This window comes from Paenibacillus apii (assembly GCF_011043685.1).
In the GTDB taxonomy this organism is placed as follows: Bacteria; Bacillota; Bacilli; order Paenibacillales; family Paenibacillaceae; genus Paenibacillus_AQ; species Paenibacillus_AQ sabinae.
In genome coordinates, this window is the sequence record NZ_JAAKGU010000013.1 from 1 (window position 1) to 57,671 (window position 57,671).

The 57,671-nt window shown below is 55.0% G+C and carries 49 protein-coding genes, 1 tRNA gene and 1 pseudogene (1 of these 51 running past the window's edge); 36 read left to right on the forward strand and 15 right to left on the reverse strand.

Annotated elements, in window-relative coordinates; genetic code table 11:
- From G5B47_RS21460 to G5B47_RS21485, 6 genes are all read left to right on the forward strand, one after another.
- A partial coding sequence (locus G5B47_RS21460; protein WP_456238596.1) for an RNA polymerase factor sigma-54 occupies nt 1-403 on the forward strand: 403 nt, incomplete at its 5' end.
- A 31-nt stretch (nt 404-434) separates the two neighbouring features.
- Nucleotides 435-2,216 (forward strand): sigma-54 interaction domain-containing protein, encoded by a 1,782-nt coding sequence (locus G5B47_RS21465; RefSeq protein ID WP_165102611.1) that lies wholly within the window; start codon nt 435-437, stop codon nt 2,214-2,216.
- A 395-nt stretch (nt 2,217-2,611) separates the two neighbouring features.
- Nucleotides 2,612-2,696, forward strand: a tRNA-Leu gene (locus G5B47_RS21470).
- 105 nt (nt 2,697-2,801) lie between these two features.
- Nucleotides 2,802-4,187, forward strand: a complete 1,386-nt coding sequence (locus tag G5B47_RS21475; protein WP_165102614.1) for an MATE family efflux transporter — start codon at nt 2,802-2,804, stop codon at nt 4,185-4,187.
- A gap of 103 nt (nt 4,188-4,290) precedes the next feature.
- Nucleotides 4,291-4,713: an ArsC/Spx/MgsR family protein gene (locus tag G5B47_RS21480; RefSeq protein ID WP_165102617.1), complete on the forward strand. Its 423-nt coding sequence runs from the start codon at nt 4,291-4,293 to the stop codon at nt 4,711-4,713.
- Nucleotides 4,714-5,002: 289 nt separating this feature from the next.
- Nucleotides 5,003-5,329 carry a NifB/NifX family molybdenum-iron cluster-binding protein gene (locus G5B47_RS21485; RefSeq protein ID WP_165102621.1) on the forward strand — a complete coding sequence of 109 codons (327 nt, stop codon included), beginning with the start codon at nt 5,003-5,005 and terminating at the stop codon, nt 5,327-5,329.
- Between the two features lie 111 nt (nt 5,330-5,440).
- On the opposite strand, the gene G5B47_RS21490 is transcribed toward G5B47_RS21485, so the two are convergent.
- Together G5B47_RS21490 and G5B47_RS21495 are read right to left on the reverse strand one after the other, a co-directional pair.
- The gene (locus G5B47_RS21490) at nt 5,441-6,535 is read right to left on the reverse strand and encodes a glycosyltransferase family 4 protein (RefSeq protein ID WP_165102624.1); all 1,095 of its coding nucleotides are present in this window, start codon (nt 6,533-6,535) and stop codon (nt 5,441-5,443) included.
- A gap of 13 nt (nt 6,536-6,548) precedes the next feature.
- Nucleotides 6,549-7,355, reverse strand: coding sequence for a glycosyltransferase family 2 protein (locus G5B47_RS21495; RefSeq protein ID WP_206107482.1), 807 nt, complete (start codon nt 7,353-7,355; stop codon nt 6,549-6,551).
- 511 nt (nt 7,356-7,866) lie between these two features.
- Between G5B47_RS21495 and G5B47_RS21500 the strand changes: the two genes are divergently transcribed.
- From G5B47_RS21500 to G5B47_RS21515, 4 genes are read left to right on the forward strand one after another with little or no spacing between them, the layout of a single operon-like run.
- Nucleotides 7,867-8,682: an ABC transporter ATP-binding protein gene (locus G5B47_RS21500; protein WP_407945239.1), complete on the forward strand. Its 816-nt coding sequence runs from the start codon at nt 7,867-7,869 to the stop codon at nt 8,680-8,682.
- Nucleotides 8,683-8,702: 20 nt separating this feature from the next.
- Nucleotides 8,703-9,479 (forward strand): ABC transporter permease, encoded by a 777-nt coding sequence (locus G5B47_RS21505; RefSeq protein WP_025332752.1) that lies wholly within the window; start codon nt 8,703-8,705, stop codon nt 9,477-9,479.
- A 33-nt stretch (nt 9,480-9,512) separates the two neighbouring features.
- Nucleotides 9,513-10,538 (forward strand): ABC transporter substrate-binding protein, encoded by a 1,026-nt coding sequence (locus G5B47_RS21510; RefSeq protein WP_165102632.1) that lies wholly within the window; start codon nt 9,513-9,515, stop codon nt 10,536-10,538.
- 20 nt (nt 10,539-10,558) lie between these two features.
- A complete protein-coding gene (locus G5B47_RS21515) occupies nt 10,559-11,758 on the forward strand; it encodes a radical SAM protein (protein WP_165102635.1) in 1,200 nt (399 codons plus the stop codon).
- 137 nt (nt 11,759-11,895) lie between these two features.
- On the opposite strand, the gene G5B47_RS21520 is transcribed toward G5B47_RS21515, so the two are convergent.
- The 3 genes from G5B47_RS21520 to G5B47_RS21530 all read right to left on the reverse strand — a co-directional run bounded on the left by G5B47_RS21520 (nt 11,896) and on the right by G5B47_RS21530 (nt 16,737).
- The gene (locus G5B47_RS21520) at nt 11,896-13,140 is read right to left on the reverse strand and encodes a SpoVR family protein (RefSeq protein ID WP_165102638.1); all 1,245 of its coding nucleotides are present in this window, start codon (nt 13,138-13,140) and stop codon (nt 11,896-11,898) included.
- Between the two features lie 139 nt (nt 13,141-13,279).
- Nucleotides 13,280-14,635, reverse strand: coding sequence for a YeaH/YhbH family protein (locus G5B47_RS21525; protein WP_165102641.1), 1,356 nt, complete (start codon nt 14,633-14,635; stop codon nt 13,280-13,282).
- 200 nt (nt 14,636-14,835) lie between these two features.
- Nucleotides 14,836-16,737: a PrkA family serine protein kinase gene (locus G5B47_RS21530; protein ID WP_165102644.1), complete on the reverse strand. Its 1,902-nt coding sequence runs from the start codon at nt 16,735-16,737 to the stop codon at nt 14,836-14,838.
- A gap of 429 nt (nt 16,738-17,166) precedes the next feature.
- Here G5B47_RS21530 and modD point away from each other — a divergent pair, with 429 nt between their 5' ends.
- The 9 genes from modD (at nt 17,167) to G5B47_RS21575 (ending at nt 27,940) form a co-directional block, all read left to right on the forward strand.
- Nucleotides 17,167-18,012, forward strand: coding sequence for a ModD protein (modD, locus tag G5B47_RS21535; protein WP_165102647.1), 846 nt, complete (start codon nt 17,167-17,169; stop codon nt 18,010-18,012).
- Nucleotides 18,013-18,110: 98 nt separating this feature from the next.
- Nucleotides 18,111-20,207: a choice-of-anchor I family protein gene (locus G5B47_RS21540; protein ID WP_328804624.1), complete on the forward strand. Its 2,097-nt coding sequence runs from the start codon at nt 18,111-18,113 to the stop codon at nt 20,205-20,207.
- A 15-nt stretch (nt 20,208-20,222) separates the two neighbouring features.
- Nucleotides 20,223-21,935, forward strand: coding sequence for an S-layer homology domain-containing protein (locus tag G5B47_RS21545; protein WP_165102653.1), 1,713 nt, complete (start codon nt 20,223-20,225; stop codon nt 21,933-21,935).
- Between the two features lie 220 nt (nt 21,936-22,155).
- Nucleotides 22,156-23,334: a citrate/2-methylcitrate synthase gene (locus tag G5B47_RS21550; RefSeq protein WP_165102656.1), complete on the forward strand. Its 1,179-nt coding sequence runs from the start codon at nt 22,156-22,158 to the stop codon at nt 23,332-23,334.
- Nucleotides 23,331-24,065 carry an L-threonylcarbamoyladenylate synthase gene (locus G5B47_RS21555; RefSeq protein WP_165102659.1) on the forward strand — a complete coding sequence of 245 codons (735 nt, stop codon included), beginning with the start codon at nt 23,331-23,333 and terminating at the stop codon, nt 24,063-24,065. The genes G5B47_RS21550 and G5B47_RS21555 overlap by 4 nt, the downstream gene beginning before the upstream one ends.
- Nucleotides 24,058-25,263 (forward strand): MFS transporter, encoded by a 1,206-nt coding sequence (locus G5B47_RS21560; RefSeq protein ID WP_165102662.1) that lies wholly within the window; start codon nt 24,058-24,060, stop codon nt 25,261-25,263. Before G5B47_RS21555 ends, G5B47_RS21560 begins: the two co-directional genes overlap by 8 nt.
- A 19-nt stretch (nt 25,264-25,282) precedes the next feature.
- Nucleotides 25,283-26,014, forward strand: coding sequence for a metal-dependent hydrolase (locus tag G5B47_RS21565; RefSeq protein ID WP_165102665.1), 732 nt, complete (start codon nt 25,283-25,285; stop codon nt 26,012-26,014).
- A 262-nt stretch (nt 26,015-26,276) separates the two neighbouring features.
- Nucleotides 26,277-27,062, forward strand: coding sequence for a PaaX family transcriptional regulator C-terminal domain-containing protein (locus G5B47_RS21570; protein WP_165102668.1), 786 nt, complete (start codon nt 26,277-26,279; stop codon nt 27,060-27,062).
- Nucleotides 27,063-27,220: 158 nt separating this feature from the next.
- Nucleotides 27,221-27,940 (forward strand): YebC/PmpR family DNA-binding transcriptional regulator, encoded by a 720-nt coding sequence (locus G5B47_RS21575; protein ID WP_165102671.1) that lies wholly within the window; start codon nt 27,221-27,223, stop codon nt 27,938-27,940.
- A gap of 425 nt (nt 27,941-28,365) precedes the next feature.
- Here the strand turns inward: G5B47_RS21575 and udk are convergent, their stop codons facing one another.
- On the reverse strand, nt 28,366-28,998 hold the full coding sequence (udk, locus tag G5B47_RS21580; protein ID WP_165102674.1) for a uridine kinase: 633 nt from the start codon (nt 28,996-28,998) through the stop codon (nt 28,366-28,368).
- A 168-nt stretch (nt 28,999-29,166) separates the two neighbouring features.
- On the opposite strand from udk, the gene G5B47_RS21585 reads away from it, so the two are divergent.
- From G5B47_RS21585 to fabZ, 6 genes are all read left to right on the forward strand, one after another.
- Complete coding sequence (locus G5B47_RS21585) at nt 29,167-29,505, forward strand: DsrE family protein (protein ID WP_165102676.1); 339 nt, start codon at nt 29,167-29,169, stop codon at nt 29,503-29,505.
- A 29-nt stretch (nt 29,506-29,534) separates the two neighbouring features.
- Entirely contained in the window at nt 29,535-30,623 is a 1,089-nt protein-coding gene (locus G5B47_RS21590) for a threonine aldolase family protein (RefSeq protein ID WP_165102679.1), read from the forward strand.
- Between the two features lie 111 nt (nt 30,624-30,734).
- Nucleotides 30,735-31,868 (forward strand): alanine dehydrogenase, encoded by a 1,134-nt coding sequence (ald, locus tag G5B47_RS21595; RefSeq protein WP_165102682.1) that lies wholly within the window; start codon nt 30,735-30,737, stop codon nt 31,866-31,868.
- Nucleotides 31,869-32,183: 315 nt separating this feature from the next.
- A complete protein-coding gene (locus tag G5B47_RS26100; RefSeq protein ID WP_165102685.1) occupies nt 32,184-33,437 on the forward strand; it encodes a PucR family transcriptional regulator in 1,254 nt (417 codons plus the stop codon).
- Nucleotides 33,438-33,608: 171 nt separating this feature from the next.
- Nucleotides 33,609-34,844 carry a Zn-dependent hydrolase gene (locus G5B47_RS21605; RefSeq protein WP_165102688.1) on the forward strand — a complete coding sequence of 412 codons (1,236 nt, stop codon included), beginning with the start codon at nt 33,609-33,611 and terminating at the stop codon, nt 34,842-34,844.
- Nucleotides 34,845-35,075: 231 nt separating this feature from the next.
- The gene (fabZ, locus tag G5B47_RS21610; RefSeq protein WP_165102691.1) at nt 35,076-35,504 is read left to right on the forward strand and encodes a 3-hydroxyacyl-ACP dehydratase FabZ; all 429 of its coding nucleotides are present in this window, start codon (nt 35,076-35,078) and stop codon (nt 35,502-35,504) included.
- A gap of 102 nt (nt 35,505-35,606) precedes the next feature.
- On the opposite strand, the gene G5B47_RS21615 is transcribed toward fabZ, so the two are convergent.
- On the reverse strand, nt 35,607-39,716 hold the full coding sequence (locus G5B47_RS21615) for a S8 family serine peptidase (RefSeq protein ID WP_165102694.1): 4,110 nt from the start codon (nt 39,714-39,716) through the stop codon (nt 35,607-35,609).
- 493 nt (nt 39,717-40,209) lie between these two features.
- Here G5B47_RS21615 and G5B47_RS21620 point away from each other — a divergent pair, with 493 nt between their 5' ends.
- Both G5B47_RS21620 and G5B47_RS21625 read left to right on the forward strand, forming a co-directional pair.
- The gene (locus tag G5B47_RS21620) at nt 40,210-40,509 is read left to right on the forward strand and encodes a GNAT family N-acetyltransferase (protein ID WP_051529698.1); all 300 of its coding nucleotides are present in this window, start codon (nt 40,210-40,212) and stop codon (nt 40,507-40,509) included.
- Nucleotides 40,497-40,694 carry a hypothetical protein gene (locus G5B47_RS21625; RefSeq protein WP_165102697.1) on the forward strand — a complete coding sequence of 66 codons (198 nt, stop codon included), beginning with the start codon at nt 40,497-40,499 and terminating at the stop codon, nt 40,692-40,694. The genes G5B47_RS21620 and G5B47_RS21625 overlap by 13 nt, the downstream gene beginning before the upstream one ends.
- Here G5B47_RS21625 and G5B47_RS21630 read toward each other — a convergent pair.
- From G5B47_RS21630 to G5B47_RS21650, 5 genes are all read right to left on the reverse strand, one after another.
- Nucleotides 40,669-43,665 carry a DEAD/DEAH box helicase gene (locus G5B47_RS21630; RefSeq protein ID WP_407945240.1) on the reverse strand — a complete coding sequence of 999 codons (2,997 nt, stop codon included), beginning with the start codon at nt 43,663-43,665 and terminating at the stop codon, nt 40,669-40,671. The two genes, G5B47_RS21625 and G5B47_RS21630, sit on opposite strands and share 26 nt — an antisense overlap.
- Before the next feature lie 113 nt (nt 43,666-43,778).
- Complete coding sequence (locus G5B47_RS21635; RefSeq protein ID WP_165102702.1) at nt 43,779-45,509, reverse strand: SWIM zinc finger family protein; 1,731 nt, start codon at nt 45,507-45,509, stop codon at nt 43,779-43,781.
- 49 nt (nt 45,510-45,558) lie between these two features.
- Nucleotides 45,559-47,829 (reverse strand): sensor domain-containing diguanylate cyclase, encoded by a 2,271-nt coding sequence (locus tag G5B47_RS21640; RefSeq protein ID WP_165102705.1) that lies wholly within the window; start codon nt 47,827-47,829, stop codon nt 45,559-45,561.
- 9 nt (nt 47,830-47,838) lie between these two features.
- Nucleotides 47,839-48,480 (reverse strand): C40 family peptidase, encoded by a 642-nt coding sequence (locus G5B47_RS21645; protein WP_165102708.1) that lies wholly within the window; start codon nt 48,478-48,480, stop codon nt 47,839-47,841.
- A gap of 240 nt (nt 48,481-48,720) precedes the next feature.
- The gene (locus G5B47_RS21650) at nt 48,721-49,542 is read right to left on the reverse strand and encodes an MFS transporter (RefSeq protein ID WP_165102978.1); all 822 of its coding nucleotides are present in this window, start codon (nt 49,540-49,542) and stop codon (nt 48,721-48,723) included.
- 60 nt (nt 49,543-49,602) lie between these two features.
- Between G5B47_RS21650 and G5B47_RS21655 the strand changes: the two genes are divergently transcribed.
- The 5 genes from G5B47_RS21655 to G5B47_RS21675 all read left to right on the forward strand — a co-directional run bounded on the left by G5B47_RS21655 (nt 49,603) and on the right by G5B47_RS21675 (nt 52,119).
- On the forward strand, nt 49,603-50,205 hold the full coding sequence (locus G5B47_RS21655) for a bifunctional transcriptional activator/DNA repair enzyme AdaA (RefSeq protein WP_165102711.1): 603 nt from the start codon (nt 49,603-49,605) through the stop codon (nt 50,203-50,205).
- Nucleotides 50,171-50,725, forward strand: coding sequence for a methylated-DNA--[protein]-cysteine S-methyltransferase (locus tag G5B47_RS21660; protein ID WP_165102713.1), 555 nt, complete (start codon nt 50,171-50,173; stop codon nt 50,723-50,725). Before G5B47_RS21655 ends, G5B47_RS21660 begins: the two co-directional genes overlap by 35 nt.
- On the forward strand, nt 50,706-51,605 hold the full coding sequence (locus G5B47_RS21665) for a DNA-3-methyladenine glycosylase family protein (protein WP_165102716.1): 900 nt from the start codon (nt 50,706-50,708) through the stop codon (nt 51,603-51,605). Before G5B47_RS21660 ends, G5B47_RS21665 begins: the two co-directional genes overlap by 20 nt.
- 119 nt (nt 51,606-51,724) lie before the next feature.
- Complete coding sequence (locus tag G5B47_RS21670) at nt 51,725-51,952, forward strand: hypothetical protein (RefSeq protein ID WP_165102718.1); 228 nt, start codon at nt 51,725-51,727, stop codon at nt 51,950-51,952.
- Nucleotides 51,949-52,119: an N-acetyltransferase gene (locus tag G5B47_RS21675; protein ID WP_165102721.1), complete on the forward strand. Its 171-nt coding sequence runs from the start codon at nt 51,949-51,951 to the stop codon at nt 52,117-52,119. Before G5B47_RS21670 ends, G5B47_RS21675 begins: the two co-directional genes overlap by 4 nt.
- A 95-nt stretch (nt 52,120-52,214) precedes the next feature.
- Here the strand turns inward: G5B47_RS21675 and G5B47_RS21680 are convergent, their stop codons facing one another.
- The 3 genes from G5B47_RS21680 to G5B47_RS21690 all read right to left on the reverse strand — a co-directional run bounded on the left by G5B47_RS21680 (nt 52,215) and on the right by G5B47_RS21690 (nt 53,238).
- A complete protein-coding gene (locus G5B47_RS21680; protein WP_165102724.1) occupies nt 52,215-52,427 on the reverse strand; it encodes a cold-shock protein in 213 nt (70 codons plus the stop codon).
- An 83-nt stretch (nt 52,428-52,510) separates the two neighbouring features.
- Entirely contained in the window at nt 52,511-52,711 is a 201-nt protein-coding gene (locus G5B47_RS21685; RefSeq protein WP_025332779.1) for a cold-shock protein, read from the reverse strand.
- A 227-nt stretch (nt 52,712-52,938) separates the two neighbouring features.
- On the reverse strand, nt 52,939-53,238 hold the full coding sequence (locus G5B47_RS21690; protein ID WP_165102726.1) for a hypothetical protein: 300 nt from the start codon (nt 53,236-53,238) through the stop codon (nt 52,939-52,941).
- Between G5B47_RS21690 and G5B47_RS21695 the strand changes: the two are divergent.
- The 4 genes and pseudogenes from G5B47_RS21695 to clpB all read left to right on the forward strand — a co-directional run.
- Nucleotides 53,225-53,446: pseudogene (locus G5B47_RS21695) on the forward strand (GNAT family N-acetyltransferase); the annotation flags it as partial. The gene G5B47_RS21690 and the pseudogene G5B47_RS21695 sit on opposite strands and share 14 nt — an antisense overlap.
- A gap of 153 nt (nt 53,447-53,599) precedes the next feature.
- Nucleotides 53,600-54,028: an Hsp20/alpha crystallin family protein gene (locus G5B47_RS21700; protein ID WP_165102729.1), complete on the forward strand. Its 429-nt coding sequence runs from the start codon at nt 53,600-53,602 to the stop codon at nt 54,026-54,028.
- A gap of 184 nt (nt 54,029-54,212) precedes the next feature.
- Nucleotides 54,213-55,187, forward strand: a complete 975-nt coding sequence (locus G5B47_RS21705) for a DnaJ domain-containing protein (RefSeq protein ID WP_165102731.1) — start codon at nt 54,213-54,215, stop codon at nt 55,185-55,187.
- Between the two features lie 100 nt (nt 55,188-55,287).
- Nucleotides 55,288-57,671, forward strand: the 5' portion of a protein-coding gene (clpB, locus tag G5B47_RS21710; protein ID WP_165102734.1) for an ATP-dependent chaperone ClpB. It continues 253 nt past the right edge of the window; the window shows 2,384 of its 2,637 coding nt (coding positions 1-2,384); its start codon is at nt 55,288-55,290; its stop codon lies beyond the right edge, outside the window.

Sequence of the window (57,671 nt, forward strand, 5' to 3'; positions counted from 1 at the left end):
GTCCATTGTTGAGGAACAGCAGGCTTTTTTTGATGGTGGTATTGCGTACTTGAAGCCGCTGAATCTGAAGACCGTTGCCGCCCGATTGGGGCTGCATGAATCGACCGTCTCCCGCGCTGTTCAGAATAAAGTGGTCAGAACGCCCCATGGGTTGTTCGAATTAAAGTTTTTCTTTTCCTCGGGACTATCTACATACGAAGGAGAAGGAGCCTCATCCGAGCGTATCAAGTTCATAATCAGACAATGGATTGAAGACGAAGATAAAGGAGCCCCCCTTTCCGATCAGGGCATTACCGACCTGCTCGCCGCCGAGGGGATTCGGATCTCCCGCAGGACAGTCATGAAATATAGGGAAGAGATGGGCGTGCTGTCGTCCAGGCTTCGCAAACAAATAAAGATGTAATGCCGGTTTCCTATGATCAGCGGAGGTTTCTATGGCAGAATTAATGACAATTGCGGATACGGTGGAACAGGTTGCAGAGGCGATCTCGGTGGCCTTGAAAATCGATGTTGAGATTGTGGATGCCCACAATGTCCGGGTTGGCGCGACAGGCAAAATCAAAGCGCTGATCGGACAAAAGCAGGAAAACGGCCACGTCAGCCGTTTTGTTCTGCGCACGGGGGAGCCATCGGTGATTGAGCAGCCGGGCTTTCACCGGCTGTGCTACGGATGCAAGCTGCAGCATCAGTGCGATTACACCAGCGGCGTATTATGCCCTGTCTTGTACAGGGGAGAGGCGATCGGCGTCATCAGCCTGGTTACGTTCGATCAGGAGAAGAAGCGGCAGATTATAGAAAACAGGACGCAATTAATGGATTTTATCTCCAAAATGGCGGAATTGCTCAGCGACAAGCTTGCCAAGCAGCACCTTCACGATATGCTTCAACTGCGGACCCGCGAACTCGATACAGTGCTGGATTCGGTGTACGAAGGTGTTCTTGTGGCCGATGCGGAGGGAAAGATTACGTTTTTGAACGCCTTCGCGCAGGCCCATCTCAGTCTGGAGCCCCATAAGGTGATTGGACAACCCGTTTCATCCATACTCCCCGGCTCAATCCTGGCGCAGGCGGTTCGGACCCGGACCTTGGTTCCTGATCAGAAAATCGTTTATCGGGAGGGCAAGAACAAAATTGGCCTGTACAGCAGAGCTTTTCCAATAGAAATGAACGGGGAATTCAAGGGCGCGGTGGAGACGTTCCAACTGACCGAAGACCTTCATAAAATTGCCAGCCGGCTGGATAATGAGGGGGAAACGGGTCTTGATGATATTCTTGGAGCGGGAACAAAAATCGCGGAGCTGAAACGACTTGTCGGCAAGCTGTCCGAAAGTCCCTCGAACGTGTTGATAACGGGTGAGAGCGGTACGGGCAAGGAACTGATGGCGCGGGCGATTCATCAAGGCGGCTCGCGTAAGGATCAGCCGTTCATCGCCGTAAACTGCGGCGCCATTCCCGAGCCCTTGCTTGAAAGCGAATTGTTCGGTTACGAAAGTGGGGCTTTCACCGGAGCCAGACAGGGCGGCAAGCCGGGAAAATTCGAGCTGGCGGATAAAGGCACGCTGCTGCTCGACGAAATTGGAGATATGCCCATTTACTTGCAGGCCAAGCTGCTCAGGGTATTGCAGGAGCGGAAGGTAGAACGGATTGGCGGAAGCAAATCCATACCGGTCGATGTTCGAATTATCGCGGCAACCCATCGGAACCTGGAGGAGATGGTGCAGAACAGAGAATTCCGCGAGGACCTCTTTTACCGGCTCAATGTGGTTCCGATGGTTGTCACGCCGCTGCGGGAGCGCAAGGAAGATATTCCGCTCTTGATCCATTACTTTATTGAAAAAGCGAACCGCAAGCTGCAGAAACATTTTCTCGGATGCGATCCCGAACTGCTGGAGACATTCCTGTCGTATTCATGGCCGGGCAATATCAGGGAGCTTGAAAATACGATTGAATACATGTGCAACATTGAAAGCATGCCCGGACTGACTCTGGCCAGCTTGCCGGAGCGAATTCTTAAAGCGTTGAATACTCCGACCGTGGCCCGAATGGGCGGGTACTCGCTGAAAGATGCGGTGCGCGAAACGGAACAGGCCGCTCTGACCCGGGTATTGAGTCAATATTCACTGAGCAGGGACATTGATCAAATTCTGAACATCCTGGATATAAGCCGGGCAACGCTGTACCGGAAACTGAAGGAGTACCGCTTGTCTCAAGATTGAGACGGCGTTTCATTTTTGAGTCTGCCGCTTCAAATCGTCTTTAGTCCCATAAACTTCGCCCATTTCGGGCGGAGTTTTTTGGTTTGGGCCCCGATTGGGCCGCTCTTTAGTCTCATATTTGAGATTGATGCCGAGGAACGGTTAACAGGATTTCGGTAAAATGGAGCGTTTGGCAAAGGTCTGAAAAAAATTTTTCCCGGTGTGACGGGGTATTTGAGGCATTTCCCGATTATTCTCGCCGGATTGGCATCGAATTTGCTTGTTAATAGAGTAGAGGTGCAAGCAAGGTCATGTTAAGGTATTGATCGTTCGTTAAAAGCCGAAAAATTCGTTATTGTCCTTTCCACCAATTCATGCTATATTACTTTTTGTGCCGCATTATTTTTATATCATACGCGGTCGTGGCGGAATTGGCAGACGCGCACGGTTCAGGTCCGTGTGGGCTAACCCCCCGTGGAGGTTCGAGTCCTCTCGACCGCATACCTAAATAGATAACCGCAGGCACAATCCTTAAGCAGCTCTTCAATTATGAAGAGCCTTTTTCTTTTTTTCGGCGGTCTATTTTATTGGAAAAGAAGTGAGGTTATGATTCAGCCAGGCGTGAAGGTGAAGCAGGGATTTCTCGATAAATATTTTTCCGGCGAGGCGATTGATTACCGGCAGATTATCTCGCTGTTCATCCCGATTCTGATTGATCAGGCGTTTGTGGTCGGCCTTAATCTGATCAACACGGCCATGATCAGCTCGGCGGGGGTAGCGGCCGTCAGTGCGGTCAACATGATTGACTCGCTTAATATTTTTCTCATCAGCGTGCTGATCGCCGTGGCGACAGGCGGGACGGTTGTTGTGGCCCAGTATAAAGGAAGCGGCAACCTTCTGATGGTCTCCAAGGCGACTGCCGGAGCCGTGTCTTCGGTGTCTCTGCTCGCGCTGTTCGTCGGGCTGTTCGGCATACTGTTTCATGGCCCGCTGCTTAACCTGCTGTTCGGCGCGGCTGAACCGGATGTTATGGCCAATGCCCGGACATATTTGATCGGAAGCAGTATATCCTACCTGGGAATTGCCGTCGTGGAAGCGGTATGCGGAGCCCTCAGGGGCACCGGAAGAACGCGGGCGTCGCTGGTGCTGTCGCTGATCATGAACCTGATTTATGTACTCCTCAATCTCGTATTCATCAATCTTTTGCAGATGGGCGTTCTCGGCATGACAATCTCCATTAATGTCGCCCGTTATTTGGGGGCTGCTTGCGCGCTGTATTATTTATTCCGGATGGACAGCAGCCTGCATATCCGAATCCGCGATATCCTGACGTTCAATTTATCTATGCTGAGAAAAATCATGTTTATCGGCCTGCCGTTCGCGGCGGAGCAGATGTTTTTTAACGGAGGCAAAATCCTGACCCAAATCTTCATCGTCAGTCTTGGCACGTATGCGATTGCCGCCAACGCGATCAGCTCCGCTCTGGCCGGAGTGATGCAAATCCCCGCGAATGCGCTCGCTTTGACGATTATTACGGTAGTCGGTCAGTGTATGGGTGGGGAAAATATCCGGGATGCGAGAAAATTCACCAAATCCTTTATTATGGCTTCCTCGCTTTCCTTTGCGGTCATGGGGCTGCTGATTCTGCCGTTGTTCAATCCGCTCGTTTCGCTGTTTAATCCCCCGGCCGAAATTGTGGACGATATTTTCTGGATCGTGCTGATCAATACGCTTGCCCAAATCCCGCTGTGGTCGCTCAGCTTTATCATGCCTTCCGCGCTCAGAGCGGCGGGGGATTCGAAATTTACGTCCATCGTTTCCATGCTGTCCATGTGGCTGTTCCGCGTCGTGCTCGGTTACATTTTGGGGATCGTTCTCCATTTGGGCATTCTCGGCGTCTGGCTCGCAATGGATTGCGAATGGGCCGTACGGGGCGGGATCTTCCTGAAGCGATTTCTCGGCAAAAAGTGGTATCAGCACCGGCTTATTTAACAATTGTGTTAAACTCCCGCTTGGAGGCCGGGAATTCATTGCCCGGGATAGAGGGACTGCCTTATGATGGATGTAATCAATCCGTCTAAAGGGGGTACAGTAAATGGCGCAAATTATTTTCTATACGAAAAATGGCTGTATGGGGGGCGCCCGACAAAAAGCGCTGCTGGAGAGCTACGGTCACACGGTGGAGGAGCGGTCGCTGCTTGATACAGAATGGACGCCTGAAACGCTGCAGCCGTATCTGGCCAGCCTTGAGCTGAAAGACTGGTTCAACCCGAACGCCCCTTCGGTCAAAGCGGGCCGGGTCGTCCCGGGAGCTCTTTCCCGGGAGGAGACGCTGGAGCTGTTATGCAGCGACCCGATTCTGATCAAGCGCCCGCTGATCGACACCGGCAGTCAGGTTTTTGCCGGCTTTGATTCGGAATACCTGAAGGAGATCGGCCTCTGTGAAGTTCCCTCGGGATACAATACAGGGTGCCAGATGAAAGACCAGGGAAGCGCCTGTTCGTCTTCCGAGGCGTGAAGGGCGCTGGGAAACCAATAATCGAAGCGTGTGGAATGAGAGAGTGCCTTTTTAGGCGCTCTCTTTTTTTGGGGTTGGCGGGCGATTTGCGCCGGGTGGCGGTGGGATGGTCAGGGTCTTCACCTAATGTTAACTTAGCTCCCGTGTTTTCCGAAGCTTTGTTGAACAGCCTTGGTATTTGATTGTGCAGGCAGTATAGTGTTTGTTAATTACTCTGGCGCTCAAGAAGAACCACCCGGCGGTGCGCATTTGAAGTATAAATGATACGAAATAAAGGGGAGGCAGGCGAATGCCGAACAGGATTGCAATTGGCAGCAGCGACGGGCAATGGATTGACCAACATTTTGGCAGCTGTGAGCAGTTTATGGTTTATGATGTATCCGCGGCGGGTGATTGGACGCTGGTGGAAGTACGCACAACGGGAAGTGAAGGCTTCACCGGCAGGCACAGCCAGGAGCTGCTGAACCAAATTGTAGCTCTTATATCCGATTGCAGCACCGTGCTTGTCAGCCGGCTCGGCATGGGGGCCTCGGAGGAGCTTAAGGAGCGCGGGATTGCGTTCAGCACCGATTATATCTCAATAAAGCATGCTCAGGAGAAGATGGTTACGGTTTGAGTTTGAGTCCTCCGCCGTTTCGTGATGTTATCTGAAGCGGAGGTTGTGCCTTCTGTGCTTTTTGCTGAAACGATACAATCGATTCAATCATAGCGTTTTCAGCCTGCGGGTTCAGACTCCGTGGTTGGTCCCGGACACCTCTGCCACCGTGGACACTTTCGGCAGCAGTTCGCGATAAACGTCCAGCATCTCTTCCGCCATGCGTTCGGTACGGTAGAAGTCGAGTCCGATGCCGGAGCGGACTCGGTAGCGCCGCCGCATGACGTCGTCGGAGAGGAGCCGGGCAATCGCATCCGCGAGCGCTTTGGCGTTTCTGGGCGGCACCAACAGGCCGGATTCCCCGTGATCCAGCGCCTCGGGAATGCCGTCCACCTCTGTCGCGACGATCGCGCAGCCCGATTCCCTGGCTTCAATCAGGACAAGCCCGAACGGCTCCTTGTGGGAGGCCAGGACGAATACATCGGCGGCTTTCATCCACCGGCGGCTTTCGGCCTGAAAGCCGGCGAACCGGATGCGGCCGGAGAACGGGGAAGCGGAGGCCCGCTCTTCGAACTTGGCCCGGTCCGGACCGTCGCCAACGATATACAGCCTGGCGTCCGGATGGCTGCCCGCAAGGAGATTGAACGCGTCAATGAGGTCGGAGATCCCTTTGCGCTCGTACATGCCGGCAACCGTAACGATGGCCCGCCCTTCCAAAGGCTCGGGGCTTAAATCCGATTGGCGCGGGCTACCGATCGAGCCGTTCAGAATGACGCGCAGCTTGTCCCGCTTGACGCCGCGGTTTGCCATGGCATCGCAGACCGCCTGGCTGACGGCAATCACCCGGTCGCCGACTCTCATGAAATCGGCGCTCTTTTGAAATTCGTTATGCACATGGGTTACGATCTTGTACTTGCGGAAGCCTCTCAGATAACGGGCGAACAGCGCGCCGGTCATCATATGCGCATGAATGATATCAGGGGAGAAGTCCGCAACCATCCGTCTGAAATTAAAAACAGCCCGCAAGAGCTGGGCTGGCTTTCTCGTCTGGTCCAGTCGGTAGTGACGAATGTGATTTCGGGCAAGAAGCTCTTCGTACTGGCCGCCTCCCGATATGATTCCTACCTCATGATTTCTTGCAGTCTGCTCGCAGGCCAGGTCGATCATCACGTTGACGATACCGTTGCCCGACTCTTTGACATGATTGGCAATATGAAGGATACGCACCAAGGTCCCCTCCTTATACAGGCCGTTTCTTGCTTTCAATGACATAGACCGGCTTCTCGCGCTTTTTCTCCCGGCCGTACAGCTCATACAGCTTGATTTCCTTGAGGAACTCATAATACATCCAGAAAAAAGCGACGCTGAACCCGGCAATACCTTTCGTAATCATCTTGCGGACGAACAGGGTATAGACGAACTTAGCAGGCGGACGGAACAGAAGCCTCATCAGACTGAACGGCCGCTGCTTGTCATATTCTTTTCTCGCCTCGAGATCGGTGTATTTATTGAAGCGCTGTACATGGTCCTGAATGCTGCGGTACCCGTGATGCCAGAGCGTACCCGCAAGACAAGGCACGGCGGAAGGGTCGACATCCGGGCCTTCATGAACAAGGACATCCTTCATCCGCACTTCGTCTTTCTTGTACAGCCTCACGAGGTGCTCGCCCCTTGGCATCCACTTGCCGAGAAAATCGCCGATCCGGTAGACCGTATAGGCCTTTACCTCATTTTCCGGCTGCGCCTTCCAGTTCAAAAGCGATTGCTGTAGCTCTTCGCTGACTTCTTCATCCGAATCAATAAAAAAGATCCAGTTGCTGGGAGCCATGTCGGCCCCGAATATACGCTGCTTGGCGTACCCCGGCCAAGGATTGTGGTAGACGCTGCAGCCCAGACGCTCGGCGATAAGAACCGTTCCATCTGTGCTGCCTCCGTCGACGACGACGATATCATCCGCAAAAGGACGGCAGGAGAGTATGGCTTGCTCGATTTTCTCCTCTTCGTTCTGAGTGATAATCACAACAGACAATCGTTTGGTGTCAGTCAATGGTTGGTTCACCTCTTTCGGGTTATTCGCCAGCTAAAACGTTACGGAATTTAAGTGTTGTATGTTTATATTTTTCATAATAAATGGTTTTAGCTTTAGTTTAATCCTTAACCGGAATAAGTGTATATACTACAATAGTTCACCTTATATTCATCCGATGGGGTGAGGGGAAATTGTTACAAATTCATTAAAACATGAAAAGCAGGCATTCAGGTCATTGACGTAGAACGGGTGAAAACAATATAATCCTATCAAGTAAGTTGGAATTAACCAATTCTACCTTGTGAAAGAATGCACCATCCATATCTTTAACCCGAGCGGATCACCGCAGGCCTTGCTTTCTCTTTAAGGGGAATGTGGGGCTTTTTTTGTAGAATTTTGAATGTTGCTGGTGTCATATGAGATAGGTACAAGTCGTTTGAAGCTTCAAAACCTAGTATTCGCATTGAAAATATCATATTAAAAAGGAGTGATTGAGGTGTCCCGTTATCCTTTGATCTCATCCGGCACAATCATCGAAAGTTCCCCTGAGGAAAGTGTTCAGTCGCCTATTATATCCATACGGCAGCTCGGTAAATCTTTTCAATCCGGGGCCGGCAAGAAAGCCGTTCGATACCAGGTGCTGAAAGACGTCGATCTGAGCATTAACAAGGGGGAGTTTTTTATTCTCCTGGGCCCGAGCGGCTGCGGCAAGTCCACACTGCTTAACCTGATTGCCGGATTTGAGAAGCAGACCGAGGGTGAGCTGCTTGTAGGTGGCGAGGCGGTCGACCGTCCCGGAAAAGAGCGCGCGATGGTGTTTCAGCACCCGGATGCCTCTTTGTTCCCCTGGCTGAATGTAAGAGAGAATATCGAGTTTGGCCTGCGCATGCAGGGGATGAGGAAAGGGGAGCGCAAAGCGATATCCGACCGGTACATCGAACTGGCGGGACTAACGGGACATGAGCGCAAATTTCCGCGAGAGCTGTCGGGGGGCATGAAGCAGCGGGTGCAGATCGCCAGAGTGCTCGCCAACGAGCCGGACATTCTGCTGATGGACGAACCGCTCGGGGCGCTCGACGCATTCACCCGCAGAGTCATGCAGGAGGAGCTGGTGCGAATCTGGTCGGAGACGAAGAAGACGATCATTTTCGTCACGCATGATATTCAGGAAGCGGTGCTGCTCGGCGGCCGGATCGGGATTATGTCCATTGGGCCGGACTCGCGGGTATTCGAAATCATGGACAATCGCCTGGAGTATCCCCGTGATTTGACCTCGCGGGAATTTAATCTGATACAGAAGAAGCTGCAGGGTATTTTTCAAGACGATCTATATTTTCATTTGTAAAAAAGAAAGGAGGAAAACGCATGCGTTATGTTCGGAAGGGCCTGCAGATGGGGATCGTTTCCTGGCTGCTGTTCCTGATTCTGTGGCAGATCTTCGCCATGAACTCGAATCAGGACTATTTTCCGACTCCTGTACAGACGTTTCGCGGAGCGGTTGAACTGATTGCCGACAATTCGCTGGTCACTTATGTCTTTATCAGCTTTAAACGGGTGCTGCTCGGATGGCTGCTTGGCAGTCTGTTGGGCATTCCGGCGGGCCTCTTGATCGGCAGGTTCAAATGGCTCCGGCAGCTGGTCGAGCCTTATCTGAACTTTTTTCGGTTCATTCCGGCCCTGGCCTTCATCACTTTGTTCATTCTGTGGTTTGGGATCGGCGAGCAGTCGAAGGTCATTCTCATTATGTATGCGACGCTGTTCATCGTCATTCTGAACACGGCGGCCGGCGTAGTGAATGTCGAGGATGACAAAATTCGCTCAGCAAGGTCGCTTGGAGCTTCGGAGCGGCAGATTTTGATCCATGTGATTATTCCCGCCGTCGTTCCCGCCTTCTTTAACGGGGTCCGGCTGGCGATGGGGAATTCGTTCATGGCCATTGTCGGCGCGGAGATGATTGCGGCCAACGAAGGGGTCGGCTATCTCATCTGGACTTCGCGGCTGTACTCCAAGACGGACTGGATTTTCGTCGGACTGCTGCTGCTCGGACTGATGGGCTTTACTGGGGATCAGCTGCTGCGCTGGCTGGGAAAGACCTCGCTGAAGCGCTATGGTATTGCCAAAGAAACAAGATTTGGAAGGTAAAATTTGAAAGTAACCTATGGGGGGACAAGAAAAGTGAGAAACAAGCAGAGCCGGATTTGGAAAGCTGTGGCGGGAGCCATGTTGTTAACGGGAATACTGGTGTCGCTGTCGGGCTGCGGAGACGCCAAGGCGGAGAATAAGGAAGCTTCGGGCGCTCCGGCTCTGCAGAAGGTACGCGTTGGGGGAGATTCCGCCATATTCTCGCTGCAATTTCGGGTAGCCAAGGAGCAGGGAATCTTTGAAAAGAACGGAATTGACGCCGAAATATCGACCTTCTCCTTTGGGATCGACACGCTGAATGCGGTGCTGACCGACCGGGTGGACGTCGGAGAAGCGATGGACTATGCGGCGCTCAGCGCGATTTCCAAAGGGGACCTCAAGGTATTGTCCTTGTTCAATTCGCCGAAAGCGACCAGTTCGAAGCTCTTTGCCAGAGACGGAATCAGCAAGCCGGAGGATCTGGTGGGCAAGAAGCTCGGCGTACAGAAAGGAACTGTGAACGAGTACATTTGGGGCAAATATTTCGAAACGTTCCATATCGACCCAAAGGCCGTTACTCTCGTCCCGCTGCAATCTACGGCTGAAATATTGGCGGCATACGACAGAGGAGATATTCAGGCCGCCTGGTTCGGCACCGCGTTCTTCGACAAGGCCGAGAAGATAAAGGGTTCGGTAGCGCTTAACGACCAATCCGCCATTAATATCCGTACGAAGGGATTTTTGGTCGCCAAGGGTTCCCTGATTAAGGATCATCCCGAAATCTCGGCGGAACTGAACAAGTCGCTCGCTGAGGCTTCCCAGTATATTATCGATCATCCGGAAGAGGCCGCCGAACTGGCGTTCAAAGAGCTGAAGATTCCCAAGGAAAACGCCCTGAATGAAATTAAGAATCAATGGGAGTTCGATGTCCGCTTCAAACAGGAGGACTATGACCAGCTGAAGGAGATCAAGGAATGGAGCATTGCCAACGGCTATATCGAGCAGGATTTCAATCTTGACGACAAGCTGGCTCTGGATGGTCTGAAGGAAGCCTTTCCGGACAAAGTCGATATTAAGTAAAAAAAAGGAGATGTACTTCAATGAGCGATTTGAAAAACCGGCTGCATGAGGAGCTTGCCGTCAAGAACGCCTGTCAGGTTGAAGGTATCAATGCCGACCCTGCCATTTTTGAAGGGGTAGGGCTGGGTGACGTCTATCAGGAACAAATTCAGACGCTGTTCGACTACAATCTGCATAATCATACAGGGGTTGTTCTCCCGGTATGCTTCTATACCCCGGGTGGACTGCGGGTAGCTTACCGCTGGAATGACCGCTCTCCGTACAAGCTGCGCAGAGAGGGCAACCAATTCATCCTGTACCATGAGCGCAAGGAGCTGTTTCAGGTAACACTGAAGAAACGCCCCAAATATTACAGCCTGAAAACGTCCGACGGCGCCAACATGAATCAGGTAGCGACTCATAACGGAGAAGGGGCCATCTTCGTCTCCTACAGCAACGAGTGCTTCCTGAAGGAAACCGGCCATGACTGCAAATATTGCAATATCAACTATACGCATGATACGTATGGGGAAGAGCATGGCGTAAGCTGGAAATATCCGCGCCAGATTGGCGAAACGGCTGCGGTTGCTTACAAAGAAGGAGCCAAGCATATTACCATCAGCGGAGGATTTATCCCCGAACGGAGGGAGATTGATTACTACTTCGACGTGGCGGAGGCGATTCAGGAGCATACCGGACTTCAGGACTTCAATGGCACAGCCGTAATCGGCGCGCCGCTGGACCTCAGCATCCTGGAGCGTTACAAAGATGCCGGCTACCGTACGGTTGCCATGAACCTCGAAATATGGGATAAAAACATTTTCAATTCCGTCTGCCCCGGAAAGGTGATTCACTGCGGCGGCTGGGATCATTGGGTCAAAGCGCTGGAACGGGCTGCAGTCGTCTTCGGGCACGGCCGTGTCCGTTCCAACTTTGTCGGCGGCATGGACACGAAGAAGTCGACGCTGGAAGGCGTGAAATATCTTGCCTCCCAGGGGGTTATCGCCTACGCCGGGTCCTGGATTCCGAACCTCGGTTCGGAGTATGAGGGCCACCGGTCGCCGCTTCCGGAATGGCATTTGGACGTTGCGTACAAGACCGTTGATATTTTCCGCAGTGCCGGGTTTACCTATGAGCAGCTGTATGATTCCAGCGCCTCGGCTGACGGAATTTGGAATGATATTTACAAGATTGAGGATGAGCGGCTGCCGATATTCCATAGCGAGACGGCTGCGGTCTAATTAACAGCAACAACCGGGAGGCGCTCGGCCGTGTTACAGGCCTGAGCGCCTCCCGGCCGTTTTAGCCGCCGTATAACGAACTAGGATTGCGCATCGCGATTACAGGTGAGGGATTCTCGCTACCGCCCGTTCCCTCTTTACCCCGCCAGCTCCTTGCCGTTATACATGTATATTTTCTCCTGCCCGTCGACGACGGTCTTCAAATGCACATTTCGTCCCCACAGCCGGTGAACGAGCGGAAGCGTGCGTTCGACGTATTTGCGGTCTAGCTCCAGGCCCTCAAAGCGGTTGTCCAGCAGCAGCTCGCCCCGGCCATGCAGGTCGTCGTCCTTGACCGTAAGGTACGGGAAGCCGCCGTTGGTCCGGGATCGAATCAGATTGTTCTTGATTTCCTCCACGTCTTTCGCCGTCACTCTGTACACCTGATCTTCCTGCTTGAAGACGAACAGATCCATCTCTTCCGCCAGCTCCTGCGTCAGATAGTTGCGGATGAACGATACGTCCGACTCCGTCTCCCGGATCTCGAACAGTGCTTGGGGTCCTTCCTTCTTCTCGATATGCCGGAGCATCATGAGTCCGAGATAGTAGGGATTGATTCTGCCCGGGGAAGGCTGGATGACGCCGGCATTCATTTTGGCAAACTCGACGATCTCCGAATCGCTGAGGTCCAGCTCGCGGACGAGCTTCAGATGCCAGTAGCTGGCCCAGCCCTCATTCATAATCTTCGTCTCCATCTGCGGCCAGAAATACAGCATTTCGGCGCGGAGCATGTACAAAATTTCCCGCTGCCACTCCTCCAGATACCGGCTGTTCCCTGCGATAAAGCCGATAACATCCTTCACGCCTCCGTCCGCTTCGCGGAAGCCCTCTTTACGGCCGAACCGGACAAACGGGTCGACGTGCTCCTGAATGGCGATGCCCGCGTCCAGAAAGGCCTCGACTTCGTCCGCGCCGTATTCGTGGCTGAAATGCTCGATGCGGTCGGCGAATACGGCCATCCGGTCCACCATCTGCCGGTCTGTGCCGGCGAACATAGCGTTATTTTTGAAGAAATCGCTGTGTCCCAGCACATGCGCCACAATCAGCTTGTTCTGAAGCAGGGTGTTGCTATCGAGCAGGAACGCATAACAGGGGTCGGAATTGATGACCAGCTCGTAGATTTTGCTCAGCCCGTGATCATATTCCGTCTTCATGCGCTGATAGGCTTTGCCGAAGCTCCAGTGCGCGAACCGGGTCGGCATCCCATAGGCTCCGATGGAATACAGCACTTCCGCCGGGCAGACCTGGTAGCGCATCGGAAAGAAATCGAGCCCGTTCTCAAGTGCCAGCTCCGTCAAGCGCTCCGCCGCTTGTTCCAATTGCTCCGCATCGTGATCGATCATAAGCACGCTCCTCCTGTCTTATACGGCGGCCTTGCGTTTGGCAGCTTCCGCTGCCGCAAAGGCCGCCGCCGATTTTTGGCTGGGGCCAGTCAGGCACCCCACCATGACTTCAACCCCTAAGTTCCGCTTCAGGCCAGCTTCAGCTCGCCTCCACCTCGTCGCCGAAGAAAGCCTTCAGCGTCTTGAACACATCCTCTTTTTCCTTCAGGATAGACCGGATAAAGGCGGGCGAGTTCAGACCGGACAACGAGTCCCAGAGACGTTTGCTTCCGTATATATGCTGCCGGATTTCGCCGTAGCCCAGCACATTGACTTTGTCCAGCAGGTCGCCTGCCAGCTTTACGGTCGTCCCGTTGTCGCTGTCAAGGTTGTCGCCGTCCGAGAAATGAAAAGCATAGGCGTTGTATTGGCCCGGAGGGTAATCCTTCTCCAGAATGTTAAGCGCCAGTTCGTATACTGAGGAGCATTTCGTGCCGCCGCTTTCGCCTTTGCGGAAGAAGGATTCCTCGTCCACCTCTTTGGCCTCCGTGCAGTGCGACAGAAACCGGATCTGCACGTTCTCGTATTTAGTCCGCAGGAAGCGGACCATCCAGAAGAAGAAGCTGCGGGCCACATACTTCTCGAAGCTGCCCATGGAGCCCGACGTATCCATCATGGCGAGCACGACGGCCGAGGACTGGGGCTTCCGGACATCCTCCCACGTCTTGAACCGCAGATCCTCGCCGATAATCGGGCCGAGAACCGGCGCCCCTACGGAATCCGGCATAACGCCGGGGATTTCCATCGATTGGTACCCAAGCGTCAGTCCGAGCCGCGCCGCCGTTTCGGCCAGAGGATTCGCCCCCGGGCCCGGACCGGCTCCGGCATCCCCGCCGCCGGTATCATAGCCGCCGTAGTCGGCAGACGATTCCGACCAGGCCGCCGCGCCGGGCGTTCCCTGAAGTCCGCTGCTCAGCGCCTGGCGTTTGATCGCCTCGAAGATCGTCCGCTTTTTATCGACATTCGAGATCATGCCCTGCTTGCGGACGTCTTCGAACCGGACATCTTCTACGGTCATATCCGGCGCGGCCTTCGGCTTGAGCTTCGGCAGCTTCAAGTCCTCGAATACGAGCTCGGCCAGCTCATCGATCGTCAGCTCCGCCTCGTAATAGTCGGTTCCCGGCTGATCGCCCGCTTCGCGTCCCTTGCCCGGGCCGTTCGCATCGCCTTGTCCCGCCTTGCCGATGACATCGCCGACCTGGGTGCCGCCCTGTCCCTGTCCAACCTGCGGCTTGTCCTTGGTGTTATAGCGGAATTTCGGCTCATCCAGGCTGCGGATCGGAACCTTGATCACTTTATCGCCCTGGGGCATGATAATCGACTCTTCGCTGACAAGATCGGCGAGATTTTTACGAATCGCTTCCTTTACTTTGCGCTTGTGACGCTCCTGGTCGATTTCTCCTTTGCGGTGCAGCGACCAGTCGTCGCGCGCGATCACGAACAATCTTTTGTCCATGCCGCCCACCTCCCGGAAATGATTGGATTCTAACCTGGAATTGCGGAGTATTAACGCGTGACCGTCCGAAAGTAAAAAGGGAAAGGGCGAACGGCCGGGATGGCCGCCGCCCGCAGGCTGTAACCGAGGATTCCCGATCCCCGCCTTTGCCGATCAATGATTCAGTAAGCTGAAGGCGATAACGGGTAAATCCTCCCTGGTTATCGATTCAGCAAGCTGCCGACGTATTTCATCAGCTCGTTCGCGCAGGTGGCGCAGTAGCCGTGATGTTCGATCAGGCGCTTGGATACCTCGTTCATGCGCTTGAGCTGGCCCTCATCCGGATTGATCGTTGAGGTTGTAATTTTGATGACGTCCTTCAGATCGGCGAACAGCTTTTTCTCGATGGCGTCCTTCAGCGGCTCATGCGACGTATATTCGAACTGCCGGCCGCGGCGCGCGAACGACGAAATTTTGATCAGGATTTCTTCGCGGAACGCCCGTTTCTGATTCTCGGTTACGCCTATTTGCTCCTCGATGGAACGCATCAGCTTCTCGTCGGGATCATGCTCCTCGGAGGTGATGGGGTCTTTCATTTTGTGGCCGCTGCAGTAGGCTTCGACGTTATCCAGATAATTGTTGAGCATCGTGTGCGCCGATTCCTCGAAGGAATAGACGAACGCGCGCTGCACCTCGGTCTTCGCTTTATGATCGTACTCCTTGCGGGCCTGCGTAATCAGATTCATCAGGCGCTCGCGTTCTTCTTTGGAGATCGAGGGATGCTGATCCAGCCCCTCTTTGAGGGAGCGGAGCACATCCAGTGCGTTAATGCAGGACTTGCTGCCTTTGATGAGCGCGCTGGAAATCCGGTTGATGACATACCGGGGATCGACGCCGGACATGCCCTCGTCGTGATGCTCACGCTGCAGCTCGTCCACATCGGCTTTTTTCACACCGTCGACTTCGACGCCGTCGTAGAGGTACATTTTTTTGACCAGATCGATGCCCGGTTTCTTCGGTTCTTTCAGGCGGGACATGACCGTAAAGACGGAGGCTGTCCAAAGCGCTCCCGGAGCAAGATGCACCTGGTTGTTCAGGCCTGACGCGTCAACGAGCTTGCGGTAAATCCGTTCTTCTTGGCTGGCTTTCAGATTATAGGGAATGCGCATGACAATCATGCGGGAGTGGAGGGCTTCATTCTTCTTATTGGAGATAAATGCGCGGTATTCGGTTTCGTTCGTATGAGCTATGATCAGTTCGTCGGCGGATATGAGCGCAAATCGTCCCGCTTTAAAATTGCCTTCCTGAGTCAGAGAGAGCAAATTCCACAGAAACTTCTCATCGCATTTCAGAATCTCTTGAAATTCCATCAGGCCGCGGTTGGCCTTGTTAAGTTCGCCGTCAAAACGGTAGGCTCTGGGGTCGGATTCGGAACCGTAGCGGGTAATGGTGGAAAAATCAATACTGCCGGTCAGATCGGCAATATCCTGCGATTTGGGGTCTGATGGTGCGAATGTTCCGATTCCCGTCCGGTCGCTTTCCGAGAACAGTACCCGGACCACGGGCATGTCCTCGATTCGGCCTCCGTGTTCACTCTCCAGTCTCATCCGGCATACCGGGCAGAGATCGCCTTCGATATGCACCCCGTACTCTTTGCGGAATTCATCGCGCAGTTCACGGGGAATGAGATGGAGGGGCTCTTCTTGCATCGGGCACCCTTTAATGGCATACACTGCGCCTTCCGGGGTACGTGTAAAAGATTCAAGCCCGTTCTTCAGCAGGGTAACGAGCGTCGATTTGCCGCCGCTGACCGGACCCATAAGCAGTAGAAGACGTTTGCGGACATCAAGCCGCTGGGCCGACGGCCGGAAGTATTCTTCCACGAGCAGCTGAATCGCGTCCTCAAGTCCGAACAGCGTGCCGCTGAAAAAAGCGTACTCCCGCCGTCCGTCCCCCAGCTCGGTTATGCCTGCCGTCTCGATCATCCGGTAGACCAATTCGTGCGCTGTCCCGGCGATTCGCGGATTTTCTTTAACGAGCTGCAAGTAATCGAGAAAGGAGCCTTCCCAGAAGAGATCGTTCTCCTTGTCCCGATACGTTAACAATTTTTCCAAGAACGTCATGCTTACCGCCTCCCTTTTTGAATAATGTGATTCGTGAAAGGTCCAGGTGACAGATGCAGCGCCATGCATGTAGCAGGCACGTCCATTCCGACAGAGCAGTAGAGACATTGTTCTTGCTATTTAGTTGTCTATAAAGTGTAGCACAAACTCTATCATCTAGCGACAACAAAAACGTCATACGAAAGTGGCAATCGATAGTAAACAGCCGGGTTCACAAAAATTTTAAATATTTTTAAGGTTAATATAGCAAATCATTTGACAATCTGGCAAAAAAGCTGGAAAAGTAAGGCTGTCGCCGCCGCTACTATGTAACGAAAGCTTACAAACTCTTAGGCGAGGCCTTCGGCTCTATGAATTTCTTCATTTGTAGAAACGTGAATAAGGAATACAATAAGCGCCATATTTCATTCTGAACAGGAGGGCAAGCAAATGATCTACATTCCCGATGAGGCGATTGACCGGATGATCGGAGAGGATATTCCTTATCTCGATCTGACGACATGGGCCCTTGATATAGGCGGGCAACGGGGGAAAATAGAGTACTTCTCCAGAGAGAAGGCGGTGCTGTGCGGAACGGAAGAGGCGATGCGGATGCTGGTCAAGCTGGGGGTTACGCCCGTGTACAGTCTTCCGTCGGGTGCGGTCGTTGAACCGGAGCAGGTATTTCTGTCGGGGACGGGGACGGTGCAGTCGCTGCAGATGGCCTGGAAAGTGACGCAAAATCTGCTGGAATGCTGCTCCGGTATTGCAACCAAGACAAGGCGGATGGTAGACATTGTGAAGACGGTCAATCCTTCTGTCTCCGTCGCGAGCACGAGAAAAAGCTTTCCGGGGACCAAGGCGATGAGCGTCAAGGCGATTCTGTGCGGAGGAGCTGCTCCCCACCGGCTGGGGCTGTCCGAGACCGTGCTCGTCTTCAAGGAGCATGCAGCCTTTTGCGGGGGGCCGGATGCGTTTCTGGAGCGGATCGGTGAGCTGAAATCCAGAGTCCCGGAGAAAAAGCTGGTTGTCGAGACGGACTCGGTGGAATATGCCCTCCGTCTGTGCCGCGCCGGGGTGGATTGTGTACAGTTCGACAAGCTGTCTCCGGATGAGCTGCTTACGGGAAGCGCGGAGCTCCGGGCCGTGAACCCGAATGTGGTGCTGCTGGCGGCTGGAGGCATCGACGAGCACAACGCCGCGGCTTACGCGGCTTCCGGCGTCGACGTGCTGGTGACGACCGGCCTGTTCTTCGCGAAGCCGCTCGATATGAGCGTCTGGCTGTCCGTAACATAAATCACACTCTCCGATTACATCCATTTAACAGTCTGACGCTACGATGATAGAGATATAAAGGAAGAAACATCCATCAGACTGGGAGGTACATCGAATTGGTGAAATGGAACAAGAGAGCGGCTCTGCTGGCCGCCGCATTCGGATTGTCCGCTCTGATCACGGGCGCGTCGGGAGCAGGAGCGACCGCAAACACTCAGGCGTCGGGAGAACTTAGACTTGTCCGGCTTGCAAGCTACTCGACGGGAGCGGGACTGGCGAAGTCGGGTGCGGAAATTGTCCACTACGACAAAGCATCGCGAAAAGCCTACCTTATTAACGGAGATACCAAGAGCTTCGAGATCGTTGACTTGTCGGGCCTTAAGAGCGGGGTAGAGAACCAGGCGCTGGCAGCGGAAAACAAGTTTAAAATCACGGATTTCAATCCGACGGATTCGCCGGGGTTGTTCGGGGATATTACGAGTATCGCAGTTCATCCGACAGAGAATCTTATTGCCGTCGCCGTGCCGAATTCGGTCAAGACCGAGCCGGGAAGCGTTGTTTTTTTTACCAAAACGGGAGAATATCTCGGGTATGAGAGAGTAGGCGCGCTGCCGGATATGATAACCCTTACACCGGACGGTTCCCGGTTTCTGGTAGCCAATGAAGGGGAGCCAGCCGACGCCGATTATAATATTGATCCCGAAGGATCGGTCTCCATTATCGATATTGCGAAGACCGGTGACGGACACTTCAGCTTTAACGTTACCACAGCCGGATTTGGCTCGCCGGACCTCGCCATCGACGGCAATGTGCGGTATGCCTCGTTGAAGACCGGCCATGTTGCAAATCCGACGCCGGAGCAGTGGGCGGCTGATCTGGAGCCGGAATTCATCACCGTATCGGCTGACAGCGCCAAGGCGTATGTTGCTCTTCAGGAGAACAATGCCATAGGCGTGCTGGATTTGCAGAGCAAGCGATTCACGCATGTCTACGGGCTGGGCTACAAGAATCATATGCTTCCGCAGAACAAGCTGGATGTATCCGACGAAGACAAAACGGTAAAAATTCAAAACTATCCCGTACTGGGCGCCTATATGCCGGACGGCATCTCGCTGCGGACCATAGGCGGCAAGACATATCTGTTCACCGCCAATGAAGGCGATGGACGGGAATGGGGCGGAGCGGCGGACGAGGTGAAATTCCGGGATATTTATGCCTCCGGTGGTCCGAAGGCCGGCAATGTGGTGAAGCTTGACGCCAAATATTATCCGGGAACGACGCAGGATGAACTGGACGCCATTAATCTGGGAGCGCTGAGCGAGAAGACGGGGCTGGGCAACCTGCGGATCACGAATACCGTATCGGATATCGTCTACAAGGATACGGTCACGGGCGTTACTTATTATAATGCGCTCGTCGCTTATGGGGCGCGGTCTTTTTCCATCTGGGACGTGGACAAGCTGGGAACGCCGGAGCAGCAGGTGTATGACAGCGGGGATGATTTCGAGCAGTATATTGCGGTGAATTACCCGTCCGTGTTCAACAGCGATCATGAAGCGAACAAAATGGACAACCGCAGCGACAATAAGGGGCCGGAGCCGGAATATGTGGAAACGGGCGAAGCGTTCGGCCGGACGTATGCGTTTGTCGGACTTGAGCGGCAGAGCGGAGTGATCGTCTATAACGTGTCGAATCCGCAGGAGCCGCAGCTTGCTTCCTACTTCAATCTCCGCGATTTGGTGAACAGCGGACAGGGCGATCTCGGCCCGGAGGGCCTTGATTTCATCCCGGCCGGCGATTCCCCGACAGGCAAGCCGCTGCTTCTGGCGGGCAATGAGGTATCGGGAACAATGGCAGTGCTGGAGCTGCAGCGCCAGGCGCCTTTCAAGGTGCAGCCACAGGAGGACGGAGCGGTCTACTCGGTCTCGGACAATAATGGAGTGCCGGTTATGACGGTAAAAGACGGCGTATCGGGTCTTAAGACATTCTCTGCGAATGTTCAAACGGTATTAGGGCACTCGGGAGCGGAGACGGTCGTCTTTACGCACCGGCGCGGTTCGCAGACGCTGGGTCTGACCGGAGTGCGGGGCGATTTCGACAACGGCGGCTATGCGGCACAGATTCAGTTCAACGTGCAGGCGGGGGATACGGTCGAGGTTTATGTCGTAGATGAGCTTACCAACGATCCCGGCAGACAGCCTGTTGTATTGCAGTAGAGGGGGAGCCGATTAATGAAATTATCCAACAAGCTGCTTCTGCTCCCTGCCGCCTTCGCCATTGCGCTGTCTTCCGTATCCGCCTTGTTCCATGAAACGGCGCCTGCTTTTGCGCAAGCCGCTATTTCGCTTTCGCTTAATAAGTCCCAGGCCGCACCCGGCGAAGAAGTGAAGGCTTCGGGCAAGTATCACCCTTCCGCATGGGTGTCGCTGCGGGTAATTGACGCCAGCGGCGCCGTGCTTGTCTTCGATGCGGTCAGAAGCGGTGACGACGGATCTTATTCTTTTGCATTTACCGTCCCGACGCAGGTAACGGGCAAGCTTAAGGTCTTCGCAGGCTCCGGCAGCGACGTCGGCAGCACGGAAGTTGAAGTCGCGGGCGGCGGAGGCGGACCGAGCGCCCAGCCGAGTGCGGCGCCGAGCGCAGCGCCAAGTACGGCCCCAAGCGCGGCTCCGGGAACGGCCCCGACACCAGCCCCGGTACAGGCTAGCCCTGCGCCGTCAGCCGCGGCGAGCGTTCCGCTCTCTGCCGGTAACGGAAGCCTGACCTATGCGCCGGTGTTATCCGGTGCGGGTGGCCGTCAGGCGGCGGCCGTTACCGTCGGCGAGGACGATATCCGCAAGGCGCTGTCCGGCGGGGCTTCCCGGCTGTCTCTTTCGGTGCAGACCCGGGGCGCCGATTCCGTGACGGTGGAGCTGACGCCGTCAGCCGCAAGGCAGTGGCTGTCGCAGAGCAGCGCCGCATTCCTGGATGTGTCCGCTGAACCGGGAAGCTACAGTCTGCCCGCAACTGTGCTGAAGTCGGCGGTTACCGGGCCGGCGGGGCTCCGGGTAACCATAGCCAAAGCGACGGAACGGCAGAAGCAAGATGTCTCTTCAGCCGCGCAGAAGCAGAAGTTCATTCTGCTGAATGCCTCTGTGGATTTTAAGGCGGGCATCGTTCGCGAGGGTGCGGAGCAGCCGATTGATTTTGGCAGCACCTATGTCAGCCGCAGTATTCCGTTGCCGGATGCGGTCAGTCCGGCCGTCACTGCCGCTGTCCGGTATGACGAGAAATCCGGCAAGCTGGTATATGTTCCCGCCGTATTTGAATCCAGAGACGGCGGGATGGCCGCTATCATTAAGCGCAACGGCAATAGCCTGTATGCCATCGTAACCGGCAGCGCCTCCTTCAAGGACGTCCCTGCCGCTCACTGGGGCAGAAGCGACATCGAGCTGCTTGCCGCCAAAGGCATCATCGGCGGCAGCGGCAGCGGAATGTATGGCCCCGCCCGTTCCGTCACGCGAGCTGAAAGCGTGGCCCTGATTGTCCGGGGCCTTGGTCTTGAAGAGAAGGCCGGCGTTTCGGCCTTCCGGGACGTCGCAGCCTCCGCTTGGTACAGCGGGGCGGTTAACGCGGCCTATCAGGCCGGCCTTGTGAACGGCCAGGGAGACGGCAGCTTCCATCCCGGTGAACCCGTCAGCCGCCAGGAGCTGGCCGTGCTCATTCACAGCGCGCTGAAATATGCCCGCGGAGGGGAAACGGCTGCTTCTATGAAACCGCTGGCCGTATTCGCAGATCAGGCCTCCGTTGCCTCCTGGGCTAAGGAGGCCGTTGCCGAAGACGCAGCCGCCGGTATTCTCCGGGGCACACCCGCGGGCCGCTTCGAGCCTGCCGGAACAGCATCCCGGGCCGAAATGGCCGCGATGCTGAAGCGAATGCTGCAAACGATGAAATTTATAAACTAAATGATAGGTCAAATTTTGAAGGGTATTTCACGGTTACGGCTGTGAAATACCTTTTTTGAGTTGTGTAGCGGATAGCGAGCAAAGCAAACAGAAAAATGAATGGGCTTACAATGAAAATATAGAAAGTAAATCATTGACATGTAAATAATCGGTAAATATAATCAAAAATGAGTCTGCAGACTTATTATTAATTATATTTGGTCATTTGGGAGTGGTAGAGGTGTCCAGAGGATTAGTATTGGCTGACGGTCTGGAAGGAGTAGCCGCTTTTGAGACGGGATTATCCCTTATCGACGGCGATGAAGGCCGAATTTCGTACCGCGATTACCCGGCAGAAGCGTTTCAGTACGACAAAAGTTTTGAAGAAGTTGCTTATTTATTATGGTATGGAAAATTTCCGATGACTGAGAAATCGGAAGAGTTTCAGCGTATTCTGGCTGCACGGCGGTTTCTCCCAAAACATGTAAAACTGACAGTGGACCAAATGCCGGCGGAAGTAGATATGATGAGTGTGCTGCAGACGGCCGTCTCCGCGCTGAAGGATTGTGAAAGTATATGGCCTCCTTCCTGGGATCAAGCGTCCAGCATTGTCTCCAAAATTCCGACCATTATTGCATACCGTCAGGCCCGACTGGAAGGCCGGGAAATGATCGAACCTCGCCTTGATCTTAATCATACTGCAAATTACCTGTACATGCTGTTCGGGGAAGTGCCCACTGAATTACAGCAGACCATGCTGGAGACCTATTTGGTGCTGACTCAAGAGCTTGGTTCCAATCCCTCTACCTTTACCGCCAGAGTTGTTGCGTCTACCCGGTCTGATCTGATTTCTTCCACTTCCGCAGCTATCGGTGCGTTAAAGGGTCCGCTGCACGGCGGAGCTCCGTCAGAGGTCCTGGAGATTCTGAGGGAGATAAAAAGCGTTGACCGAGCCGAAGCCTGGCTTCGCCGGGCACTTGAATCCGATCGGCGTATTATGGGCTTTGGACATCGGATTTTCAAGCGGCAAGATCCGCGTTCAGCAATGCTGAAGGCCCTGGCGCTTCGTTTTGCAGCTGATCACCCGCTTGTGAAGCTTGCTGTGGAAGTCGAAGAGACGATTCTGCGGCTTCTGGAGGAATACAAACCGGGCAGAAGACTCGTTACGAATGTAGATTATTACGCTTCGGTTGTCCTTAGCGTCATCGGACTTAAAGAATCGCTGTTTACTCCGACCTTTGCGGTCAGCCGCAGCGTCGGATGGTGCGCTCATATCATGGAACAGGCTATGCATAACCGGCTGATTTATCCGCAGGCCGTGTACAGCCGCGATCTTCATTCCCACAGGCCGCCAGCCTGGTTTGGGCGTGCTGCTGATAAAGGATTAAATGAAGCTGAAATGCCGGAGGTAGTATTATGAGAAATGATTTGCTAATGCCTGTCTGCAACCGTTCCATTGAACAAGCCGTCTCCATACTGCGGGAAGGAGGACTTGTCATCGGACCATCCCGCTCCAACTATAACATTATGTGCGACCCGAGAAATGAACGGTCCATTGAACGGGTCTTCCAAGTGAAAAAAAGAACAAAGTTCGGCCCCCTTACGCTGTCGATCTCCTCGTTAAGCGGGCTGGATACATTCATTCACATGCCTGAGAACCTCGACAGAGGGGTTCTTTCGCAAGTATGGCCGAGCGAGCTTACCCTGATCTTCCGCAAAAAATATCCGTTCCCCGAACGTTTAACCTGCGGAGCTCCCACTGTAGGCTTAACCTGGCAGGGGAATTCGGCGATGCAGCGAATAACGGAAGCCTATGGCCATCCGCTTGCCGTAACCTCTGCGAACCTGTCGGGCTCCGGGTCAGGTCTTGTCAGCCTCGATAAAGCGCTTAGCGATCTGGGGGATAAAGTGGATTTGATCCTTCAGGAGCCGGCGGAAGAGGGGGCGGAATCTGCGGGGGCAGAAATTGAGGGCAACACCATTGTCGATTTATCCTTTAACCCGCCTGTGCTGGTCAGACTCGGGATTGTTCCGCTTGACCGGATCAGAAGCAGGTTCCCCGGATTAATCGAGGACCCGGCGGTTTACCCGCAAATGCTGCAAGAGCGGAGGGAGTTGACCGAATACCGGAAGGAAGCTTCCCATGAATAACGTCGCCTTCTTTTACATTTACAGAATCGTATCACGGCTTTACTTTCACCTGCCAATCCTGTTCGTTTATTTCTATCTTCAGCACCTTTCGCTGCCAATAATCGAGCTGCTGCTTGCGGTCTATGGTCTGGTCGTTATGCTTACCGCCAAATGGAATGTTAAATTAATGGCCCTGATGAGGCAGACGAAGGTGATCGCCATCGGCGAGGGACTAAAGGGGATCGGGCTGCTGCTGCTTGTTTCGGACACGCATATGGGTGTGCTTCTGCTCGGGCAGATCGCATGCGGGCTGGGATACAGCTTGGCTGCGGGCACGGATTCCAGTCTCCTGCGCTCGCTCTTTAGTGAGCAGGATCAGAAGCGGTACCAGAAGACGGAATCTTCTTCGGCCAGCTACATGTTTTTGTCCGTTCTGCTTGCCGGAATAGCGGGCAGCATGTTTTTTGGGTCCAATATCAAGCTTCCGTTCTACCTGTCTATAGCGTCTAATGTGCTGTCGCTGTCGGTTATCCTGCTCATCCGCAATACCGGTCATACAGCGCAGGGCGTGCTTTCCGTGGCGGATAAATCCCGAGATGGGCAAAAAGAACCCGCGGCCGCATTAGAGCTAACCCCGGGACAGCGGTATTGGAAAAGGTACTATGCGCTCATTCGGGCCTTCACCCTTGCGCCTTTCGTCGGTTTCATTCCGTTTCTGCTGTACCGCAGACTGGAAATCGGCCTGTTCTACTTCGGCCTTGTGCTCAGCCTGTTCACTTTGCTCGGCTTCATCTCCGCGAGATACGCCGTACGAGTCGGCATGAAGATCGGGGAGAACCGGCTGGTTATCATCACCACGCTTCTGTCGGTCCTTTCCATGATTGTAGTCGGGCTGTCTCAGCATATCGGCAGTGCGGCTGTGGCTATCGCCCTCATGGGTCTGGCCTCCGGCGGAGCGAGACCGCTGGCCGCGGGGCAGCTGAACGGATCGGGAATGAGACCGGCGGAGCGTACGGCTGTTCTCTCATCCATGGAGCGGATGTACGGTTTCTGGAATGCGCTGCTGCTCATTGCCGGAGGATTTGTGCTGCAAGAGTTCGGCCTGCGTATGTTGATGTTCGGCTTGGCGGCCGTTTTCTTCCTGGTTTCCGCTGCTTCGCTGCTCCTGAGCCGGGGCAAGACGTCCGCTCATCCTGTAACCGGGCAGCTCCCATCATAATTTAAGGAGAGATGATTATATGAATATTCGCTATTTGGGTCATTCCTGCTTTTTAGTCCGCTATGGAGAGCATACCGTTGTTATTGATCCTTTTCTAACTGGCAATCCGCTCGCGGCGGCCCGGCCTGAGGAGATACAGGCTTCCGCCGTGCTGGTCACGCACGGACATGGGGATCATGTCGGAGATGCGGCAGCCATTGCTGCCCGCTGCGGCTGTCCGGTCATTGCGAATTATGAGGTCTCCCTGCATCTGTCCCAGCAGGGGGTTCAGGTTGAGCCTATGCACATTGGAGGCACCCGGACCTTTCCGTGGGGAACGGTCAAGCTGACGCAAGCTTTTCACGGATCGGGTATCGAGCTTGAGGGCGGCGGCTTCAAAGAAGGGGGGATGCCGGCGGGCATACTGCTGACAATGGGTCCGTACACCTTCTATCATGCGGGGGATACCGCTTTGTTCGGCGATATGAAAATTCTTGGAGAATTGAACCGGATCGACGCGGCGGCGCTGCCGATTGGGGATGTGTTCACAATGGGTCCGGACGATTCCCTGATTGCGGCCTCCTGGTTAAAGGCGGGCCTGTATATCCCGATGCACTATAACACGTTTCCTCCGATTCGCCAGGATGCGGAGGCGTGGCTGGAGCGGCTGAGTAGCCAAGGCCAGTCCGGTACGGTGCTGAAGCCGGGTGAAGCCTGTGATCTGAGCCGGACGGATGCTGCCGTAATAAGCGGGAGATCTTCCGTAGAATAGCGGGCATTACCTGAAGAATTGCTGCTGGATGATTAAGCAGGACGCTCAGCGCAGGCTTTTTACGTAAGTTCAAACGACTATAACTGAAATGCGGATCGGCCAAGGGACACCCCTTATGACCGATCCGTTTTTTCGTTTTACGGCAGCTTGCCCCTTTACCAAGACCCTGTTTTCTTAAGCCGCTTTCCGACTTACGGTTGATTTCCATTTGTTACCCGATCCGGTATACTGAGTGCAAATGTGTATGGACCGGAGGTTTGCCATGCTCTCCATCGAGAAGCAGATCGTATATCTGATATCCTGCGCTTCCGTCATCGAGGTTCAGGAACTGGTACTATTATATGAAGCGGATGGCCGTTCAGGGCAGTATATCCGAAATGTGCTGGCCAGATTGAAGAAAATGGGGTACATCGAATCGGTGGAGCGGTCCCGCTACCGGATCACCGAGGTTGGAGATTCGTTTGTCCGGTCGTTCAACCAGAAGCCGGAGCTTTCGGCCAAAGAATGGGACCGGAAATGGCAGCTCGTCATGTTTGAATTTCCCGATAGCATGCGGAAGTACCGCCAGATGCTTGTTTCGCACCTTCGCATCTTGGGATTTGGCCGCCTGTATGACAGCGTCTATATTTCCCCCTGGGACCACTCGGACAACTTAAAGCAGTATGTGACCGAGAATAAATTGGAGCCTTATTTGACCATAGCTGCGGGATGCGCAATCCCCGATATCGTCAGCTCTGAGCAGACGGGGGGGATTTGGCCGCTGGATGAGATCAACCGAATGTACATGGAGAAGGAAGAGGGGTTCCTTGCCGATTTTCTGTCCAGAGCCGAGCGTCCTTCGGCGGATGACCGGGAAACCTTTCTGCTGTTTCTGGAAATAGGCAACGTGATCAGTGAAATGGGGTTAATCGATCCCGTTCTGCCTCCGTGTTTGCTGCCCGGCTATTGGAGAGGAAATGAGATTCTGGGAAAAATGTTCGCCTGCATGCGCAGGCTTGGGAGCGCTTTGCCACCCGATTCCGTATACCGAAAGTATGTACGGCTGTAAATCGTGCGGTTATTTGCGAGATTTTCATTTTCACCGAATTTTCGATTTAACCGCGCCCCATCCTGCTTATTTGTCCCGCACCCCCTTTAAGAGATATAATGAGAGGAGTATAATATAAGGGACTGCGTCTAATTACTGTTGAAAGAGAGCGATAACGTATGGGCCGTAAGTGGAATAATATTAAGGAAAAGAAGGCGTCCAAGGATGCCAACACAAGTCGTATATATGCAAGATTCGGGCGTGAAATCTATGTAGTGGCCAAGCAGGGCGAGCCGGACCCGGAATCGAACCGGGCGCTGAAGGTCGTGCTGGAGCGCGCCAAGACATACAATGTTCCGAAAGCGATCATTGACCGCGCGCTTGAGAAAGCGAGAGGTAATTCGGATGAGACTTATGATGAGCTGCGCTATGAAGGCTTCGGACCGAACGGATCGATGATTATCGTCGACGCGCTGACCAACAATGTCAACCGGACCGCTTCCGAAGTACGCGCCGCATTCAGCAAGAACGGCGGCAGCCTGGGCGTCAGCGGATCGGTCAGCTATATGTTCGATTCGACGGCGGTCATCGGGCTTGTCGGCAAGAGTGCGGACGAAGTGCTGGAAATTCTGATGGAAGCGGACGTGGATGCGCGCGATATTCTGGAAGAAGACGAGGCCGTCATTGTCTACGCCGAGCCGGATCAGTTCCATGCCGTGCAGGAAGCGTTAAAGAACGCGGGCGTAACTGAGTTTACCGTTGCCGAGCTGACGATGCTTCCTCAGAACTACGTGACGATTCCGGAAGAATCGCAGGCACAGTTCGAGAAGCTGATTGATGTTCTGGAGGATCTGGAGGACGTGCAGCAGGTCTATCATAACGTGGATTCCGAAGAATAGTCAGGCCGCTCCGCTTTCATGCGAAAGAGCCTTTTAGCGCAGGCCGTCCGGGAAACCGGGCGGTTTTTTGCAAATATAAGAATTTATAAGTTCCACGCTTATAAAACCCTTATATTTCTACGAGAAACGTCTTGCGTCCGCCATGGACGCCGTCAGGCGTTTCTTCTTGGCTGTGCCTGCGCTGCCGTCCGTGAAGAAGACAAAGAATGAGGTACCGCTGATGTGGCCATTCGAAAAAGGGCAAGCCGGTAACCGCCCATGTGAACCCTGTCAGCCAGAAACGAAGGCTCGAGACGACCCAAGCCCGGCCCCCATATAAAGGGGGACCGGGCTTGGCGTTTGTTCCTATCGTCTTTTTATGCCCTGCAGCAGCCTCCTCGTGGATCGGACCGCAGCAGCTTATTCCTTCCAGGGAGCGGAGATCCTTACGTTCTAGGCCATTTCTCGCCCGTCAAATATTTCTCGGTCAGGATGGACAGGAGCTGAATGCCGACCTCGTTCTGTCCGCCTTCGGGAATAATGATGTCAGCGTATTTCTTGGAAGGCTCGATGAACGCCTCGTGCATCGGCTTGACCGTCGTCAAATACTGCTGGTGGATCGACTGGATGGTGCGGCCGCGCTCCTCGATATCCCGCAGAACCCGGCGAAGAATGCGGACGTCCGGATCGGTGTCGACGAACACCTTGATGTCCAGCAGCTGGCGCAGGCTCTCGTCGGACAGCACATGAAGCCCTTCGATGATGACGATATGGTTGGGCAGAAGCTCCACCGTCTCGGTCGTCGACCGGGCATGAACCGTAAAGTCGTACACCGGGGCATGCGCTTTCTGCCCCTGCTTCAAAGACTTGATGTGCTCGATGAGCAGCGCATTGTCGAAGGCAAACGGATGATCGTAATTGATCCCGCTGCGGTCCTCAAGGCTGAGATGCGAATGATCCTTATAGTAATTATCCTGTGAGATAAAAGTGACTTTTCCCGAACCGAGCCGTTCGATGACGGAGCGGGCCACCGTCGTTTTGCCGGAGCCTGTCCCGCCGGCGATACCTATAATAAGCATGGCGTAATCATAAACCTCCCTACAATATTCCCTCTGCCAATTCCAGTATTGTAGCACAGAGACCCTTTTTTTTCATCCCGCAATGCCTATTGATATATACTTAAATTACACGATCATGAGCGACATAAGTGCAGACACACTTTTTTTAACTTAGAAAGGATGAAGAAGATGAATCGCAAAATTATTTTTCTGACTACGGATAGTATGGGCAGCGGAGACGGCCGGCTTGGAGAACAGCTTCTGGAAACCTATTTCACACTGCTCAAGCAGCAGGAGCAATTGCCAGCCGCCATATTCTGCGTGAACCGGGGCGTGCTTGCGCTGACGGGGAAATCGATGGCTTCCCTTCATTTAAAAGAACTGGCCGACCGCGGAGTACCGGTGCTCGCCTGCTCGACCTGTGTGAACTACTATGGTGTTGGCGATCAGCTGTATGCGGGAGAGGTCTCCAGCATGGGGCACTTCATCGAGCTTTCCGCGCAGTACGAAGTCATCACGATATCCTAGGTCTTAGACTAAAAAGGAGAAGCATAACCATGAGCAACCCGCTTCAGGAAGCGTTCAACAGGGCAACCTACCCCGTCATCGGCCATGGCAAACGGAATATTCAAGTGCTGAAGGACGCGCTGGACGCCTATGACGGCGAATTGGACAGCGACATGTACGGCGCGGGCAGGCTGATCGAAGATTTTCAGAGCAAAATGGCCGGGATTCTTGGCAAAGAAGCCGCCGTCTTCTTCCCGAGCGGAACGATGGCGCAGCAGATTGCGCTGCGAATCTGGTGCGATCGCAAGGGTGTAAAGAAAGCAGCGTACCACCCGCTGTGCCATCTGGAGATTCACGAGCAGCGCGGGCTTCACGAGCTTCACGGGATCGAGCCGGTGCTGCTGGGCGGTAAGGACAGGCTGATCGGACTCGCCGATGTGCAAAACCTGGACGAGAGCGTATCCTGCCTGCTGCTTGAGCTGCCCCAGCGTGAAATCGGCGGGCAGCTGCCGGATTACGGCGAGCTTGAAGCCATCTCGGCGTACTGCCGCGAGCGGGGGATCGCCCTGCATCTGGACGGCGCGAGACTGTTCGAGGCTCTGCCCTACTACCGGAAGTCTCCGGAGGAAATCTGCGCGCTGTTCGACAGCGTGTATGTCTCTTTATATAAGGGCATTGGCGGGATTGCCGGAGCGATTCTCGCGAGCGATGCCCAATTCACGGAACAGTCCAATGTGTGGAAAAGACGTCACGGCGGCGACCTAATCAGCCTGTATCCTTACATACTTTCGGCCGATTTTTATTTTGAAGAAAGGTTTCCTAACATGAAGAGGTACTATGAAGGGGCAAGGGAGCTGGCCGGTTTTTTTAATGAATGCCACCAAATCACAACCCTTCCGGAGGTGCCTGTCTCGAATATGTTCCATGTTCATGTGAGTCTTCCCAAGGAAAGACTGGAGCCTGTGCTGATGGAGATATATGAGGAAACCGGCGTCGGAATAACGCATGTTTTGCGGGAAAACGGCGAATCGTCCTGCTTTTTCGAGGTAAGCATCGGTGACCGGTATGCCCTTATACCTAAGGATAAACTGCAGCGGGCATTTGCCCTGCTGAATGAAAAACTGACCTTCTCATTGTGATAAAACACAATCATGGCAGATAAAGTTTTGAATTTTCACCAAATGGAAAAGCCGCAGGGTATGTTATCATTCTTTACATAAGAGACGTCAACAAGACAGGAGATGTGAAGAATGATCATCGGAGTACCTAAGGAAATTAAAAACAATGAGAATCGTGTAGCCATTACCCCAGGCGGTGTAGTCAGCTTTGTCAAGGAAGGTCACAAGGTTCTGGTAGAAAAGGGCGCGGGCCTGGGCAGCGGATTCCTGGATGAGGAATATGCCGCAGCCGGAGCGGAATTGATCGACAGCGCAGCCGAGGTATGGAACAGCGCCGAGATGGTCATGAAGGTTAAAGAACCGCTGGAGAGCGAATACGGCTATTTCCGTGCCGGTCTCGTACTGTTCACTTACCTGCATCTGGCCCCCGAGCCTGCGCTGGCGAAGGCGCTGAAGGACAAAGGCGTATTCGCCATCGGCTACGAGACGGTGACCGAAGGCCGCACGCTGCCGCTGCTGACGCCGATGAGTGAAGTGGCGGGCCGCATGTCCGTACAATTGGGCGCTCAATTCCTGCAAAAAAATCACGGCGGCCAAGGCATTCTGCTTGCCGGCGTTCCTGGAGTAAGCAGAGGCAAGGTCAGCATCATTGGCGGCGGCGTTGTCGGAACGAATGCGGCGAAGATGGCTATCGGGCTTGGAGCGGACGTTACCATCGTTGACCTGAGCGCCGACAGACTGCGCCAGTTGGATGATATCTTCGGCGCGCAAATCAATACGCTGATCTCCAACCCGTATAACATCGCCAAAGCAGTTGCCGAAGCGGACGTGCTGGTGGGTGCGGTCCTCATTCCGGGTGCGAAAGCTCCGAAGCTCGTAACCGAAGAAATGGTGAAGACGATGAAACCAGGCTCCGTTATCGTCGATGTGGCCATTGACCAAGGCGGTATTGTAGAGACGATCGACCAAGTGACGACCCATGACAATCCGGTATTTGAGAAACACGGCGTTCTGCACTATTCCGTAGCCAATATGCCTGGCGCTGTCGCCAAAACATCGACGATCGCTTTGACGAACGTTACCGTTCCTTACGCGCTGCAAATCGCAGGCAAAGGTGCGCTGAAGGCTGTGCAAGAGAATGAAGGCCTGCTGAACGGCGTCAATATCGCCAACGGTAAAATTACCTGTAAAGCCGTTGCCGACGCACTTGGCGAAGAATACTTCACGGTAGCCCAAGCCATGTCCCAAGAGTTTACCCTGATCTAAGATTATAGAAATAGAATAAGAAGAAAAAGAAGTCGGCTTATAGAAAGACAGACAGACGTTTCCTGATGAAGAAGAGGAACCCCAATTAAAGGACAGAGCCCGTTCATACGGGCCTGTTCTTTTTTGGCGTGAAATAGGAGGGCCTGTGCAGAGGATCTGCTGCTTTTGGCGGAAGATGGAAGGTTTCCTTCCATAACTTTGCCGCGCCCTATAGTCAGCGCACACGAAGCGTAATATAATGAAACAACCGATTAGTAGTACGAAGGCTGATGTTACGTGCAAAACGCGGCTATTCTGAAGGTTGGAGTGGGAACAGTGACCGAAGCGAGCTTATCCTTTGACCGTTTTTTTGACAGCATGGAGTCCTTGGCGGATGCCATCAGTGAATCGCTGCAATCTCAAGTGACCATTGAGGACGACAATCATCATGTGATCGGCTACAGCTCCCATCAATTCGAGAGCGATCCGGCGCGGATTTCGACCATTATCGGCAAGCGGGTGCCTGACTCTGTCATTATCGGCCTACGCAAAAAGGGGGTCATGCGCCAGCTTGAAAATACGCCTCATCCCATCCGGATTTCGGGGGTGATGGAGGTGGGCCTCGGCCCCCGCCTGGCGATGTGCATCAAGCATCAAAAGGAAGTTCTCGGCTACATCTGGGTTGTCGATGCAGGCAACCTGAAGGAAGGATATGCGGAGAGCGTCGTGAGCAAGGCCGCGCAAATCGCCGCCCGGTACCTGCTGAAGCAGCGGGGCTGGAAGACGAAGCAGACCCAGGTGCAGGAGGATTTTTTCTGGAAGCTGCTGACCTCGCATTACGGCACGGAGCAGGACATCCGGAGGGATGCAGGGGCGGACGGGATTGAGCTGCCTTCGGGTTATTTTATCGGCGTATTCGAACCCGACCGGACGGTGGACAATCACTTCCTGCTGAAGTTCCGGCAGACCGCAGAAAGCTATTCCGGCGTCTCGCTGGTGTTCCTGACCACGGAGCATAACCGGATTATTATCATGTTCACTTTCCATTATCCGATTGAAGGGACAGAGGCGCTGTCTTCCTATATGCGGCTGCTGGTTGACCAGACGAACAAACACGAGGACTGCCGGATATCCGGGGGCTGCAGCCTCCATTACAGTGAATATCTCTCTGCGGCTGTCGCCTATATGGAAGCGGCGTCGATTGCCGAGATCAAGCGGCTGCTGCCTTTTCAGGCCCGCGAGCTGCTGCTGTACGAGGATATGGGGTTTTGGGCGCATCTACCGGCGATTATCGAGCAGAAACGCAGCCGCAACCGCAGAAGCCCTTTGCTCTATCCGCTGAAGGAGCATGACCGGGTGCACAAGACCGATTTTGTCAAAACCGTCGCCGTCTATCTCACCTTCAACGGAAATTTGAAAGAGTCGGCATCCTTTTTGCATATCCATACCAATACCCTGATGTACAGATTGAACCGGATCGCTGAAATTACGGGGAAAAATCTGAAGGATACCCATTACCGCTTCTCTATTTATCTGGACATTCTGACCGAAGAGACCCGGCAGTTGAACCAGTGGTTTGCGGAAGGTTGATGGAAGATATGGCGGATAAGCAAAAGGGCATGGCAGAAAATATATACATGGATGTAACATAAACCGGGTATTCCCGCGCCAATCTTATTACACTCTGTACAATGAAAAGAGAGGATACGGGTCGTAACATAGTGTTGTAGGCACGACCAGATCATGGACGGAGGGATAGGAATGCAGACGCAAAACATTTTCGTTAACGGAGCTCGGCTTAAAGATACGATCGAGGCTTTTGCCGATTTCGGACGTACGCCTGCGAACGGCGTCACCCGGCTGAGTTTAAGCGAAGAGGACATCAAGGTGCGGGATTACTTCCGTTCCTGCTGCGAAGAACTGGGAATGACAGTCACAGTGGACGATATGGGCTGTATGTACGCCACGCTGGAAGGGATCGAGGATAAGCCTCCAATCGTCATGGGTTCTCACCTCGATACCGTTGTAAAAGGCGGGCGCTTCGATGGTGTTTTCGGCGTAATCACGGGCCTTGAGGTTGTGCGGACGCTTGTGGATCATGGCATCAAGCCGCGCATTCCGGTGACGGTCATGAACTTCACGAATGAGGAAGGGGCGCGGTTCGAGCCTTCGATGATGGCGTCCGGCGTGCTGTCGGGTAAGTTCGATAAAGAGGTTATGCTGAAGAGCAAAGATCCGGAGGGGGTTACCTTCGGGGAGGCGCTGAAGGCCAGCGGATACGAAGGGGCTGCCGAGAACCGCATCAAGGAAGCGACCGCTTATCTGGAAATGCATATCGAACAAGGTCCTGTACTGGAAAAAGAAGGCTTGACGATCGGGCTCGTCGACTGCGTAGTCGGCATGGTCTGTTATGAAATTGAAGTCACCGGGGAATCCAATCATGCCGGAACGACGCCGATGGGGATGCGGAACGACGCGTTTTTTGCCGCTACCGATCTGGTGGCGGAGCTGCGGAGCAAGCTGGGCGGGCTCGACTCCGAGCTGGTCTATACAATGGGCCGGGTGAATGTGTATCCCAACATCCATACGGTCATCCCGAATAAAGTCATCTTCACCGTCGAGGCCCGGCATAAGAATGAAGAGGTCATCGCCGAAGTGGTGTCGATCATTAATTCACTCCCGGAGACGCAGTCCGGCTGTTCCGTGTCGAAGTCGAAGCTGTGGGGCCGCGATACCGTCTGGTTCGACGAGCGGGTATGCGGGGCCATTGAAAGCTCGGTGAAGTCGCTCGGTTATTCCCACAAAAAAATGGCCAGCGGAGCCGGGCACGATGCCCAGTTCGTCGCAAGCTACCTGCCTTCGGCGATGATTTTCGTGCCGAGTGTGAAGGGCAAGAGCCACTGTGAAGAAGAGCTGACCTCGTACGAGGATTGCGAAAAAGGCGTCAATGTGATGCTGGAGACAGTGCTGACGTTGCTCGGAGATAGCGGGGAGTAAGGTTTAGATTTGAAGGGAATCGCGGCATATGCGTTAGGTTATATAGTAGAAGGCTGTTCCGTTAAGGGTCCTGTGGGACCCTCGGGACAGCTTTTTATTTGGTTGTCCGTAGACTAGCAGTGGTGTTGCACGACGGGCAGGATAGTTCAACAAGGGTCTTGATGATTTATCTTCTGGTCGGTTTTACCAAATAACGATAAAATGGTAAAAACCGATTAGAGGAGGCAATCCATGCTTGATATTGAAAGTATAAAACAGGTTATTCCTCATCGAAATCCATTTCTTCTGGTCGACCAAATTTTGGAGATTAATGAAGGGAAGAGAGCTGTTGGAATAAAAAGTGTGACAATGAATGAACCACATTTTCTAGGTCATTTTCCCGACTATCCCGTTATGCCTGGAGTCTTAATTGTAGAGGCGCTGGCACAGGTCGGTGGAATCGCTATTTCCAACGTTGAGGACAGCAAACATAAAATAGGTCTACTTACTGGGATTGATTGTTGTCGTTTCAAACGACAGGTAAAACCAGGAGACAAACTCCTTCTTGTATTTGATGTAACTCGAATCAAGGGACAAATCGTCAAAGGAAAAGGTGTGGCCACGGTAAACAATGAATTGGTATGTGAAGCTGAAATAATGTTTGCATTCAGCTCGATTTAGGTTCTAAGCTAACGGGAAATGATAGTTCAATCAGTGCCGCTATGTGAAAAAAAACGGGCCGGTCAAGGAATCATCCTTGATCGGCCCGTTGCTGTTTACGTGTTACTCAGCCAGTCCGGCTTTCACCAGCAGCTGGTGAAGAGTAGCGGCGATCGTCTCGCGGGTAGCCGGTGCGGTTGGATTGAATACCGAACCGGAGGTACCGGTGAGGATGCCCGCTGCGGACAGGAACTGTACGCTGTCCTTCGCATAGCCTGCGATCTTGGCGTTATCGCTATAGGCGGTGAAGGACGGATTGGCTGGGGTCAGCTCGATACCGGCCAGCTTCACGGCTCTATCTAGAATAACGGCCACTTCCTGACGGGAGACATTGGCTTTCGGCGCGAACTTGCCGCCGCCAACACCCAGAATCAATCCGGCCTTCGTTGCGGCTGCAACATCGGCTGCATACCAGTCGGTTGCCTTTACGTCGGTGAAGGTTGCTGCTGCGTCTGAGCGCAGACCGAGCGCGCGTACGAGGATGGCCGTAAATTCGGCACGGGTCAGGTTGTTCTTCGGCGAGAAGGTCGTTGCCGAAGTCCCTTTGAAGATCAGCTTGTTAGCCAGTGCCGTGATGTCCGAAGCCGCAGGTGAAGTCGCGATATCGGTGAACGTTACCGGACGGCTTACAGCGGCATAGGTCGAGAAGCCCGGACGATTTACGGTAACCAGCGTCGTTCCGTCAGCTTGCGTCTTGAACACGGAAGCTACCGGAGTAATCTTGCCGTTCTCTTCGAACAGAACACCGGCCGTATTCGGAGTGATGCTTCCCGGTACGGTGAAGGATCTCTTGATGAACGTATTGTTTGGCACGGTCAGATATGTGCTGCCGGTTGCCGTTGCCCAGCTTGCTTCAAAGGATACCGGAGCCCCGATCACGGACGACCCGGCTGCGCTTGCGCTAAATTTGCCTGCCTGCTCCGAAGCCGGCTTGATGGACAGCTCGAAGGCCGCTCCGGCAGGAGAACCGCTCAGCAGCGATACCGGCAGGGAAACCGCAGCATCCTTCGTGCTGACGATGACTTTGCTGGACGAAGAGATTCCCGCAAGCAGGTTCACTTGATCCGCAGTCAGGCTGACTTTGGCCGCAGAACCATTGACCGCAGGAGCTGAAATGATTACGGCATTTTGTGCCGCAGTGGCATTGGCCAAAGCAGCTTTCAGGTCGCTATCCGATACGGTGATGGTTGTTACACCGTTCTGTACAGCCGTTGCGGAAGCGACGGTCACTTGCTTGTAGCCTTGGTCGACCAGCGCTGTGGCGGAATCGGAAACCGCTGGCGCAGGTGGTGTGGTTGGTGCAATTGGTGCAGGTGCGCCGCCACCACCGCCACCGCCACCGCTGCTTTCCAAAGAGTTATCTACACGCAGCGAGATAAAGCCGTTGTAAATATCGGTCGCTTTGCCTTCGGGAGTAATATGAGCGTACACGATATTGAGCTTGTATACGCCGTCGGTCAGATATCCAACAACTGGTTTGTGGTTGCCGTCGAATACTGGCTGACCTTCTTCATCATACTTGTAATAGGAATTATCAAGGTCCTTGACGTTATAAACCTTCGGTTCAAAGTACGTAGCTTCGTTTACTGTATCATAATAATCCTTGTATCCAATAAGTTCATCATCCAGGTTATAGATGTCGAGTTCATACAGGTTCGCATTGTCGGCACTCAATTTGAAGCTGAGATCCGTTGTCGTCTGCGTGCTGCGTTTTGGATAGATGACAGGGTGAGTCAGTGAAATTTCCTGGATACCCACAGGGCTGTTCGGCAGCTCAGTGCCCACATATACAGAGAAAGGCAGATGAAGTGCAGGCAGATTAGGAGCCGTCAAAATAATTTGCCCTTCATAGAATCCGGATTTTACACCACTGTCTACATTTGCAGTCAAGTAGAACGGTTTGGTCTCATATCCGGCAACCGCCAATTCCGTTTGGCTTAAGTCGGCTTTAATTCCGGCCGGTGCAGTGCCGCTCCATTTCACGGAAGCAGTGTAGGTTATGCTGGAGCTGTCCGTATTTTTAATCTGCAAATTCTCAATTTTAGAGCTTCCGGGAGCCACAACGCCAAAGTTGGCGGAAGAATTGTAGTTCGTAATATTTTGTGGATTGAAGCTCTTGTCGAGAATGGTGATTGGTTCAACAGATTCAAGGACTGCCGGCGTATCAATGGCTTTCGCAACATTTACGCGGCCGGCTCCTTGCTGGTACACGCTGTACTCGTCAAGAACATCGGCTGTATTGGCCAGTGCCGCCCGGATTTCAAACGGCCCCCAGCTCGGGTGCGCTTGCTGCAGAAGAAGGGCAAGACCGGCAACATGCGGCGTAGCCATGCTTGTTCCGCTGATGCGGTTGTAGGCATAGTCATAAGACGCGTTTTTATAGGCGTCATATTTCTGGTAGGCTGGCCAGGTTGACAAGACCCCTACGCCCGGAGCGACAACATCCGGTTTAATGCTCAGGTTCTGGTCGACGTTCGGACCCCAGGAAGTGAAGCTTGCGAGCTCATCCCCCGAGGACTGAGCTTCGTGGTAATCGTCTCCGAATGTGAAGGTGACTTCTGTATCCGGGTTCGCAAGAATCGCTCTTGCCAGCGTGCGTCCCTTGGCGCCTTCCATATCAAAGGTCGGGATGCTGTCATAGGTGTCGCCCAGGTAAGAGTTGATATAGCCATTGCGGTTTTTGATGTTTTCGCTCAGGTCGACTTCGCCGTCCGCGTTTGCGTTGCCGTTAAAGATAACGATCGCTTTGGCTCCGCGTTCCTTGGCGTTTTCAATCTTTTCGGTAAAGGCGAGCAGACCGCGAGAGACAAAGACGACCGAGTCTTGGATCTCATCCGCAGTGTAGCCTTTATAATCGTCATCTGCGCCCAGACCGGCGTAAATGACATGCAAAGGCTCCGTGCCTACCAGGCTCGGATCGGCGAAGTTCTCGCTGCCCAGTTCCCATGCCATGACATTGAACTCGCCGTAAGTGGCATAAGTGGCGGTCGTTACGCTGTCTCCATCAAAGGTCACATCAAATTTCCCGGAGAAATTCTTGGTTGGGCTTGTTACCGCGCCAACCGAAATGGCCAATTGCGAAGTAGCTGGAGAGCCGAGCGTATATTCGCCCGGTCCGGCATTGCCGTTCGCAATGACCGCCGTGACGCCGGAAAGAATCGCATTATTGATAGCGATGGCGTCCGGAGAATTGACGTCCTTCTCGGCGTCGGAGCCGAGCGACAGATTGATGACGTCCATTCCGTCTTTTACGGACCGCTCGATTCCGTCGATAACCTGAGCGGAAGAGCCGGATGCGGAGCTTGGGTTGGCCGGATTGTAACCCAGCACTTTATACACGTAGAGATCTGCGCCATAGGCGACGCCTTTTTGAACGATGTCGCTGGTCTTATTTGCATACCGTCCGATGATCGTACCGGAAACGTGCGTGCCGTGAGAGGTTCCTTCAAACTTCTTATCTGCGTTAGGTTCTTCCTCATATGGATCGTCGTCATTGTAGAAAGAATCCCAACCGCCTTTATAAGCGGGGGCGATATCCGGATGCTTGTAGTCCACGCCCGTATCAATAACACCTACTTTGAGCCCGGCTCCTGTAATGTTTTTAGCCCAAGCTGCATTGGCCCCGATTTGGTCCAGGGGAGCTGCTCCGTGTTCAAGCGTTCCCTGAATCGAAGCGTCCGCTTCTTCAACCGGAATCGGGTACCAGGTGCTGTTTTCGTAAATCGATTTAACTCCGGGGATTTGAGCCAGCTCCGGAATTTCATTGGCAGGGACAGTAACCTCGAAGCCGTTCAATACCGTGTTGTACTTATAGTTGACCATTAAGTCGATTCCTTCGTCCTTGGCTTGCTCCAGAACTGTAGATTGTTGGCTGGCGACAGCCGCTTCAGAAGAGGATTTGGCCAAAGCGGAATTGCCCTGCTTCGCCGCATATTTTCCTACCGCCGCCGGTTGGCCGCTAAGCTGCACGATAACGCGGACGTCGGCAGTCGATTTAATGTTGATCTTAGGCGAGATGTACGTTCCCGGTGTAGTATGAGTCAAAGAAATTTTCGATGATAACTGCGTTTGCAAGCTGCCGGCTGCAAAGACCGTGCCTGGAATTGTTCCGGCTGTCAGCGCCAAACCCAGAGCCGCGACGGACAGCTTGCGTGTTAGTTTGCCCCACTCCAAAAAAATCCCTCCCAAAGATTCTGTTTAATTTGGCTTGCTCCTACCGTTCGGGTGAATCGATTATGTAGAATCCTCCTTTTCTATTCTTCCTTTTTTATTTCCACCTAGATTAGTAGGAAAAAAGATTAAGAAGATTCTACCACCGGTAAATTGTAAAATCCAGATAAAATTCTTTTTTTTATGGCAAAGTTAACATGTTGAAGAAAGATGTGTGTTATCTTTAAATCATATTTACGTGTATAATCCATCGATTTGTGGAATTAATTGTCATTTAATTGCGTTTTTTTCAAAGGCAAAGGTGTAATTTAAAAAAGAACCGTGATGTATTCTGTCATATCCTGTCGGTTGATAGGTCTTTAGGGCCAATTGTTGGCACGGATTTCGAATCATTGGAACATCGTACGGGCAGGCCCAGAAGAAGGGCTGAAGAAAAAGGAACCGATTGGGTAAAGTAATTATAGTGCCCACGGAAAGAGACAAGGAGGGAATGATTATGGACAGCAAAGAATCCAATGAGATCGGCGTAATATATAAAGAGGGCAATGCCTTCGTGATCCGAACGGACGAGGGGCCGGTTGGAGAAATCACCTATGTGCCTAAAGACGAGCATACCTGGATAGCGGATCATACGTATGTATCGCCGCATTACCGGGGCGGAAATATCGCCCAGCGGCTGCTTAAACGGCTGGCGGAGGAGGCGAGGGCGGAAGGGGCCAAGATCATTCCCCAGTGCTCGTATGTCGGTGTCCAGTTCAGGAGGAATCCGGAGTATGAGGATGTATGGAAGCATTAGGCCAAGGGGAAAGCTTCGGCTTAAAGACCGCGGCCTATCCATATGCCGGAGCAATGCGCCTGACCGATGAAACTTGTCATAAAGAAGCCATCTTCCGCTTTTATGTGCGGAGGATGGCTTTTGAACGTTGTCGGTTTGACGCGCCTTACAAGCTTATGCTCAAGGCAACCCGCGCCGCAAGGTGAACAAATCCTTCAGAGCCTCGGTGGAAAGCTCGGTAATCCAGCCTTCCGAGCTGGTAATGATGCTGTCGCTGAGCTGCTGCTTGCTCTCCAGCATTTCGTCGATCCGTTCCTCCAGCGTGCCGAGGGAGATGAACTTGTGGACCTGAACATCCCGGGTCTGGCCCATGCGGTAAGCGCGGTCCGTAGCCTGATTCTCCACGGCCGGGTTCCACCAGCGGTCGAAATGAAAGACGTGATTGGCGGCGGTCAGATTCAGGCCGACGCCGCCGGCCTTGAGCGACAGAATGAAAATGCAGGGCTGCTGCTTGTTCTCCGGGGAGGAAGCCTCCGATGTGCCGGCCGGCAAGACCGCCGCTTCGCGTCCCGCCTGAAAGTCTTCGATCATGCGGTCACGCGCCGATTTGGAGGTACTTCCGTTCAGATAGAGCACGGGTTCCCGAAGCTCTTCCCGCAGAACGCGCTGAAGCATGAGGCCCATCCCGACATATTGGGTAAAAATCAGGCAGCGCTCTCCCTCCTCCCGCAGCTCCCTGACCATGGCGAGCAGCCGCTCCAGCTTGGCGGAGCGTTCGATCAACGGGCCGGTGTCCATCGGCTCGGTGTCCGGCGCGTTTTCGCCCGGTGCGCCTTCCTTTGTAATGAGCAGCGGATGGTCGCACAGCTGCTTGAGGCGGGTCAGCGCGGAGAGGATGGCGCCTTTGCGCTGAATACCTTCCAGTTTGTTCATTTTGCTCATCAACTCGTTAACCGTCTGGTCGTAGAGGGCGGCCTGCTCGGCGGTCAGATGGACATAGGTCTTCATCTCGTTCTTGTCGGGCAGGTCGAGCTGGATGGCGGGGTCTTTCTTTTTGCGGCGAAGCATGAACGGCTTCACCAGCCTTCGCAGATCGGCAGCCCGTTTGGGGTCGCCCTCCTTCTCGATCGGCTGGATGAAGCGATCCTGAAAAGCGCGCAGCGGTCCGAGAAAGCCCGGCGTAATAAAATCGTAGATGGACCACAGCTCAGCCAGCCGGTTCTCAATGGGCGTGCCAGTGAGCGCGACCCGGTGCAGGGCCGGAAAGCTGCGGACGGCCAGCGACTGCTTGGTCTGGGCATTCTTGATGTTCTGTGCTTCATCCAGGCATAACGCCGACCAGGTGAAGCTTGCCAGCAGCTCCTGATCCAGCGACGCCGTCGCATAGGATGTGAGCACAACGTCGGACCCGGCTGCGGCGTCCTGGAAGCTTTCCCCGCCAAGTCTGCTGCTCCCGTAATGGAGCATGACCGAGAGCGAAGGGGCGAACCGGTTCAGCTCCTTCTGCCAGTTGCCGAGCACCGAGGTCGGGCAGACGATAAGGGACGGCCTTGGACCCTCCGGCCGCTCCATGAATCCCTCCTTCACGCGGAGTAAATAAGAGATCAGCTGGACGGTCTTGCCAAGGCCCATATCGTCGGCGAGGCAGGCGCCCAGCCCGAAGCGGCGCAGGAAGACCAGCCAGGAGTAGCCTTCAAGCTGATACGGGCGCAGCTCGGCGTTCAGGCCGGCGGGCGGACCGGGCTGCGGCCGGAGTTCGCTGCCGCCCAGCTGCCCCATAAGCTGAACGAACTGCTCGTTCAGTTCGACTTCAAGCTGAAGGCGGCTTACCTCTTCGGAATCAAGGTCCGGCGCTTCTTCTCCGGCTTCCTCTGCCGTATTCAGCAGATGGAGCTGCAGCACATCCTGAAAGGACAATCCCTGGCGTTTGTCCATGCCGTCCATCGCTCTGCGGATTTGAGCCAGCAGCGCGGGATCAAGCGAAATCCACCGGCCCTGGAAGCGAACCAGGCGCTCGCCGCGCGCGACAAGCGCCGCGAATTCCTCCTCCGTGAGGTCGGCGTCTCCTATCGAGATGCGCCAATCAAAATCGATGATGGCGTCCAGACCCATCAGCGAGCGGCCGCTCCGGTTCTCGCTCTCCGGGCGCAGCTTCGCCCGCAGGCGCGGCTTCCGGCGGCTCGCCGCCTCCCACCAGGCCGGCAGCAGCACGAGCCAGCCCGCATCCAGCAGACGGCGGCTATCCGCCGTCAAGAACGTCCAGGCGGCCGCGCTATCAAGCGGCCGCCCAAGCAGGTCGCCGCCGCCCCCGAAGCGCTCCGGGGGCAGGCAGGCGCGCAGGCGCTCCAGCCAGCCTGCCGAGCGCCCCTCTACATGCGGCGACCACGAGGCGGGCCAGGCGCCATGGGCGGCGCCGTCCGCGCCAAGCTTCACCGGGACAAGCGACGACGGGTCGGTCTTGTCCTGCAGTACGAGCCGAAGCCGCCAGGCCGCTTCGGCTTTAAACGGCTCCAGCAGCTGGAGCGCGGGCCGAAAGGGCGACACATCGGCCTTCCAGCCGATGGAGACGAGCCAGGCCTCCGCGTCCATCCCGGCTGCAGCCAGAGGCTTACGCTCGAACAGCATCGGGTACTCCCGCCGCAGGTCGGCCGCCTGTTCTTCCGTGCCGTAGTGACGGTCGAACACGGCGGCGGAAAAGGCCGCTCTGACGCCTCTCGTCAGACCGTCGTCTTCCTTCAGCCGGGCCAGCGCGCCCCGCGCGTCCATTTTATCATCAGGCCGGCTGTCCCCCTCCGCAAGGGCGACCCCTATCCGGGCCGCTGCGCCATAAGCGACGGCCCGATCCGGTTCCCGCAGCAAAGCCGCTTCCCGGTCTGCCGTTTCGGCCGCCTTCCGGAGAGCTCTCTCCTCCCAGGTCCACTCCAGCCGTCCTTCCCGGTATGCCGCCAGGCTTGGCTCGTACCGTTTGTTCTCCAGGCAGAAGGCCAGGGAGGGGGCCAGCGCCGTAAGCGGCGCCGCTTCGCCTTCCCACGACCAGCCGATATGCGTCAGCAGGCGCCCGGCGGCGAAGAAAGGCAGTACCTGCTCGGCGGGCAGGACGACAAGTTCGATCTCTCCCGCTTTATGAATGGCCAGCTCGGTGCCGTAGCAAGATTCCTCGTGCCAGGCAAAGAGCATTTGCTTTAGAGTCAGGCCGGGAAGAGCATCCCCGTGATCCGTCAAGCCATACAGCAGCGCATCTCCGTATTCGCTGAGGCTGAACCGGACCGAAATATTCCGCAATCGTCCGTTCATGGTGTCAACTTTCCTTTCCGAAGCTCTTCCTGGAGCGCCCGCAGCCGGCTGTGGCGGGCAGTAAACGATTCGAGATAACGCTCGAATCGATCCTCCGCTTTTATTTTCTTATACAGCTTATTCAGACGCTTAAGCAGCTTCACCGCCGCTTTATAGCTGCTTCTGTTCTTCTCCAAGACGTACCGCTCCACCGCCTGATGATAGAACGGCAGCAGCAGCTCGGGCGCGTGCTTCTCCAGCGGCTGCAGATCCCGCACCCTGAAATTCGCCGGATCTTTGCCCGAGCTGAGCTGGTAATCCATCCATTCCCGCCAGCGGCCGCGCTCCAGCAGCTTCTCCTCGTAAATGCTTCCGCTAAGCGGAAGCATGGCTGCCAGTTCCCGCCACATTAACGGCTCGCTTTCGGGCAGAAGCCTTACCGCTTCCTCCCAGAAGCGGGCATAGCTCTCAAGCCCGTTCCGGCGCTGCCCGGCGAGCAGTTCGCCGGTCCCGGTCAGCCAGTTCACCAGCCGCTGCGATTCCCCGGCTTCCGACAGGCAGTCCCAGAACATGTCCAGCCGTTCCGGGCGGAAGCCCGGCCGGTCCGCTGCCTCCCGAAGCAGACTTAAAGCCTGATCGTCTTCCAACTGGAGGAAATGCATCCAGGCTCGCGCGGTCAGCGAGGCCGGACGGGGCGAAGTATCCGTCCGATTCGCTTCTTCCTGCTCCAGCCGCCGCAGTTCTTCCTTTAGAAGCGAAGAGTCCGGCATTTCGGGAATGATCCACTGTCTCCACAGCAAATAATAAAGACCCGAATAAAAGCCTTGTTCCCTTGATTCTGTGAGCAGCTCCTGCCGCAGATACCCAAGCGTGTCCATGATCCGGTTCCGCTGCTCCGGCTCGGAGGCGAGGGGCAGCGGCGTTTGCAGAGCGCGCTCGATCTCATCCTGGAGTTCGGTTACGACGATATGAGTATAATAGCCGAGAGAAGGCGCAGAGGCGCCAGAGCGCCCGGCCGAAGGATGGGTGATGTTGTTCAGAACAAAGAGGCGGGCGTGCAGAACGAACAGCTTCTCCAGACCGGGGGAAAGCGGCGGCTTGATCCGGAGGATCGAAGCGAGCGCTTCCTGGGCATAACGGGGATTCCGGGTGTCTTTGGCCTGACCGGGTACACATTGGGCGAACCATTCATGCCACTCGGCGACGTTCATGACCGGGATGAGCCGTCCGCGCTCGTTAAGGGATTCCCGGTTTCCAGACCGAAACCCGTCATTTGCTTCGCCGTGGCGGCCTGCTCTTGCAGCATGGCCCGTTCCATGGACGTTGGTGCCGATTCCGGGAGAGCTTCCCGCTCCGCCATCGGCAGTTCCGCCCGCCTGTGGGGCACGGGCGGAACTTACAGCAGCCCGTGCCTGGGCGGACGATTTGGCATTGGCCAGCATCGGCACCGGCCGTCCCTGCGTTTCGGCAAAGTTCATCAGGACGGCCGCCATATGCTTGCACGGACCCGGGACAGGGCAGCTGCAGCTGCTGATCGAGATGGCCCCCAGGACGATCTCGACGCTGTACCGCTCTGTACCGTCAACGAAGGCTGTGACCAGTCCGGGCGGAACGGCCTTTAAGCCGATAACGCGCTTCTGCTTATAATATTGAAAGCCCCGTTTAAGGGCCAGGTCGTCAAAATAATACGCCGCATCTTGGATGAGCCGGCCCCAGCCGGCGTCATCAAGGATGTGTCTCGATTCCATGAGGTCAGTCTCCTGTAGCTTAAGGTTGTTTCATTATACCACTTCTGCGCTAGGCGAAGTGTCCCGTAGTTTCATATTCCTTTACGCAGTTTCGCCCGTTATTTTTCGCTTTGTACAGCGCTTGGTCTGCTTGGTCGATAAGCATCGTAATGCCGCTTGTGTCCGGCGAGGCCGCCGCGACGCCCAAGCTGATCGTATATCTGATGCTGTTCGAATCTTCAAGCGGGACGGGGGAGGCGGAGATGCTTTTTCGCATGATCTCAGCCAGGCGGTACGCCTGCTTGGGGGGAATTCCGGGAAGCAGGATCACAAATTCCTCGCCGCCGTACCGGCCGATAATGCCGCGGGGCTGAGCCAATTCGGCGAGCCGTTTCGCCGTTTCCTGAATAACCTTGTCGCCCGCAAAATGGCCATGCCGGTCATTGATGCTCTTAAAGTGGTCGATATCGACCATGATCAGCGACAAGGGCTTGTCCATGCTCCAGCATTGGGACAAGTGCCTGTTGGCCAGGCTCATAAAATAGCTGCGGTTATACACCCCTGTCAAACCGTCCGTAGAGGCCATACGGTTAATCTCCGAGAACAGACGGGCATTTTCAATAGAGATGCCGATCTGTCCGGCAAAATCGCGGAGGATTACTCTTTCGCTCTCAGCAAAGCTCTTGGAGAAATAACTGTACAGCACGACCAGACCCAGCACACGGTCGCGGTACAGGATCGGGATTCCGATACAGGTTTTGGTACCCGGGATTAGGCGAAAGGAGGCTGCACCCGGATCGGAGTGGAGCAAGAGCCTTTTTTCACGGATCAAAACGCCGAAGAATGGTTCAGTCTCAAGCTCCGTCAAGTGCAGCCCTTCCCACAGCCCGCTGCCAACCGAGGCATTCAGTACGTACCCTTCGGCGTTCTTTAACAGAATAAAGCCGTTCTCGCAGGCCGTTACCTTGGAGAGACTGATCAGAGTGTAATGAAGAAGCTTGTCTAAATCATGGGTCGATGTCAGCTTTTTCGTCATTTCATGCAGGTTCTTGAGCAGGATTCCCTGCTTCTCTTCAAGCAATTTTTCTTGCTTGATGAGGTTGAACCGGTCCGCCAGTGCTACGGACAGGAGAAGGGTCTCGGCTACCGAGCCGAACCGTACGGAATACAGCGACAGAAAGTTCAGGGGAAGCAGCTTGTAAGCGGCCAAGATATTTAGTGTGGAGCCCGCAAACAGAACCAGCCATGAAGCGATATAGAAAAAGACGGACCGCATCCGAAACCGCACGGCCGCTACCGCAGACAGGCAGACTAAAATGCTGGCGGACGCAAGGTAGACGGCTAATTTGGTGCATAAGCCCGGTGACATAAATATCATACCGGGCAGCGTCAGAACAAGTCCGGCTATGAAGGCGCACATCAGTTTGTTCACCCGCGGCGAATATTTAGGAACCGACAGAAAGGTTCGCGAGAACGCGCATGTGAACAGACAGGTCAATACGATAAGAACGGGATTGGACTTCAGCTCCCAAGCGGGATGCTCCGGCCATAAATATTGGTAGGCGAATCCGTCCCAAACGGCCTGCATGACCGCAAAGGAAACGATAAAGAGTACATAGTACAGATAAACCCTGTCCCTGATCGACACAAAGAGAAAGCTGTTGTAAAGCGCCATTGCGAACATAATCCCGTAATACATGCCGAACAAAAGTCCCGAGCGCTGTTCCCTTTCTATAAAGCTCTGTGTCTCCCACAGCTTCATCGGAAGCTGCAGATAACTGTCGGTTTGAATCTGAAAATACAGCCGCTGCCCGGATTCCGGGGGGAACGAAAGATTGAAAATAAAATTCCGATGGTTGAAGGTCCGCTCATTGAAGGGCAAACTTCTACCTGTCCGGGTCTGGCGCAAAAAATGGCGTTCATCGTCAAATTGGTACAGGGTCACCCGGCTGAGATGAGGTTTACTGAGTTCGAGCAGAAGCTCTCTCGTTCTGGAAGAGGCATTGAACAGGTCCAGCTTGACCCAATAGGTTGAACCTTTAATCGAGCCGCTGAGACCGCTGGTTTTGTAAGGTATGAACAACGAATCCATTGCAGGGCTTGCAACATCCTTGATCGTGAGCTGTCCGTCGTTGTCCTCCCATATTTTCAACTCGTCCTGAAGATCCGTATTTGTACGGAGGCTGCCGGGTCCGGCGGTCTCTTCAAGCCGGGCCGAATCTGCTGTCCGGCTGCAGGGCAGCATTAGCAAAGCGACGATCACCAGTCCGAACACAAGCAATCCAATCCGGCCTTTGCGGAATTTTGAAGCTGCCGAAGATGCGGTTAATGTGGCCTTCATCTTCTTCTGTCAGGTCGACGATTTGATGCCGGCGAGGTCGATTTCGATTTCTTCCCTGAATGAGCCTTTAAGCAGCTGAAGATGTCCGTCCGAGGAGAAATCGCTCGGCATAAATCCGTTGATCACGGCATTTGGGTCAAGCAGGCCCATCTTGATGTAAGACTCGGCGACAAGCTCGCTGCAGGTATAGTTGTCCAGCTTGGAATGAATCTTGAAGATCCGCCCTTCAAGTACCTCCAGAATCATTTCCCATTCACCGGGGTTAGGAATGCCATGCAGCTCCGTAAACAGGGTGTGCAGACTCGAAATCATCTCTTCGCTCCGCTCAACGTCGAGAGGTCTTACGGCGTACCGGGGCGGAACATATGGGGTGACATCGCTTCCGTAGGTTTCCAGCCTTTTCTGCAAATCGACCAGCTTCGGCCCCGTGAGATGATCGTTCTTCAAGACGTCCGGCAGATTCGTCAAAGCCGTAGACTCCCACAGCAGCGGAATCTCAATCCCGGGAATCCGCACCACCATGGCTACATGAGACCACAGGCTGCCTTCCAGTTTTTCGACAAGCTTGCTGATTTCATATTGTCCGCTGAACAGAATCAAATCGCCCGTCCGCAGCTCCGATTGTATTTCCGAGTATGGTATTTTTTTCATAATTATCTCTCCCGCAGTAAGGTTGGATCCCTTTGTACTTTCTTAAGCATGTATTCGATGGGATGGAATAATAATCCTGTTGAATTATAAGAAAAAGGAGATTTTTATCACGGTGCGCGTCGGATTGGATCGAATTTTGCTGGCTGTGCAATCCGGGGCCGGGAACGCTTTTATGCAAAACGGCTGCATCCCCGATGTTCGGGCGGCGCAGCCGTTCTATTTTGCAGTGATATGGGGAGACTACAGGGTTTCAGGGATCGTGCCGGTGACGGTTTCAGCGGACTCCTCTTTTTTGGGAGAGAGCACTTCTTTTTTAAGAAACCAGCAAATGAAAAATGTCAGAATAACAAAAACGAGCGAAATCGAGAACACATTCTGGAAGGCTTGCGTGAACACCGTTTTCACCTCGTTCAGCAGCTGCGGCGAGATGCCGGCCGGGATTCCACCCGCCGCCAGATTCTCCGATGTGCCGGGAGGCAGCTGACTGCTGAGCGGTGCGACGCCTCTGCTGATATGGCCGGAGAGCAGGCTGCCGAACACGCTGAGCCCGATGGTCGCCCCGAGCGATTGGAACAGCTGGACCGTGGATAAGGCGATGCCGCTGTGTTTTTTATCTACCGATTCCTGAACAATCAGCGTATTCCCGCCGAACATAGCCCCCATGCCGACGCCCAGGATCACAAAGCAGACGATGATGTAAAGGACGCCCGTGTGGATGCTGATGCGCGACAGCAGGAAAAAGCCGGCAATAGGCAGCGTGAAGAACAGGATAAACAGGTTCCGGTAAGCGACGCGCGTGATCAGCGAACCGAACACAATGCTGGCCGGGATCACACCAGCCATGAACGCCAGCGACAGATAGCCGGAAGCGGTTGGCGTCAAGCCCATGACATTTTGCGAGAAGAACGGAAAGAGGGCAATCCCGCCCATAATGCCCAGCATCAGGATGAACACCAGAATGGAGAGAACGACGACGTTCCGGTTCTTGAATAAATGCAAGGGAATGACGGGTTCTTCCGCCCGGCGCTCGATGAGAACACTGTCGTATTCTTGCTCTCTTATCCGTCAAGCCTGCCCCGCGGAAGGGCAATCGGGTATAATGGCGGTGTGGAGGGATGCTTCATGGATCAGGCATTATTCGATCTTGTCTATCAGGCCGTCGCCCGGCGCGACACCCGGTATGACGGGGTTTACTATACCGGGGTCAAGACCACCGGCATCGTATGCCGGCCATCCTGCCGGGCCAGAACGCCCAAGCCGGGCAATGTAACGTTCTATCCGTCGATGGAGGAGGCGCTTCAGGCGGGCTTCCGCCCATGCAAAAGATGCCGCCCCGACGAGGGCGGGCCGCTGCGCCCGGACGCCGTTCTGGCGGCTCAAGCCGATGCCGTGATCAACGCCGGGTACGGAGAGCGGCTGACGCTAAGTGGCCTGGCCGACCGGCTGAAGGTCAGCGCTGCCCATCTTCACCGGGTATACAAGGAAGTAACTGGCCTTACACCGGCCGCCAAGCTGGACCGGGTACGGCTGGACAAGGCCTGCGGGCTTCTGCGGCTTGGCCGGATGCCCGTGTCCGAAATCGGCAGGGCTGTCGGCTTTCGCGGCGCTTCCCATTTTGCCGCATGGTTTCACCGGCACACGGGAGCATCGCCAACGGAATACAGAGAACGGATTCAAGGAGGAACGGCCAATGAGCCAGAAGACAATATACCGGCACGCCCTTAGCTTTGGGGGCCGGACATGGACGCTTTGGGGCGGCGCGGACGGGCTGTGCCGCCTGTCCTTTCAGCATGACACGGAGCAGACGGCAAAGGCTTGGCTGGACCGCTACGCTCCGGGCAGCAGCGTAACTGACGATAAGCGGCCCTTTGAAGAATGGGGAGCGATTCGCCTGCTGGAGGACTACTTTGCCGGTCGGCGGCCGGACTTCCGGGAGCTGCCGCTCGATCTTAGGGGAACGGCGTTTCAGCGGGAGGTATGGACGGCGCTTGGCGATATTCCGTATGGCGAGGTCATCACGTACGGGGAGCTGGCGGGGCGAATCGGCCGGCCGGGGGCGATGCGCGCCGTGGGTGCGGCGAACGGCCGAAACCCGCTGCCGGTGTTTCTTCCCTGCCACCGGGTGATCGGGGCGAACGGCACCCTGACCGGCTATGCCGGAGGGCTCCGGCTCAAGCAGGAGCTGCTGGAACTGGAGGGAATCGCCCATGTGGCGGCGGCCGGACATGAACGATTTGCTTTTTGAGCTGCCGCTGCCGGAGCTGTTCGACTGGAAGGCCTGTCTCGATTATATGGCGCGCTCGCCGCTGGAATGTCTGTACAGGACGGACGGCGAAGGGGTGACTCGCCTGCTTCGGGCGGATAGCGGGGCGCTGCTGATCCGGCTGACCGCGCCGGAGCAGGAGCGGCTGCGGGTGGAGCTGCTGGAAGGGAAGCGGCCGGGGGATGCCGGGCTGGAAGAACTGGCGCGGTATATCCGCGACTGGTTCGATCTGGACCGCGATCTTAGGCCGTTCTATAAGCTGGCTGCGGATGATCTCCTGCTCGGCCCGCTGACGGAACGGTTTCGCGGCCTGCGCATAGTCGGCATCCCCGACTTGTTCGAGGCTCTGTGCTGGGCGATTCTCGGGCAGCAGGTCAACCTCGCCTTCGCGTACAAGCTGAAGGCGAGGCTTGCCGAAGGCTACGGCGAGTCCGTACATTGGTTGGGCAATCGCTACCATCTGTTCCCGCTGCCGGAGCGGCTGCTCGGCGCGCCGGAGGAGGAGCTGTGCGCCCTGCAGCTGAGCCGGAGCAAGGCGCGGACGATTACTGCCGTCGCCGGTCTCATCGCCGACGGCGCGCTAAGCCGGGAAGAGCTGCTGGCCCTCGGCTCGCCGGAGGAAGCCGAGGCGAGGCTTACGGCGGTGAAGGGAATCGGTCCCTGGACCGCCCAGTATGTAAGAATGCGCTGCCTGCGCGACGCTTCGTCTTTTCCCATCGGGGATGTCGGCCTGCACAACGCCGTCAAGTCCGTGCTTCAGATGGACCGAAAGCCTTCGCTTCCTGAGCTGAGGGAGCTGTTCGCGGGCTGGCGGGGCTGGGAGGCTTACGCGACCTTTTATTTGTGGCGGGTGCTGTATTGAGGGGCCGGCGCCGGGCGGAAGTTTTTTGGCAAAAGTATGGATTAACGAAGATTCAAGGATTATTCTTACAAATAGAAGAGCCGCGCTCACGGCCCTTATTTTTTAACGATGAAAATGGGGTGACCCCTCGCACGGGGAGCGTCTGGGCGGCTTCCATGCTGCACACGAGCCATAACCTGTTCTGGCTAATCCTGTCCACGCTGTTTGCGGATCGATTACCGGCCGCCAAAGTGATCACGGGGGACATGAGTCTGGCGGTTGCCGTTTTTTATGCGGTACTGACGCTGTACTTGTGGAAGCGCGCGAATCGGGGAGCGCAAGAACAAGCGGGAAACCACGCGGCTTGACGGCCGAGCAGGGCTTCGCCAGCATCCGCCCGGTTGTACACGAACCCAACGAGACGGCTGTCAGCATGTACCGGCGCAGCGGCTATACGCCGATTGGGGCTATCACCCACCCGCTGCGCAAGGCGCCTTACCTGTGCTGCGAGAAGATTCTGGAGGCTGGGGGTTAATGGCGATTTTGGGACGAATCCGGGATTCGAAGGAGAAACAAAAATAAACTTCGGCCAAGGCCGAAGCTTGAGGTTAACCTTTGTGGTGCTTTAATTTAATGTTTGGATTGAGAGGGACTTGTATTAACTACCGCAGGGAGCATTTTTTCGCCTTTCTCCATCGGAGATTGGCATATGGAACAGGTGGGCTGGACCAAGAAAACAAAATTGTCTCTCATCCAACCGTTGCAGCTTTCATTGGTACAGGACCATATGGCCGTGAGTTCCTCCGGAATATTGTCCAGAGGTCTTTTTCGTGAATAGTACAAGAAGCATCCTTCTTTCTCTCACGGAGTTATTGTCATAAAAAACAAACGCCCCAAACGCTAGGTTCGGGGCGTGTTTTCCGGATTTACAGTTTAACGACGTTCTCGGCTTGCGGACCGCGGTTGCCTTGAACGATGTTGAACTCAACGCGTTGGCCTTCATCAAGAGTCTTGAAGCCTTCGCTGACGATTGCGCTGAAATGCACGAATACGTCGCTGCCGCCTTCAACCTCGATAAAGCCAAAGCCTTTGTCCGCGTTAAACCATTTAACTGTTCCTGTTTCCATTGTAGAAAACCTCCTTGTTTTTTGAACATGACCTTCTTATTTACTTAAAAATAAAAAATCACATATTGCGCAAGGTTATGCACTCAAAATCATAACCCTCTGCAATATGTGAGTTCAGGTCAAAATTCCAATACAGTAATCTTAGCAGATTCCGGAGGCGGATACAACCTATATTTAAAATTGATTTAAATGCTTCCATAACAAACTGCATGGGTGGCCGAATTTATTTAATCCAGCCACGCTGCCTTCAGCACCCTGATGCCGTCGTCAATGCGCTCCTCTGGTATTCCTCCGAAGCCAAGAATAAATGATGGTTCCTTCCAGGACGGTCGGTTCCACCAGGTGTAGCTCATCGGCGCGATCCGGACATCGGCCTCCCTTGCCGCCGCTGCAAGCTCCTCCTCCGTGCCGCCGCTCTTAACGGTAAGCAGCAGATGAAAACCGTCGTTCCTGCCAGACAGTGCCGCCGCATCTCCGAAATGGCGATTTATTGACCGAATGACGGCGTCGTAATACGGCTTTGGCATTTTGAATCTGCACCGGATCGAGCTTGAAGCATATTCGTACAACAAGCGTGCGCTCCATGTGTACGAGAGTCTGGGATTTACAAAAGAGGGCGTGCGCAGGGAAGCGCTGTACTATGATCATGAATACCATGACATTATCACGATGAGCCTTCTGGAAGAAGAATACAGGAAGAAGTTCTGCAACAAAGGTCAAAAAAGGTCAAATTAATCAAAACAGCAAAATAAATCTTAGTAAACGCCCCAGGACGCCGAAATTCGGCGTTTTTTCGTCTGTAATCGGCTTTGAGACTTATTCGGAGGAGGGCTATAATAAACATGTAAGGTCAAATAAAGTCAAAGTCAAATGAGAGGGGAATGCAAGATGTTTGATCTGGTTCCTTTTGGAAAACGGCGTGAAGAGGCCTTCGGCGATTTGTTTGGGGACGACTTCTTCGCTCCGCTCAAGAGCTCTACCCTGTCGATCCGCACCGATATCCGCGAAGCCGAGGACCGCTATTTGATTGAGGCCGAGCTTCCGGGATTCACTAAAGATGATATTGTCATTGATTACGCGGCGCCGTACCTGACGATCAAGGCGGTGCGAAAAGAAGAGAACACCGAGGAAAACAGCGACCGGCAGATCGTCCGCAAGGAGCGCCGATACGGAGAATACGTCCGCAGATTTTACGTTCAGGACATCAAGGAAGAGGGCATCCGCGCTTCCCTGAAGAACGGCGTATTGTCGCTTGAGGTACCGAAACGGCAAAAACCGGAGGGCACGCGGATTGAAATCCGGGATGACGAACAATAAGGCGAATTTCTTAAATAAAAAGATAGAAATTGGCCATTAAATAGATACGAAGAGCGCATTGTAGATGAATTTCCGGCTATAGTGCGCTTTTTTTCGAAGATATACGGGCTTAAGGCACTATCACGATTACAGCGCAGGCATTACGGGGAAATAAATAATATAGGAAAGAAAGGGGGGCGCGCAGATGGCGGAACCCGGATATTATGAAGTGCTCGGCGTCAGCAAGGACGCATCCAGACAGGACATCAAAAAAGCGTACCAAAAGCTCGCCAAGCAGTGGCATCCCGATGTGAACAAGTCGCCCGGAGCGGAGGAACGGTTCAAAAAAATAGCCGAGGCGTATGAAACGCTCGGGAACGAGGAGAAGCGCAAAGCCTACGACGAAGCTCTGAAGTACGGCTTCGGCCGCGGACCGTCGGGCGGCGGGACCTCCTGGGAAGCGCCAGGCGGAGGATGGAGCGAAGGCTTTTCCTTCAGTGGCGAGGACATTCCGGACGGCGACCTTTTCAACATGTTCTTCGGCGGCGGGGGAGCGGCTAAACGGGCGGGTTTTGATTTTTTCTCGAGCGGACGGCGGCCGGGAACCGGCGGTTTTGCCGGAAGCATGGGCGGCATGGGCAATATGGGCGGCATGATGGAAGCGCGGCTCGACATTACGCTGGAACAGGCCTATAAAGGAGGCGCCGTCACCGTCCAGGCCGGAGGGCGGACGGTGACCGTCAATATCCCGCCAAGGTCGGGTGACGGAACGGCAATCTCCGTGCCGGAAAGCGGCGAGATGCTGATTGTCCTGAACATCCGCTCACACGAGACCTACGAAGTGAACGGCGGGGATCTTCGCGGCACCCTGCAAATCGCCCCCTGGCAGGCCGTGCTCGGCGGCGGGGCCAAAGTCTCCCTGCCGGACGGAAGCGCGGTCAAGCTGAAGATACCGGCGGGCATCCGAAGCGGCCGAACGCTGCGAATACCCGGCAAGGGGCTGAAGCGGGAGAACGGCTCATACGGAGATGTGCTGTTCGACATCGAGCTGGTTGTGCCGGAACAGGTAAGCGAGGCCGAGAAGCAGCTGTACCGGCAGCTAGAGCAGTCCTCGGGCTTTCAGGCGGGCGCCAAAAGGCGGCCCCCCGAAGGCAAGCGCCGCGGCGCTGCGGCCGGGTAAGCGGGCGTGGGGCAGGATCGCTGGCTAAGGCCATAAGCGAGGACTGGAACGGGAACGACTGAGTATGAAAAGAGATTAAGTGGAAGGGAATGAAGCAGAAATGGACTTCAATAAATTAACGCAAAAGCTGCAGGAAGCTGTCGCTTCCGCGCAGTCATTGGCCTCGGGCGCAGGGCACCAGGAGATCGATAACCCCCATCTGCTCAAAGCGCTGCTGGAGCAGCATGAGGGCCTGCTCCCCCGGCTGCTGCAAAAAATGAATGTGCCGGTAAACGAGCTGCTGAGCCGCACCGATGAGCTGCTGCGGCGGAAGGCTTCCGTCGGCGGCTCAGGCGCCGGAACGGTGCGGCGGTACGCTTCGCAGGCGCTGATCGCCACACTGGAGCAGGCCGAGAAGGAAGCAGCGGCCATGCAGGATGACTTCGTGGCGGTGGAGCATGCCGTGCTGGCGATGGTATCCGGCAGCAGCGGAAGCCCGGACATCCGCCGGATCTTCGAAGCCCAGGGGGTGACGCGCGAGAAGCTGCTGAAGGTTCTGGCGGAGATTCGCGGTCACCAGCGGGTGACGAGCCGGGAGCCGGAAGCGACTTACGAGGTGCTGGAGAAGTACGGCCGCGACCTCGTGGCCGAGGTGCGCGCGGGCAAGGTTGATCCCGTCATCGGCCGCGACGGCGAGATCCGCCGGGTGATCCGGATTCTTTCCCGGAAGACGAAGAACAATCCGGTGCTGATCGGCGAGCCGGGCGTCGGCAAGACGGCGATCGTGGAAGGTTTGGCTCACCGGATTGTCCGGCGCGACGTACCGGAGGGATTGAAGGACAAGACGATTTTCTCCCTCGATATGAGCTCGCTTGTCGCCGGAGCGAAGTACCGCGGCGAGTTCGAGGAGCGGCTTCAGGCCGTCCTGAAGGAGATCAAGGAAAGCGACGGCCGGATTATCCTGTTCATCGACGAGCTGCACACGATTGTCGGCGCGGGCAAGACCGAAGGGGCGATGGATGCGGGCAACATGCTGAAGCCGATGCTGGCCAGAGGCGAGCTGCACTGTATCGGCGCGACGACGCTCGACGAGTACCGCAAGTACATTGAGAAGGACCCGGCGCTGGAACGCCGCTTCCAGCAGGTAATGGTCAGCGAGCCGGACGTTGAGGACACGATCTCAATTCTGCGCGGCCTGAAGGAACGGTTCGAGGTGCACCACGGCGTCAAAATCCACGACAGCGCGCTGGTCGCTGCGGGCGTTTTATCGAATCGGTACATTACCGACCGCTTCCTGCCCGACAAGGCGATTGACCTCGTCGACGAGGCCTGCGCAATGATCCGTACGGAGATTGATTCCATGCCGGGCGAAATGGATGAAGTGACGCGGCGGCTGATGCAGATGGAGATTGAAGAAGCGGCGCTTAAAAAAGAAACCGACGAAGCCAGTAAACGCCGCTTGGAGTCGCTCCAGCGGGAGCTGGCCGATCTCAAAGAGAAGCACCTTGAAATGACAGCCCGCTGGGAGAAGGAAAAGTCGGCCATTTCCGGCGTCCGCGAGCTGAAGAAGAAACTGGAGCAGGCGCGCCTGGACTTGGAGCGCGCCCAGGAAGAGTACGACCTGAACAAATCGGCCGAGCTGAGCTACGGCATTATACCGGACCTTGAGCGGGAGGTGAAGGCGGCGGAGGAAGCGGCTCAGCAGGATGGCGATTCCCGGCTGCTGCGCGAGGCGGTGACCGAGGACGAGATCGCCGACATCGTCTCCCGCTGGACCGGCGTTCCGGTCAGCCGGCTCGTAGAGGGCGAACGCGACAAGCTGCTGCGCCTGGAAGAGACGCTGCATGAGCGCGTCGTCGGCCAGGACGAAGCGGTGTCGCTCGTCTCGGACGCCGTGCTGCGGGCGAGAGCCGGCATCAAGGACCCGAACCGGCCGATCGGTTCGTTCTTGTTCCTCGGCCCGACGGGCGTCGGCAAGACCGAGCTGGCGAAGGCGCTGGCGGCCGCGCTGTTCGACCGCGAGGACGGCATGATCCGCATCGACATGTCGGAGTACATGGAGAAGCACAGCGTATCCCGGCTCGTCGGCGCGCCTCCGGGATATGTCGGCTACGAGGAAGGCGGCCAGCTTACGGAAGCGGTGCGGCGCCAGCCGTATACGGTCGTCCTGCTGGATGAAGTGGAGAAGGCCCATCCGGACGTGTTCAACATCCTGCTGCAGCTGCTGGATGACGGCCGCCTGACCGATTCGCAAGGGCGGATCGTCGATTTCAAGAATACGATTGTCATCATGACATCGAACATCGGCTCGCCTCATCTGATTCAGGGCACCGACGACAACGGCGACCTGACGCCAGCGGTCAAGGAACGCGTCATGCGCGAGCTCCGCGGCCATTTCCGCCCCGAGTTCCTGAACCGGGTGGACGACATCGTCATGTTCAAGCCGCTGTCGATTGATGAAATCCGCCAGATCGTCGGCAAGCTCGTGGACGGCCTGCGGGCGCG

Coding starts and splice junctions, on each gene's coding strand:
- G5B47_RS21590 (WP_165102679.1), top strand. CDS start 29,535: ATGAGCAACCCGCTTCAGGAAGCGTTCAACAGGGCAACCTACCCCGTC.
- G5B47_RS21685 (WP_025332779.1), bottom strand. CDS start 52,711: ATGGAAACAGGAACAGTTAAATGGTTTAACGCGGACAAAGGCTTTGGC.
- G5B47_RS21645 (WP_165102708.1), bottom strand. CDS start 48,480: ATGAAAAAAATACCATACTCGGAAATACAATCGGAGCTGCGGACGGGC.
- G5B47_RS21475 (WP_165102614.1), top strand. CDS start 2,802: ATGATTCAGCCAGGCGTGAAGGTGAAGCAGGGATTTCTCGATAAATAT.
- G5B47_RS21505 (WP_025332752.1), top strand. CDS start 8,703: ATGCGTTATGTTCGGAAGGGCCTGCAGATGGGGATCGTTTCCTGGCTG.
- G5B47_RS21665 (WP_165102716.1), top strand. CDS start 50,706: ATGAACGATTTGCTTTTTGAGCTGCCGCTGCCGGAGCTGTTCGACTGG.
- G5B47_RS21565 (WP_165102665.1), top strand. CDS start 25,283: ATGAATATTCGCTATTTGGGTCATTCCTGCTTTTTAGTCCGCTATGGA.
- G5B47_RS21515 (WP_165102635.1), top strand. CDS start 10,559: ATGAGCGATTTGAAAAACCGGCTGCATGAGGAGCTTGCCGTCAAGAAC.
- G5B47_RS21545 (WP_165102653.1), top strand. CDS start 20,223: ATGAAATTATCCAACAAGCTGCTTCTGCTCCCTGCCGCCTTCGCCATT.
- G5B47_RS21530 (WP_165102644.1), bottom strand. CDS start 16,737: ATGACGTTCTTGGAAAAATTGTTAACGTATCGGGACAAGGAGAACGAT.
- G5B47_RS21480 (WP_165102617.1), top strand. CDS start 4,291: ATGGCGCAAATTATTTTCTATACGAAAAATGGCTGTATGGGGGGCGCC.
- fabZ (WP_165102691.1), top strand. CDS start 35,076: ATGCTTGATATTGAAAGTATAAAACAGGTTATTCCTCATCGAAATCCA.
- udk (WP_165102674.1), bottom strand. CDS start 28,998: ATGCTTATTATAGGTATCGCCGGCGGGACAGGCTCCGGCAAAACGACG.
- G5B47_RS21575 (WP_165102671.1), top strand. CDS start 27,221: ATGGGCCGTAAGTGGAATAATATTAAGGAAAAGAAGGCGTCCAAGGAT.
- modD (WP_165102647.1), top strand. CDS start 17,167: ATGATCTACATTCCCGATGAGGCGATTGACCGGATGATCGGAGAGGAT.
- G5B47_RS21620 (WP_051529698.1), top strand. CDS start 40,210: ATGGACAGCAAAGAATCCAATGAGATCGGCGTAATATATAAAGAGGGC.
- G5B47_RS21605 (WP_165102688.1), top strand. CDS start 33,609: ATGCAGACGCAAAACATTTTCGTTAACGGAGCTCGGCTTAAAGATACG.
- G5B47_RS21700 (WP_165102729.1), top strand. CDS start 53,600: ATGTTTGATCTGGTTCCTTTTGGAAAACGGCGTGAAGAGGCCTTCGGC.
- G5B47_RS21640 (WP_165102705.1), bottom strand. CDS start 47,829: ATGAAGGCCACATTAACCGCATCTTCGGCAGCTTCAAAATTCCGCAAA.
- G5B47_RS21465 (WP_165102611.1), top strand. CDS start 435: ATGGCAGAATTAATGACAATTGCGGATACGGTGGAACAGGTTGCAGAG.
- G5B47_RS21485 (WP_165102621.1), top strand. CDS start 5,003: ATGCCGAACAGGATTGCAATTGGCAGCAGCGACGGGCAATGGATTGAC.
- G5B47_RS21560 (WP_165102662.1), top strand. CDS start 24,058: ATGAATAACGTCGCCTTCTTTTACATTTACAGAATCGTATCACGGCTT.
- G5B47_RS21525 (WP_165102641.1), bottom strand. CDS start 14,635: ATGGACAAAAGATTGTTCGTGATCGCGCGCGACGACTGGTCGCTGCAC.
- G5B47_RS21690 (WP_165102726.1), bottom strand. CDS start 53,238: ATGCCAAAGCCGTATTACGACGCCGTCATTCGGTCAATAAATCGCCAT.
- G5B47_RS21555 (WP_165102659.1), top strand. CDS start 23,331: ATGAGAAATGATTTGCTAATGCCTGTCTGCAACCGTTCCATTGAACAA.
- G5B47_RS21705 (WP_165102731.1), top strand. CDS start 54,213: ATGGCGGAACCCGGATATTATGAAGTGCTCGGCGTCAGCAAGGACGCA.
- G5B47_RS21635 (WP_165102702.1), bottom strand. CDS start 45,509: ATGGAATCGAGACACATCCTTGATGACGCCGGCTGGGGCCGGCTCATC.
- G5B47_RS21570 (WP_165102668.1), top strand. CDS start 26,277: ATGCTCTCCATCGAGAAGCAGATCGTATATCTGATATCCTGCGCTTCC.
- G5B47_RS21625 (WP_165102697.1), top strand. CDS start 40,497: ATGGAAGCATTAGGCCAAGGGGAAAGCTTCGGCTTAAAGACCGCGGCC.
- G5B47_RS21655 (WP_165102711.1), top strand. CDS start 49,603: ATGGATCAGGCATTATTCGATCTTGTCTATCAGGCCGTCGCCCGGCGC.
- G5B47_RS21520 (WP_165102638.1), bottom strand. CDS start 13,140: ATGATCGATCACGATGCGGAGCAATTGGAACAAGCGGCGGAGCGCTTG.
- G5B47_RS21660 (WP_165102713.1), top strand. CDS start 50,171: ATGAGCCAGAAGACAATATACCGGCACGCCCTTAGCTTTGGGGGCCGG.
- G5B47_RS21585 (WP_165102676.1), top strand. CDS start 29,167: ATGAATCGCAAAATTATTTTTCTGACTACGGATAGTATGGGCAGCGGA.
- ald (WP_165102682.1), top strand. CDS start 30,735: ATGATCATCGGAGTACCTAAGGAAATTAAAAACAATGAGAATCGTGTA.
- G5B47_RS21630 (WP_407945240.1), bottom strand. CDS start 43,665: ATGCTCTTTGCCTGGCACGAGGAATCTTGCTACGGCACCGAGCTGGCC.